At 36.0% G+C, this 57,671-nt stretch carries 54 protein-coding genes and 8 tRNA genes (2 of these 62 cut by a window edge); 24 read left to right on the top strand and 38 right to left on the bottom strand.

All coding sequences use genetic code 11. The features are described 5' to 3' along the window. The 12 genes from QOL71_RS08255 to QOL71_RS08200 form a co-directional block, all read right to left on the bottom strand. Positions 1–50, bottom strand: a tRNA-Trp gene (locus tag QOL71_RS08255) (it extends 21 nt beyond the left edge of the window). Positions 51–104: 54 nt separating this feature from the next. Continuing rightward, positions 105–1,292: an elongation factor Tu gene (gene tuf / locus QOL71_RS08250; RefSeq protein ID WP_283416448.1), complete on the bottom strand. Its 1,188-nt coding sequence runs from the start codon at positions 1,290–1,292 to the stop codon at positions 105–107. Positions 1,293–1,509: 217 nt separating this feature from the next. Then, a tRNA-Thr gene (locus QOL71_RS08245) sits at positions 1,510–1,581 on the bottom strand. A 39-nt stretch (positions 1,582–1,620) separates the two neighbouring features. After that, a tRNA-Gly gene (locus tag QOL71_RS08240) sits at positions 1,621–1,693 on the bottom strand. An 84-nt stretch (positions 1,694–1,777) separates the two neighbouring features. Beyond that, a tRNA-Tyr gene (locus QOL71_RS08235) sits at positions 1,778–1,858 on the bottom strand. Between the two features lie 16 nt (positions 1,859–1,874). After that, positions 1,875–1,948, bottom strand: a tRNA-Thr gene (locus QOL71_RS08230). A 119-nt stretch (positions 1,949–2,067) separates the two neighbouring features. Beyond that, positions 2,068–2,358, bottom strand: coding sequence for a ribosome hibernation-promoting factor, HPF/YfiA family (hpf, locus tag QOL71_RS08225; RefSeq protein ID WP_283416447.1), 291 nt, complete (start codon positions 2,356–2,358; stop codon positions 2,068–2,070). 65 nt (positions 2,359–2,423) lie between these two features. Further along, positions 2,424–3,305: a phage lytic cycle repressor MrpR family protein gene (locus QOL71_RS08220; RefSeq protein WP_283416446.1), complete on the bottom strand. Its 882-nt coding sequence runs from the start codon at positions 3,303–3,305 to the stop codon at positions 2,424–2,426. A 76-nt stretch (positions 3,306–3,381) separates the two neighbouring features. Continuing rightward, positions 3,382–3,579 (bottom strand): 30S ribosomal protein S21, encoded by a 198-nt coding sequence (gene rpsU, locus QOL71_RS08215; protein ID WP_120213418.1) that lies wholly within the window; start codon positions 3,577–3,579, stop codon positions 3,382–3,384. Between the two features lie 385 nt (positions 3,580–3,964). Further along, positions 3,965–4,948, bottom strand: coding sequence for a pyruvate dehydrogenase complex E1 component subunit beta (locus QOL71_RS08210; RefSeq protein WP_283416445.1), 984 nt, complete (start codon positions 4,946–4,948; stop codon positions 3,965–3,967). Between the two features lie 172 nt (positions 4,949–5,120). Further along, entirely contained in the window at positions 5,121–5,537 is a 417-nt protein-coding gene (locus QOL71_RS08205; protein WP_283416444.1) for a DUF2147 domain-containing protein, read from the bottom strand. 163 nt (positions 5,538–5,700) lie between these two features. Continuing rightward, the gene (locus QOL71_RS08200; protein WP_283416443.1) at positions 5,701–7,620 is read right to left on the bottom strand and encodes an LTA synthase family protein; all 1,920 of its coding nucleotides are present in this window, start codon (positions 7,618–7,620) and stop codon (positions 5,701–5,703) included. Between the two features lie 117 nt (positions 7,621–7,737). Here QOL71_RS08200 and QOL71_RS08195 point away from each other — a divergent pair, with 117 nt between their 5' ends. The 5 genes from QOL71_RS08195 to QOL71_RS08175 all read left to right on the top strand — a co-directional run bounded on the left by QOL71_RS08195 (position 7,738) and on the right by QOL71_RS08175 (position 10,824). Beyond that, a complete protein-coding gene (locus QOL71_RS08195; RefSeq protein ID WP_283416442.1) occupies positions 7,738–8,436 on the top strand; it encodes a CDP-alcohol phosphatidyltransferase family protein in 699 nt (232 codons plus the stop codon). A gap of 64 nt (positions 8,437–8,500) precedes the next feature. Continuing rightward, entirely contained in the window at positions 8,501–9,265 is a 765-nt protein-coding gene (locus tag QOL71_RS08190) for a 3'-5' exonuclease (protein ID WP_283416441.1), read from the top strand. A gap of 11 nt (positions 9,266–9,276) precedes the next feature. Next, a complete protein-coding gene (locus tag QOL71_RS08185) occupies positions 9,277–9,648 on the top strand; it encodes a DMT family protein (protein ID WP_283416440.1) in 372 nt (123 codons plus the stop codon). Positions 9,649–9,654: 6 nt separating this feature from the next. Then, positions 9,655–10,263, top strand: coding sequence for a fumarylacetoacetate hydrolase family protein (locus QOL71_RS08180; RefSeq protein WP_283416439.1), 609 nt, complete (start codon positions 9,655–9,657; stop codon positions 10,261–10,263). 117 nt (positions 10,264–10,380) lie between these two features. Next, positions 10,381–10,824 (top strand): universal stress protein, encoded by a 444-nt coding sequence (locus QOL71_RS08175; protein WP_283416438.1) that lies wholly within the window; start codon positions 10,381–10,383, stop codon positions 10,822–10,824. 78 nt (positions 10,825–10,902) lie between these two features. Here QOL71_RS08175 and QOL71_RS08170 read toward each other — a convergent pair whose 3' ends face one another. Continuing rightward, positions 10,903–11,136, bottom strand: coding sequence for a DUF6341 family protein (locus tag QOL71_RS08170; RefSeq protein WP_283416437.1), 234 nt, complete (start codon positions 11,134–11,136; stop codon positions 10,903–10,905). A gap of 43 nt (positions 11,137–11,179) precedes the next feature. Between QOL71_RS08170 and QOL71_RS08165 the strand changes: the two genes are divergently transcribed. Continuing rightward, entirely contained in the window at positions 11,180–12,085 is a 906-nt protein-coding gene (locus QOL71_RS08165; RefSeq protein WP_283416436.1) for a DUF6427 family protein, read from the top strand. 11 nt (positions 12,086–12,096) lie between these two features. Beyond that, positions 12,097–12,681, top strand: coding sequence for a DUF3109 family protein (locus tag QOL71_RS08160; protein ID WP_283416435.1), 585 nt, complete (start codon positions 12,097–12,099; stop codon positions 12,679–12,681). A gap of 75 nt (positions 12,682–12,756) precedes the next feature. On the opposite strand, the gene QOL71_RS08155 is transcribed toward QOL71_RS08160, so the two are convergent. Together QOL71_RS08155 and QOL71_RS08150 are read right to left on the bottom strand one after the other, a co-directional pair. Beyond that, the gene (locus tag QOL71_RS08155; protein WP_283416434.1) at positions 12,757–13,395 is read right to left on the bottom strand and encodes a hypothetical protein; all 639 of its coding nucleotides are present in this window, start codon (positions 13,393–13,395) and stop codon (positions 12,757–12,759) included. 143 nt (positions 13,396–13,538) lie between these two features. Continuing rightward, positions 13,539–13,853 (bottom strand): hypothetical protein, encoded by a 315-nt coding sequence (locus tag QOL71_RS08150; RefSeq protein ID WP_283416433.1) that lies wholly within the window; start codon positions 13,851–13,853, stop codon positions 13,539–13,541. A gap of 134 nt (positions 13,854–13,987) precedes the next feature. Here QOL71_RS08150 and QOL71_RS08145 point away from each other — a divergent pair, with 134 nt between their 5' ends. Further along, positions 13,988–14,848 (top strand): GH25 family lysozyme, encoded by an 861-nt coding sequence (locus QOL71_RS08145; RefSeq protein ID WP_283416432.1) that lies wholly within the window; start codon positions 13,988–13,990, stop codon positions 14,846–14,848. 137 nt (positions 14,849–14,985) lie between these two features. Here QOL71_RS08145 and QOL71_RS08140 read toward each other — a convergent pair whose 3' ends face one another. Beyond that, a complete protein-coding gene (locus QOL71_RS08140) occupies positions 14,986–16,623 on the bottom strand; it encodes an alpha/beta fold hydrolase (protein ID WP_283416431.1) in 1,638 nt (545 codons plus the stop codon). Positions 16,624–16,931: 308 nt separating this feature from the next. Between QOL71_RS08140 and QOL71_RS08135 the strand changes: the two genes are divergently transcribed. The 3 genes from QOL71_RS08135 to QOL71_RS08125 all read left to right on the top strand — a co-directional run bounded on the left by QOL71_RS08135 (position 16,932) and on the right by QOL71_RS08125 (position 21,853). Beyond that, a complete protein-coding gene (locus QOL71_RS08135; protein WP_283416430.1) occupies positions 16,932–18,824 on the top strand; it encodes an ABC-F family ATP-binding cassette domain-containing protein in 1,893 nt (630 codons plus the stop codon). Between the two features lie 143 nt (positions 18,825–18,967). Next, on the top strand, positions 18,968–21,256 hold the full coding sequence (locus tag QOL71_RS08130) for a TonB-dependent siderophore receptor (RefSeq protein ID WP_283416429.1): 2,289 nt from the start codon (positions 18,968–18,970) through the stop codon (positions 21,254–21,256). 81 nt (positions 21,257–21,337) lie between these two features. Next, positions 21,338–21,853, top strand: coding sequence for a hypothetical protein (locus QOL71_RS08125; protein ID WP_283416428.1), 516 nt, complete (start codon positions 21,338–21,340; stop codon positions 21,851–21,853). Positions 21,854–21,896: 43 nt separating this feature from the next. On the opposite strand, the gene QOL71_RS08120 is transcribed toward QOL71_RS08125, so the two are convergent. From QOL71_RS08120 to QOL71_RS08060, 13 genes are all read right to left on the bottom strand, one after another. Further along, positions 21,897–23,429, bottom strand: a complete 1,533-nt coding sequence (locus QOL71_RS08120; protein ID WP_283416427.1) for a glycosyltransferase family 39 protein — start codon at positions 23,427–23,429, stop codon at positions 21,897–21,899. Between the two features lie 56 nt (positions 23,430–23,485). Continuing rightward, complete coding sequence (locus QOL71_RS08115) at positions 23,486–24,778, bottom strand: TSUP family transporter (protein WP_283416426.1); 1,293 nt, start codon at positions 24,776–24,778, stop codon at positions 23,486–23,488. A gap of 18 nt (positions 24,779–24,796) precedes the next feature. Beyond that, positions 24,797–26,035, bottom strand: a complete 1,239-nt coding sequence (locus tag QOL71_RS08110) for a sulfate adenylyltransferase subunit 1 (RefSeq protein ID WP_283416425.1) — start codon at positions 26,033–26,035, stop codon at positions 24,797–24,799. 92 nt (positions 26,036–26,127) lie between these two features. Then, positions 26,128–27,036, bottom strand: a complete 909-nt coding sequence (gene cysD, locus QOL71_RS08105) for a sulfate adenylyltransferase subunit CysD (RefSeq protein ID WP_283416424.1) — start codon at positions 27,034–27,036, stop codon at positions 26,128–26,130. A gap of 157 nt (positions 27,037–27,193) precedes the next feature. After that, positions 27,194–27,907 carry a phosphoadenylyl-sulfate reductase gene (locus QOL71_RS08100; RefSeq protein ID WP_283416480.1) on the bottom strand — a complete coding sequence of 238 codons (714 nt, stop codon included), beginning with the start codon at positions 27,905–27,907 and terminating at the stop codon, positions 27,194–27,196. A 79-nt stretch (positions 27,908–27,986) separates the two neighbouring features. Continuing rightward, positions 27,987–29,018 (bottom strand): NAD(P)/FAD-dependent oxidoreductase, encoded by a 1,032-nt coding sequence (locus QOL71_RS08095; protein WP_283416423.1) that lies wholly within the window; start codon positions 29,016–29,018, stop codon positions 27,987–27,989. Between the two features lie 59 nt (positions 29,019–29,077). Then, entirely contained in the window at positions 29,078–30,316 is a 1,239-nt protein-coding gene (porN, locus tag QOL71_RS08090) for a type IX secretion system ring subunit PorN/GldN (protein WP_283416422.1), read from the bottom strand. Positions 30,317–30,383: 67 nt separating this feature from the next. Then, positions 30,384–31,961, bottom strand: a complete 1,578-nt coding sequence (gene porM, locus QOL71_RS08085) for a type IX secretion system motor protein PorM/GldM (protein WP_283416421.1) — start codon at positions 31,959–31,961, stop codon at positions 30,384–30,386. A gap of 47 nt (positions 31,962–32,008) precedes the next feature. Then, positions 32,009–32,686, bottom strand: coding sequence for a type IX secretion system motor protein PorL/GldL (gene porL, locus QOL71_RS08080; protein WP_283416420.1), 678 nt, complete (start codon positions 32,684–32,686; stop codon positions 32,009–32,011). Positions 32,687–32,720: 34 nt separating this feature from the next. Next, positions 32,721–34,142, bottom strand: coding sequence for a T9SS ring complex lipoprotein PorK/GldK (gene porK, locus QOL71_RS08075; RefSeq protein WP_283416419.1), 1,422 nt, complete (start codon positions 34,140–34,142; stop codon positions 32,721–32,723). A 106-nt stretch (positions 34,143–34,248) separates the two neighbouring features. Continuing rightward, a complete protein-coding gene (gene glmS / locus QOL71_RS08070; protein WP_283416418.1) occupies positions 34,249–36,102 on the bottom strand; it encodes a glutamine--fructose-6-phosphate transaminase (isomerizing) in 1,854 nt (617 codons plus the stop codon). A gap of 12 nt (positions 36,103–36,114) precedes the next feature. After that, a complete protein-coding gene (locus tag QOL71_RS08065; RefSeq protein WP_283416417.1) occupies positions 36,115–37,620 on the bottom strand; it encodes a DUF4270 family protein in 1,506 nt (501 codons plus the stop codon). Between the two features lie 123 nt (positions 37,621–37,743). Next, positions 37,744–38,514, bottom strand: a complete 771-nt coding sequence (locus QOL71_RS08060; protein WP_283416416.1) for a glycogen/starch synthase — start codon at positions 38,512–38,514, stop codon at positions 37,744–37,746. A 285-nt stretch (positions 38,515–38,799) separates the two neighbouring features. On the opposite strand from QOL71_RS08060, the gene panC reads away from it, so the two are divergent. Further along, positions 38,800–39,645 carry a pantoate--beta-alanine ligase gene (gene panC / locus QOL71_RS08055; RefSeq protein WP_283416415.1) on the top strand — a complete coding sequence of 282 codons (846 nt, stop codon included), beginning with the start codon at positions 38,800–38,802 and terminating at the stop codon, positions 39,643–39,645. Between the two features lie 79 nt (positions 39,646–39,724). Here panC and QOL71_RS08050 read toward each other — a convergent pair. The 3 genes from QOL71_RS08050 to QOL71_RS08040 all read right to left on the bottom strand — a co-directional run bounded on the left by QOL71_RS08050 (position 39,725) and on the right by QOL71_RS08040 (position 40,023). Beyond that, a tRNA-Lys gene (locus tag QOL71_RS08050) sits at positions 39,725–39,797 on the bottom strand. A 34-nt stretch (positions 39,798–39,831) separates the two neighbouring features. Continuing rightward, positions 39,832–39,914, bottom strand: a tRNA-Leu gene (locus QOL71_RS08045). Between the two features lie 36 nt (positions 39,915–39,950). Next, positions 39,951–40,023 (bottom strand) — tRNA-Lys (locus QOL71_RS08040). A 108-nt stretch (positions 40,024–40,131) separates the two neighbouring features. Between QOL71_RS08040 and QOL71_RS08035 the strand changes: the two genes are divergently transcribed. Continuing rightward, complete coding sequence (locus QOL71_RS08035; protein ID WP_283416414.1) at positions 40,132–40,647, top strand: shikimate kinase; 516 nt, start codon at positions 40,132–40,134, stop codon at positions 40,645–40,647. Here the strand turns inward: QOL71_RS08035 and QOL71_RS08030 are convergent. Then, entirely contained in the window at positions 40,644–41,075 is a 432-nt protein-coding gene (locus QOL71_RS08030) for an RNA-binding S4 domain-containing protein (protein WP_283416413.1), read from the bottom strand. The genes QOL71_RS08035 and QOL71_RS08030 overlap by 4 nt on opposite strands. A 56-nt stretch (positions 41,076–41,131) precedes the next feature. Between QOL71_RS08030 and QOL71_RS08025 the strand changes: the two genes are divergently transcribed. Next, the gene (locus QOL71_RS08025; protein WP_283416412.1) at positions 41,132–41,875 is read left to right on the top strand and encodes a hypothetical protein; all 744 of its coding nucleotides are present in this window, start codon (positions 41,132–41,134) and stop codon (positions 41,873–41,875) included. A gap of 73 nt (positions 41,876–41,948) precedes the next feature. Here QOL71_RS08025 and mtaB read toward each other — a convergent pair whose 3' ends face one another. From mtaB to QOL71_RS08005, 4 genes are all read right to left on the bottom strand, one after another. After that, positions 41,949–43,307 (bottom strand): tRNA (N(6)-L-threonylcarbamoyladenosine(37)-C(2))-methylthiotransferase MtaB, encoded by a 1,359-nt coding sequence (gene mtaB, locus QOL71_RS08020; RefSeq protein ID WP_283416411.1) that lies wholly within the window; start codon positions 43,305–43,307, stop codon positions 41,949–41,951. Positions 43,308–43,389: 82 nt separating this feature from the next. Further along, positions 43,390–43,578, bottom strand: a complete 189-nt coding sequence (locus QOL71_RS08015; RefSeq protein WP_283416410.1) for a DUF6496 domain-containing protein — start codon at positions 43,576–43,578, stop codon at positions 43,390–43,392. 4 nt (positions 43,579–43,582) lie between these two features. Further along, positions 43,583–44,062 (bottom strand): hypothetical protein, encoded by a 480-nt coding sequence (locus QOL71_RS08010; protein ID WP_283416409.1) that lies wholly within the window; start codon positions 44,060–44,062, stop codon positions 43,583–43,585. 38 nt (positions 44,063–44,100) lie between these two features. Next, entirely contained in the window at positions 44,101–44,421 is a 321-nt protein-coding gene (locus tag QOL71_RS08005; protein WP_283416408.1) for a hypothetical protein, read from the bottom strand. Positions 44,422–44,754: 333 nt separating this feature from the next. Between QOL71_RS08005 and QOL71_RS08000 the strand changes: the two genes are divergently transcribed. Then, a complete protein-coding gene (locus tag QOL71_RS08000) occupies positions 44,755–46,278 on the top strand; it encodes a trypsin-like peptidase domain-containing protein (protein ID WP_283416407.1) in 1,524 nt (507 codons plus the stop codon). Between the two features lie 89 nt (positions 46,279–46,367). Beyond that, entirely contained in the window at positions 46,368–47,072 is a 705-nt protein-coding gene (locus tag QOL71_RS07995; protein WP_283416406.1) for a LytR/AlgR family response regulator transcription factor, read from the top strand. Here QOL71_RS07995 and QOL71_RS07990 read toward each other — a convergent pair. After that, positions 47,052–49,112, bottom strand: coding sequence for a tetratricopeptide repeat-containing sensor histidine kinase (locus QOL71_RS07990; protein ID WP_283416405.1), 2,061 nt, complete (start codon positions 49,110–49,112; stop codon positions 47,052–47,054). The two genes, QOL71_RS07995 and QOL71_RS07990, sit on opposite strands and share 21 nt — an antisense overlap. A gap of 164 nt (positions 49,113–49,276) precedes the next feature. Between QOL71_RS07990 and QOL71_RS07985 the strand changes: the two genes are divergently transcribed. The 8 genes from QOL71_RS07985 to QOL71_RS07950 all read left to right on the top strand — a co-directional run. Continuing rightward, entirely contained in the window at positions 49,277–49,756 is a 480-nt protein-coding gene (locus tag QOL71_RS07985) for a T9SS type A sorting domain-containing protein (protein WP_283416404.1), read from the top strand. A gap of 5 nt (positions 49,757–49,761) precedes the next feature. Next, the gene (locus QOL71_RS07980) at positions 49,762–52,302 is read left to right on the top strand and encodes a beta strand repeat-containing protein (RefSeq protein WP_283416403.1); all 2,541 of its coding nucleotides are present in this window, start codon (positions 49,762–49,764) and stop codon (positions 52,300–52,302) included. Positions 52,303–52,314: 12 nt separating this feature from the next. Then, on the top strand, positions 52,315–52,704 hold the full coding sequence (locus QOL71_RS07975; RefSeq protein WP_283416402.1) for a hypothetical protein: 390 nt from the start codon (positions 52,315–52,317) through the stop codon (positions 52,702–52,704). A 170-nt stretch (positions 52,705–52,874) separates the two neighbouring features. Then, positions 52,875–54,032: an MFS transporter gene (locus tag QOL71_RS07970; protein ID WP_283416479.1), complete on the top strand. Its 1,158-nt coding sequence runs from the start codon at positions 52,875–52,877 to the stop codon at positions 54,030–54,032. 478 nt (positions 54,033–54,510) lie between these two features. After that, positions 54,511–56,082 carry a sodium:solute symporter gene (locus QOL71_RS07965; RefSeq protein ID WP_283416401.1) on the top strand — a complete coding sequence of 524 codons (1,572 nt, stop codon included), beginning with the start codon at positions 54,511–54,513 and terminating at the stop codon, positions 56,080–56,082. Positions 56,083–56,085: 3 nt separating this feature from the next. Continuing rightward, positions 56,086–56,922 (top strand): GIY-YIG nuclease family protein, encoded by an 837-nt coding sequence (locus QOL71_RS07960; RefSeq protein ID WP_283416400.1) that lies wholly within the window; start codon positions 56,086–56,088, stop codon positions 56,920–56,922. A gap of 27 nt (positions 56,923–56,949) precedes the next feature. Beyond that, positions 56,950–57,363, top strand: a complete 414-nt coding sequence (locus QOL71_RS07955; protein WP_283416399.1) for a DUF6157 family protein — start codon at positions 56,950–56,952, stop codon at positions 57,361–57,363. 156 nt (positions 57,364–57,519) lie between these two features. Then, positions 57,520–57,671, top strand: partial view of a hypothetical protein gene (locus QOL71_RS07950; protein ID WP_283416398.1) — the 5' portion only. It continues 379 nt past the right edge of the window; 152 of the gene's 531 nt are visible here — the first part of the coding sequence; the start codon lies at positions 57,520–57,522; its stop codon lies off the right edge, out of view.

Here is a 57,671-nt window from a genome sequence, read left to right as displayed (position 1 = left end):
CCTGATCAACGGTTTTGGAGACCGGTATCCTACCATTGGACGATGCCCGTAGATTTAAAAGTTCCGTAAGCTTCCTTACGGAACTTTTATATTTTGATTAAGAATTAATCTAGAATTTCAGTTACCTGACCAGCACCTACTGTTCTACCTCCTTCTCTGATCGCAAATCTAAGACCTACGTTAAGAGCAATTGGTTGTAACAATTCTACAGTGATTGTCAAGTTATCACCAGGCATTACCATTTCTACACCTTCTGGTAAGAAGATCTCACCTGTAACGTCAGTAGTTCTTACGTAGAACTGAGGACGGTATTTGTTGTGGAAAGGTGTGTGACGTCCACCTTCTTCTTTAGAAAGGATATAAACCTCAGCTTTGAATTTTTTGTGTGGCTTCACAGAATCTTTCTTAGCGATAACCATACCTCTCTTGATGTCAGTCTTTTCAATACCTCTCAACAATAGACCTACGTTATCACCAGCTTCACCTCTGTCTAGGATTTTTCTGAACATCTCAACCCCTGTAATTGTAGAAGTTAATTTTTCATCACCCATACCAACGATATCAACAGGATCACCTGTGTTGATAACACCAGCCTCGATTCTACCAGTTGCTACAGTACCTCTACCTGTAATAGAGAATACATCTTCGATTGGCATCAAGAATGGCTTATCCTGATCTCTAACTGGCAATTCGATCCAGTTATCAACAGCCGCCATAAGTTCGTCGATTTTCTCAACCCATTTAGCATCACCGTTAAGACCACCTAAAGCAGACCCTTGGATCACTGGAGAGTTATCTCCGTCATATTCGTAAGAAGAAAGAAGATCTCTAACTTCCAATTCTACTAATTCTAATAACTCAGCATCGTCAACCATGTCAACTTTGTTCATGAAAACAACGATTCTTGGTACGTTTACCTGACGGCAAAGTAGGATGTGCTCTCTAGTTTGAGGCATTGGACCATCTGTTGCAGCAACTACAAGGATAGCTCCGTCCATTTGAGCAGCACCAGTTACCATGTTCTTTACATAATCCGCGTGACCTGGACAGTCAACGTGAGCGTAATGTCTGTTTTCAGTTTCGTATTCTACGTGAGCTGTATTAATTGTAATACCTCTTTCTTTTTCTTCTGGAGCAGAGTCAATAGAAGAGAAGTCTTTCTTTTCAGCTAAACCTTTATCTGATAATACTTTTGTAATAGCAGCAGTCAAGGTAGTTTTACCATGGTCAACGTGACCAATAGTACCAATGTTCAAGTGCGGTTTGTTACGATTAAACGTTTCCTTTGCCATGATTTTAATATTTAATTTATTTAACTATTGTTTTTTTCGGTCTGCAAATATAATGAATTTTTAAATATTAAAAATTATTTTCTATAAAAATTAACGATATGATATTCAATAAAAATATCTGCTCATTATTTTTGCAAAACCGGAAGCAAATTTACATTAACCCAACATAAAAATGATTCCAAAAAAAATCCTGAATATTCTTTCAGGATCTTATATGAGCCAACTACGGGATTTGAACCCGTGACCTCTTCCTTACCAAGGAAGCACTCTACCCCTGAGCTAAGTCGGCCTAAAAAAAAATCACATTCCGTAAGGTTTGTGATTCTTGAGCGGAAGACGGGGGTCGAACCCGCGACATTCAGCTTGGAAGGCTGACGCTCTACCAACTGAGCTACTTCCGCAATTTTTGTTTCCAAAAAATGTTGGTAAACGTGGATGCAAATTTAAAATAAATTTTTGAACTTGCAAATTTTAAATATAAAAAGTGGGGAGAGCAGGATTCGAACCTACGTAGCCGAAGCAGCTGAGTTACAGTCAGCCCCATTTGACCGCTCTGGTATCTCCCCGATACTTTTATATTAGAGCCTCCAGAGGGATTCGAACCCACGACCCCGAGATTACAAATCACGTGCTCTGGCCAACTGAGCTATGGAGGCAAATAGATTTCAAAAGAACTGTCTTTCTGCGCTGCGGTTACTTCCGTTTTGCGAGTGCAAATATGAGACACTTTTTTGAAATCTACAAATATTTTTAGAAAAAAAATTTAATTATTTTTTTAAGCTAATTCTTTTTTCTTGATTAACAGTTTCTTAGCCGTTTCAACACATTCGTCTAAACTTTCTTCAAAACTGGCGCAAGTCTTCTTCACTACGATATCATTGCCGGGAATCTTCACAACCAGCTCTATTGTTTTATTTTGTTTCTCTGATGTGTTTTCAACTTTCAGATATACCGCAGACTCAACAATTTTGTCATAAAACGTCTCTAGTTTACTTAATTTTTTTTCAATTCTCTCTTTCAATGGTTCGTGCGGCGTAACACCTGCAGTCTGAATTGTAATCTTCATAATGTCTGATTTTAATGGTTAAACAATGAAAAAAATGTAAAAATCATTTCATATAATTTGTTTTATCAGTTTTCTTTTTCTCTTGGATGTGCATTTCTATAAGCTTCTTTCAACTTCTCTATATTTGCGCTCGTATAGACCTGTGTACTTGCCAAACTGGAATGCCCCATTATTTTCTGAACTTTAGAAATCTCTGCACCCTCGTTCAGAACGTGAGTTGCAAAAGTATGTCTTAAAATATGAGGACTTCTTTTTTGCTTCGAAGTCACTACACTAAAGTACTTATTAACGACCAGATAAACAAACTTTTCACCCAGTTTTTTTCCATTCTTATTAACGAAAAAATAATGTTCGTTTTCCGTATTAGCCGCTCTTATATTAAGATATGTTTGAAAATCTGAAACCAATTCATCCGAAATTGGAATTACTCTGGCTTTGTTCCCCTTACCTATAACTAAGATTTGTTTCTTGGAGAAGTCCACATGGTTTAATAAAAGGTTACATAACTCAGATTTTCTGATTCCGGTTTGATATAACGTCTCGATGATTAATTTATCAAGAAGCGTCATTTTACCTTTCTCCTCCACTTCTGTCTTCATCAGCTCCATCTCCTCCTTTGAAAAAGGGATTCGTTTTTCAGCATAGAATTTTAAAGAATCGATGGTTTCCATAGGAGAAACCTTAATCTCTTCCAGCCGAAGCATAAAAGCATAGAAACTGCGAAGTGATGACAACTTCCTGTTAATGCTTCTTTTACTCAAGCCAGAACTACTCAATTCCACTATAAAGTTTTTGATCACTTTTTTATGAACATGAACAATATCCTCCAAAGCTTCCGTCCTGAGAACAAAGGCCGAAAAATCTGACAAATCTTTTTTGTAGTTGGTCAATGTGTGTGGTGAATATCTTTTCTCCACCTCGATATACTCCAAGAATCTTTCTACCATAGATATATAAATGCAAAATCACTTCCAAATATAGAAATTCGGAAGTGATTTTTATTATGTTTTGCTAAAAAGAACCTTAAGCTTGTTCTTCTTTGCTCAGGTTTCTTTGTTTGTGAGCTGCTTTAAGTTTAGCTTGTCTCAAAGTTACTGAAGGCTTGATAAATTGTTGTCTAGATCTAAGTTCTTTTACAACTCTAGTTTTATCAAATTTTCTTTTGTACTTTTTTAAAGCTCTGTCGATAGACTCTCCGTCTTTTACTGGAATTATTAACATATTTTACATCTCATTTTGAGGTGCAAAAATAGGAATAATTTATTAACCTACAAATTTTTATGGCTTTATTTTGAAAATTTATCTTGGATATAATTTGAACACAAAGCTTACTAGATTTTGACATTATTAAAAATGTTTTAAGGTTCGCAAAGGCGCTTACGCTCAGCAAAGACATAATTAAAAAGTAAGTTTGTATCCCCTACCGAAATTTCTAAAGAATAACAAGATTCTATTTTTATATAGAATCTTGTTTGGATGACAAAATCCCTAGCCCCGATAGGAACGGCATCCTTTTTCTTTTTTAACAAAAAAAAGAAAAAGATACAGTGGATAGCGGGAATTGCTCCAAATAAAAAAACTCCCGAACAATTCGGGAGCTTAATTATTATGCTTTGACGTACATTGCCTTTTTGATCTCTTCTTTCACTTTTTCCAGCTTCGGGAACCATTCTGCGAACAATGCTGCAGAATAAGGTGCCGATGCATCCGGCGTTGTGATTCTCTTGATTGGTGCATCCAAATAATCGAATGCTTTTTGCTGAACCATATAAGTAATCTCCGAAGCGACTGAAGCGAACGGCCAAGCTTCTTCCAAAATTACCAGCCTGTTGGTTTTCTTTACTGAGTCCAATACTGTGTCGTAATCCAAAGGACGAACGGTTCTAAGGTCGATCACCTCAACAGAAATCCCTTCTTTTTCCAGATCAGCGGCAGCTTGCAAAGCCAGCTTCATAATCTTACCGAAAGAAACCAGAGTTACATCTTTACCTTCTTTCTTGATATCTGCTTTTCCGATTGGTATGTAATATTCTTCTTCAGGAATTTCCATTTTGTCACCATACATCTGCTCAGACTCCATGAAAATTACCGGATCGTTGTCCTGGATTGCTGTCTTCAGCAATCCTTTCGCATCGTAAGGATTTGAAGGCACAACAACCTTAAGTCCCGGACAATTGGCATACCAGCTTTCGAAAGCCTGAGAGTGTGTTGCTCCCAACTGACCTGCAGAAGCTGTCGGTCCACGGAATACGATTGGGCAGTTCCATTGTCCGCCACTCATCTGATAAATTTTTGCAGCGTTGTTGATGATCTGATCGATAGCAACCATTGAGAAGTTGAAAGTCATGAATTCTACAATCGGACGATTCCCATTCATTGCAGCTCCTACAGCAATACCTGTAAATCCAAGTTCGGCAATTGGCGCATCAATGATTCTTTTTGCACCAAATTCATCCAGCATTCCTTTTGAAGCTTTGTAAGCTCCGTTATATTCCGCAACTTCTTCTCCTACAAGAAATATGGATTCGTCTTTACGCATTTCTTCGCTCATCGCCTGAGCAATTACTTCACGAAATGTATATTCTTTCATTTGATAATGTTTACTAATTTAATTACCAAGTGGAACATCGGATGTTACATCTGATAATTGATTTTGAAAATGTATTATTTAAAATTTCGAAATACAAAAGTATTAATTTTTTTATTATCAGCATAACAAAAAAAGCTCCCAAACGGGAGCCTGTGATTTATCATAAATTCATCTAGTCAGCCTTGAGCCAGGTTTGGGTTCTTCCGATTAAAGAAATCCCCATATAGCCTCTCACATTCAGTTTATCACCATCTTTTGTGATTGTACATTTATAAGATTTTCCATTTTTAGGATCTGTAATTGTACCTCCTGTAAACTCGTTACCATCTTTTTTAAGGTCACGGATAATTTCCATTCCCAAAAGCGGTTTGTTTTTACGGTCGTCCTTACAAGCTACGCAGTTAGCATGTTCGGGTTTTATCAATAACTGAGATATCTTTCCATAATATTTACCATCAGATTTTTTAAAGATCTCAACGATAGATTTTGCTTTTCCGGTTTCGTCGTCAATCGTTTTCCATTTTCCTTCGATTTGAGCAAATGATAAAATACTGATGAATAAGGCAAATGCTAAAATTAATTTGTTCATTGTCTTCTATTTTTTTAAGTTGTTTTGTTTGGATAGGCTTTCTCTGTTAACGTTAAATTAACATTGTTAAAAATATCATTTTTTTTCAAACAAACAATACTTTTTGCTATCCAAAGCATAAATAACAGGTTATACCGCGTTTTTCTTATCTTAAACACCCTATTTATCTCAGTTTTCTATTGATCACACGATCCATATAGTCCTGATACCACGCTTTGACTTTTTCAACACCTGATTTTTGCTCAGAATTTAGGTTCTTTGACAAAATATTTTTTGACAACGCCAGATCTGATTTGTCATAAATACCCGTTACTTCTTTACCATTAAAGATATAAATATAATTACCGATAATCATCTGTTCATTGATAGCATCCGAATTGACAATCATATAATCCTCATTCTTATCCGAAACCAAGCTTCTTCCCCAACTTCTGATTTTTTTGTTGTAACCTATCAAGTCTGCTAAAGTTGGATATATATCAATCTGTTGTGCAAATCTGTTATCAACACCTTTCAGATTATATTTGGGATTGGGAGAGAAAAACAACAGTGGAATTGCAAATCGATTCATTGCTTTTTGATATTCCGGGTAATAAATTTGATTGGTATGATCTGCTGTTATGACAAAAATCGTGTTTTGATACCAAGGTTGTTTACTTGCTGTTTCAAAGAATTTTTTCAGAGAATAATCTGTATACTGGATCGGAATGTGAATCTGTAACGGACCCGATTTGAATTTGTTCTGATACTTTTCCGGAACTTTAAACGGATCATGAGAAGAAGCAGAAAACAAAGTTGACATAAAAGGCTGTTTTTTACCTATACTCTTTGCAAAATACTGAAAAAACGGTTCATCCCAAATAGCCCAAATACCATCAAAATCCTGATCATTATTATATTCGTTTTTTCCAAAATAATGCTTGAATCCCAAAATATTTCCAAATCCCTGGAAGCCCATAGATCCATTTGGAGCACCGTGATAAAAACTCGTATCATAGCCCATATCATTGCATACAGAAACGATTGACTGAATTTTTTGGTTAGAATATGGAGAACTTGTAAACGCATCAGTCAAGCTTGGAATCCCCGCCAGAACTGAGCTCATCCCATGTATTGATTGCCTTCCATTAGCAAAAGCATTAGTGAAAATTAAACTATTATTAGCTAAACTATCCAAAAATGGCGTGTAGGAAACAAAATTTTTGATAGTAGTATTCCTGTTGAAAGCCCCGGAATATTCCTTCGCAAAACTTTCTACAATGAAAATGACAATATTCGGTTTTGGTTCAACTTCCCGCTCATACAATTTATATGGCTTGATTTCTTGCTCAATAAATTTCTCATCAACAAAATGAACCAATTTAAAATTGTTGGTATTAAAGGTCCTGAAAAATGAAAAAACACTATTGAGAACCAGGTTTGCCTGCAACGGATTATTGACATGCTTATTGGCATCAACCAAGTTAATCGGTCTCGTGGAATGCTTAAAATCACCTCTGATTCCGCCAACGACTAACGTCGCAGTGATGCACAAAACAACAATTGAATAAGCAAAATAAGCGATTAAATTGTTCGGTTTTTCTTCTCTTACTTTAACTTTTCTGTAAAGAAAAATCCAAACCACTATAATAACCGTAAACCAAATAAAAACAAATGGATGTTGTAATACCGAGTTCCAGAAAACTCTTCCAAGATTATCCTCATTTTTTCCAACTTCAATCGCAGCAGAAGTTAATCTTGCCTGACTAAATCTATAATAAACAATATCGCCGAAATTGAATGCATAGGTTACCCCGTTTGTGATAAAATACCAGTAGAACAGGAATTTTTGATAACCTTTTTTTGTATTTATAACTATTGGAATGATACTTAATAAGATGAAGACCGAATTGACGTACAAGATAGCAGTTGTGTCAAAAGCGGTTCCATAATAGGATAGTCTAAAATACTCTGATATTCCGTCAACCTTTATAAGATCCTTATTGAAAATCCAGAACAATAATCTTGCGATCTGGTAAAAGAAAAAAACTAAAAAAAGTCTGTAAACAAGCGCAAGTAATTCTTGCCATCTCAAATTCTTCATTTTACAAAATTACTAAAAGTTGGAAGTCAGAAGTCAGAAGAATCAAATTTTTCTCAGAGGTTCCAAAACTTCGGATTCTAACTTCAGGCTTCCAACAAAAAAACTTATTTTTGCGGTATGAATTTCATAAAAAACAACCTAGCGAATGCATTTACTTTAGGGAATCTTTTTTCCGGATGTGTTGGGATCGTTCATTTATTTTCAGGCGATTATCATACAACCGCGATTTGTATTATCATTTCCTTGATTCTTGATTTCTTTGACGGTTTTATTGCAAGAGCAATGAATTCCAGCAGTAATCTTGGCGGACAATTGGATTCTTTGGCGGATATGGTGAGTTTCGGATTTTTGCCAGGCTTTACAATGTTTATAGCTTTGGTTGGAAATCAATACACAGATCTTCCCTGGTATTATTACCTCGGTTTTTTGGTTACACTTTTTTCTTGCCTGCGACTGGCCATTTTCAATCTGGATGAAGAGCAAAAATATTACTTCAAAGGTTTGAATACGCCAAGTAACACCATTTTGATTTTCGGATTATTTTATGCTTACAAAGAATCCGGCAATTTCAGTTTTCTTTTTGAGAACGAAATTTATTTATTGATTTTCACGGTAATTTCTTCCTGGCTTCTAGTCTCTCCGATCAAAATGATTGCGATGAAATTCAAATCGAAACAATTAAAAGATAATTATCCGAAACTAGCTTTGTTAATTGGCGGAATTTCGATTTTATTAATTTTCAAAACGGTTGGAATTCCGTTAATCATTATCTACTATATTTTGATTTCACTCATATTTCAAAAACAACTTAAATAATTATAAATGATGAATGATAAATTATGAGTAATCTAATTTGTCATTCAAAATCATCATCATAAAAATGAATTTAAAACTCTATAAACCGCTTTGTGTTTTCGATTTGGAAACTACGGGAACCAATATCGGAAAAGACAGAATTGTAGAAATCTGCATCTTAAAAGTCAATCCGGATGCTTCCCGAGAAAGCAAAACCTGGAAAGTTAATCCTGAAATGCCAATCCCAAAAGAATCTTCCGCAATTCACGGCATTTATGATGAAGATGTTGCAGAAGCACCAACGTTCAAAGATATTGCTCCGAAAATTATGGAAATGATTAAGGATTCGGATCTGGGAGGTTTCAATTCCAACAGGTTTGATATTCCTGTTTTGGCGGAAGAAATGCTGAGAGCTGATATCGATTTTGATCTTGGCAAACATCGTTTCGTAGATGCGCAAACAATCTTTTTCAAAAAAGAGCCGAGAAATCTTGGCGCAGCTTATCAGTTCTATTGTAATAAGACTTTGGAGAATGCCCACTCTGCAGAAGCGGATGTAATGGCAACTTTCGAAGTTCTGGATGCACAAGTCGGAAAATACGATGATGTACCGAACGAAATTGCTGAACTAAGCGATTTCTCCTCACAGAACAGATTTGCTGACTTGGCAGGCATGATTCATTTCAATGAAAAAGATCAGGAGATTTTTGCTTTTGGAAAGTATAAAGGCCAGGTTGTAAAAGAAGTTTTCCAAAAAGACCTGGGTTACTATGGTTGGCTTCAGAATGCCGATTTCCCGCTTTATACAAAGAAAATTTTCACGAAGATCCAGTTGAAGTCCAGATTTTAAAATTATAAAATATGAGCAAGATCGTATTAACAATAACACTACTTGTCATTTCCAACGTATTTATGACATTAGCATGGTACGGCCATTTGAAATTCAAACAAATGGATTGGTTTCATAATCTGGGATTAGTTGCCATCATTTTTATAAGCTGGGGAATTGCTTTTTTCGAGTATTGTTTCCAGGTTCCGGCCAACCGAATCGGCTTCAAAGAAAACGGAGGCCCATTCAATCTATGGCAGCTGAAAGTCATGCAGGAAGTGATTACACTAACCGTTTTTACGGTTTTTACCATTGTCTTTTTCAAGGAAGAAAGTTTCCGCATGAATCACCTCATCGGTTTTATTTTTTTGATTTTGGCCGTCTACTTTATTTTTAAAAAGTAATTAATTATGAAAATAATCTGCATAGGAAGAAATTACAGCGAACACGCCAAAGAATTGGGAAATGAAGTGCCGGAAGATCCCGTCATTTTTATGAAACCTGACACAGCTGTCCTCAAAAAAGGTTCTGATTTTTATATCCCAGAATTTTCTGATGACATCCATTATGAGCTGGAAGTGGTTTTGAAAATCTCGAAAGGCGGAAAATACATCCAAAAAGAAAACGCCGGAAAACACTTTGACGAGATTGGTCTTGGCATCGATTTTACTGCCAGAGATCTACAATCGAAACTAAAAGGTAAAGGTCTTCCATGGGAACTGGCAAAAGGTTTTGACGGCTCAGCCGTGTTGTCGGATTTTGTTTCTAAGGAAAATTACGATTTACAGAATCTGAATTTTTCTTTGACTAAAAATAACGAGCAAGTCCAAAACGGCAATACGAAAGACATGATTTTCAGCTTTGATGATATTATTGCATTCGCTTCACAGTATTTTACATTGCGAGTTGGTGATTTGATTTTCACAGGAACACCGAAAGGCGTTGGCAAAGTATCTGAAAACGACCTATTGGAAGCTTCTCTTGAAGGTCAAAAGCTATTCGCTCTTAAAATACAGTAGAAACATCATAAAATGTTCATTCATTAATAATAAACTGATAATTGATTGTTATCAGTTTTTTATTTTTACCTTTATAATGGCTAAATTTTTGCTTTCTTATAACTATAAATCTCGATTATGAAAAAAATTATCTTACCCGTAGATTTTTCTGACAGCTCTGATAAATTGGTAGATTATGCTGTTGGATTTGCAAAAGACATTAATGCTGAGATTGCCTTGATTCATGTTGCGGCATCTGATATAGGTTTTGTGATTGGTGATATGGGCTTCCAGTATTTCCCGGAAGTGGAAGAAAACGAAATCAAATATGAATTGCGAGAACTCAATAAACTTGAACAACGCGTTATCTCTCAAGGTGTCAATTGTACTCATATCTTGAAGCAAGGTGTTGCAGGTGATACGATTCTGGAATTCGCTGATGAAAAAAATGCGGATTATATTATCATTGGTTCGCATGGCAGAAGTGGTGTTTATGATGTTTTTATTGGAAGCCTTACTAAAGAAATTACCAGGAAGTCCAAAATCCCTGTTTTAGTTGTTCCCTGTCACGATGAGAATTAATCAAACATTCAAATAAAATAAAAGAACCCGTCTCGTTAAAATAACGAGACGGGTTTTTTATAAATATAATCAATTTATTTAACCTTCGTTTTTGTAGATTTTTGGGTCATAGTAAGGATGTTTCCCTTCTGTTGGGGAATGATAATCTTTATCCTTCTGAGCACCTAATGTTACTACCAAAATATAGCACCAATAACAGAAAAATCCTGTAGCGACTAAAAATAATATCCAATTGAGTACGTTTGCTGAAAAATCAAAAAACCCGAAAGACCATTTGAAAGCTGCGCTTAGGGCTAACCAGAAAGATGTCATCTTTTTTCTTTTTTTAAATTAACTTTGCACAAATTTATAAAAAATGTTTCGATTACTTTCTAAAGAAAGCAATATTTTTTCGGTTCCCGTGTACATCGGGTTTTTATTTCTGATATTTTTATTACTTAATCTTTTAGATTTCAAATATATAGATGTATTTCCCGCGATAATTACATTCATGGGAATCAGTTTGGGATATTTTTTATTCAATGCTATTGCGCTCAATCAGTTTTCGCATCTTCCACTATTCCTTTATACCATTTTTGTGGCTTCATTTTATGACGGAACGATTGAAGTTGGATTAGCATTTACTTTTTTGACCAGTGCCATTATTCTCTTGATTCTTACGAGCCAGAACGATTATCTCAGAAAAAGTTCCTTTATGCTTGTTGGTTCTATTCTGGCTTTTAATTATCTGGTTTTTCCACCAAGCTGGCCAATGGGTGTTTTTGTAATTTTTCATATTATCGGAACTTCCGGAAGAATAAGTCTTAACATTTTCAGATTATTTTTTGGTATAATCCTGATTGTCCTGAGTTATTTTGGGTTGATGTATCTCATCCATTACACAACTTGGGATAAAACATATTTACCTTTCTACGGGAAATTCGAATTATTGGATTCCTATTTTCCGTTGTATATCTTGACTCCGATCGCATTGATGCTTTTATACTCGCTTTCTGACCATTTCAAACATTACAATGAGAAAAGCCCTATCAGCAGATATAAATATACCTTTGTACTGGTTTTTTCCCTGGCCCAGCTTATCACCATCATTTTTTATATGGGGAACAACTACGAATATTTATTATTACTAGCTTTGCCGGTCAGTATTATCCTCAGCAGGATGTTACGCTTTTTACCAAAATACTGGATGCAGGAATTGGGACTTTGGATAATTGTCTTTACACTTGCATTCTTTAAAATTGCTATATTTTTTAAATTTTAAATTAATGATGTATGATTCAAATAGATGATAAATTAATTTCGGAAGATGTTTTTGCAGAAAGCTTTGTCTGTAATCTCACAAAATGTAAAGGTGCTTGTTGTGTAGACGGGGACACCGGTGCTCCTCTGGACAAAGATGAGCTTCCCATTTTAGATGAAATATTCCCTAAAATAAAATCTTACTTAAGACCTGAAGGTGTGAAAGCTATTGAAGAACAAGGAACCTGGGTCATTGATAATTATGATGGCGGTTATGTCACAACCCTGGTCAACGGAAGCGAGTGTGCCTATGTAATTTTCGATGAAAAAGGAACGACAAAATGTGGTATCGAAAAGGCTTATGAAGACGGCGTGATTGACTGGAAGAAACCGATCTCGTGTCACCTTTACCCAATCCGCGTGAATGAATATAAAACTTTCGTAGCCCTAAACTACCACGAATGGAATATATGTAATGACGCCTGCACTTTAGGAAAAAAGCTTCAGGTAAGAATTTATCAGTTTCTGAAAGAGCCACTTATCAGAAAATACGGAGAAGAGTTTTACAAAACACTTTGTGAAGCGGCGGAAGAATGGGAAAAAGAATATAATTCGTAGACAATTATATTCTAATCATGTCAAAAAAAAGGATTCAAAATTTTGAATCCTTTTTTACTTTATTTTCAAACACCGTTATTTAAATTCGTCATCAGAAACCGGCTGATTGATTTGGATATCGGAATTTTTAACATCTACATGTTGCCCGGCTGCATCTATAGACATCTCCTCCACAAACTTGATTCCATTAACATCCGCATATTTATTAATCGTCATCGTTCCTTTATCGCCTTCTGTTTTGTAAAGCAAATTGGTTTTTGCATCAAAATAATATTTGCTGTCATCAGAAGATAAAACGATGTAATCCTTACCATCAATTTGCTTCTTTTCAACGGTTTTCATTTTTTCAGGATTCATTCCAAGAGCGTCCATCAACTTTGATTCCTTCAGCTTTGCAACCTGATCAGCGGGGAAATCAATCTTTTGTCCCATTTGATTTGCAAAACCTTTTTCACCGTCAAAAACCTGAACCATCTCTTGTCCCATCATACTTTGGCTGGACTTGAATTTGTTATCTTTTTTAATCGTCTTCCCATCCATTTGCATTCCCATTACGCTAATGGTATTTTTCATGGAAAGAGTTTTTACAGACTCCAGTTTTTGCTTTCCACCAAGAGCAGTAATATAGTTATCAATCACTTGCTTAGCTGTTTGAGCAGATATATTTGCTACTGTCGCAACAGAAAAAGCAAATGTCAAAATCAATTTTTTCATTTTAATTTATAAATTTTATTATACGAAGATAGTTAATTCAATGAACTAATACTTTTCTTAGTTAATCTTTCGTAGGTTTTGTTACAAAAAAAAATAAAACAACTTCTCCAATGGAAGTTGTTTTAAATTATTGAAGTTAAAAACTAATCTTTCTTTTTGATATCGTCTTTTACATCTTTGTAGGTATCACTTACTGCATTAGCACCTTTTTTGGCTGTTTTTTCAGTCCATTTTGCAGCGTTCTTAACACCTTTTTTGGTTGCTTTTGCGCCTTTAGTAGCTGTTTTACCAGTCCATTTTGCAGCATCTTTTACACCTTCACCAGTTGCTTTTGCACCTTTCTCTACTGCATTACCAACTGCTTTTGCATCTTTTTTAACTTCCTGTTTTACAGTTTGAGCGTTCATTGTTACAGCTACCAATACAACTGCCGCTAATGATAATAATCTCTTTTTCATCGTTTTTTAATTTTAAAATTGATCATACAATATTAGCATAAAATGAGCCAAAAATATTCATTCATATTTTAATTTTTAAAAATAATTTTTCTTTTATCCATTCAAAAGGTAAAAACGATATTTTTGCAAAACTTATGACCAAAATAAACCCTGCCGCTAAAAGGAAAATCCACAGGAAAAGAAAAAAAACTTTTTTCAGGAAACGTTGGATTCTTCTGATAATACTTTGTATTTCTTTATTGGGGACAGGATTTTATCTGAGACAAAAAATCAATTACTATTTCGCTTATTATTTTGGGAAGCATTTTGAGCACAAAAACCTTACAAATTCGGAAAAAGAATCTCTTAGAATCGAAAAAATAATTGGTTTATATTCCAATCAGACTTTTGGCTTTGATATTTCCCACTATCAAAGAAAAGAAGATATCCAATGGGATAGCTTGAGCATCGGCAACAGAACAATCCCTTTAAAATTCGTTATTCTAAGAGCAAGTATGGGAAACCGAAAACTGGATAAAAACTTTGATCATTTTTGGGAAACGGCAAAACAACATCAATTGATTCGTGGCGCTTATCATTTTTATCGCCCGGATGAAGACCCCGTGATGCAGGCTAATTCTTACCTTTCTGTTGCAAAATTAGAATCCGGTGATCTTCCGCCAATTCTCGATATCGAGAAAGATCCAAGGAAAAAATCAAAAGAGCAATTGATTTCCGATCTCAAAGTCTGGATAAAAATAATGGAAGATACCTACGGCGAAAAACCGATTATCTACACTTATTACCATTACTATAAAGATTACCTGAAAGGCGAATTTGATGATTATCCGCTTTGGTTAGCGAATTATAATGATGTTCCTACACCTTCGCCAGATGATGAGTGGCAGTTCTGGCAATTTTCAGAAAATGGCATTGTTTACGGCATCAATTCAAAAGTCGATTTGGATATTTACAATGGGAATCTTTGGAGTTTGAAAATGCTGACGATTGATTAGATTAGTTTTATCAAAGACGCAATTGTAATCACTCTTTTAAAATTATAAAAAAGTCGCAAAGTTTTATTGCGAAGCTCTTTGCGACTTGAATTAAGAGTTGGATTCAAAAAAAATTGTGTCTTAGCGTTTACTATTTTTTACTTCTTAATAAAATCAATCACATCCTGGCACAATTCTTCCGCCCTTTCCACAGGAACACCGTGAGATGCGCCTTTGTAAATTTTCATTTTGGAATTGGGAATTTCCTTAGCGATATATTCAGTATGAGATCGGAGAATCAAATCATTTTCTCCTGCGACAATTAACGCTTTCGCACTTATTTTATTGAGTTGTTCTTTCGTGATTTTAGGTTCATCAATCATCAGTTGCTCCAGGCGAATATCTCTTTCCGGCTTGTGTTCTGCTTTCATTCTGGCAACATCAATCTTCATATCTTCCACCATTTTCTCTCCGACACCATTAGGGAAAACGTTGGCACCACTTGTTATGATTTTATTTGTCATTTTTGGATATTTTATGGCAAATTCAATAGCTGTGTTACCACCGTCGCTCCAACCCAGAATATTGATTTTTTTCAATTTTAATTCGTCAGCCAAAGCCTTCACATCTTCCGCAAATTTTTTATAAGTCAAAGGCTCTGTTGATGTATCTGTACTTTTTCCCTGCGCTCTTGTGTCCATTGCAATGACCTGAAAATGTTTTGACAACTCAGGAATCTCTTTTGTGAAGGCGTCAATGCTTCCGCCATTACCGTGAAGCAAAAACAACGGCTCTCCTTTTCCATAAATCTCATAATAGATATCAGCATCTTTCAAATGAAGAACTCTTCCTGTTAATGTATTTTTACCAAATCCTGATTTTCTGGCTTCTTCCAAAAATAGCGTATAATCTTGTAGTGAAGCAGAAACATTATCGAAAACATCTTTTTCTGCACTCTCGTTCACAGCACTTTTATCAACTTTCACATCAATATTAATGGCTGGTGCAGCGATAGACATTTTCTGCCAATCCTGATAAAACTCTCTTATATAACCCGTTTTAAACAAAGCTGCGCTGATTCTTATATTACCGTCAAAAGCTTTCAGAAACTGGATTCCGACGTAGAATTTTCCTTTCACCCAAATATTCTGGTTGTTGACATCCAAAGAAAAAACACCGTCTTTTATTTTATCCGAAGTTAGTTCTACTGTGATTTCTTCATCCAAAAGACTTTTACCTGGCAAACCATTCTCATCATTGTAAATTGTATAGCGCATCACTACCGGTTCTTTGGAATTGAATTGCGCTACATTCAGATTAATAGTTCTGATTTTTGCTCTTTTTTTGGTATTGAACTGTATCGCCGTTTCACCCAGAAAATTGGTTTTATCAAATTCCGGATTGACACTATAAGTAACACTTTTGCTTTTGGTGTTTACGCCCCAGTTTTTATCCACCAGTTTTTTCGGTGTCAGTTTAACTTCTTTGATGGTCTGAACTTTCTCCTGAAGAAAAATCTGTTGAGGATTTTGTTTGATAAAATTCCCAACATTCATAGAAAAAGTTTCGTAACCAGAAACTTCTATTCTGACATTTTTATTAGTATTGGTTTTTGACAAATCCAGAGAGAATTTTCCCGATTCATCAGAAACTGTTCCCAAATTATCTTTTTCAACCCCAATTTTGACATAAGGAATCGGCTTGTTTTCTTCCTTGGAAAATATAGTTCCGGAAATCACTTGTGCCTGAAATGCTGAAAATAAAAAGAGAACAAAAAGAAAGTTGAGTTTTTTCATTGAATTAATTTTGAGCAAACTTCTGAAATTTTTCATTCTGATTATCTCAACAAAAGGTTAAATGAAATGTTTGTTTAGTTAAAATTTTCAGAAAACTAAGATTGGTTTAATAATCATAACAATTATATAGAAACAGTGAATTACACATAGCCCAATTGGGTCGGACTTTTTTCTTTTTGAAAAAACGGAACCTTCGATAAACTCAGGATAAACTTTGTGCGGATAAAGCAGCCCAAATTATTCTCTATTGAATTTTCAATTTTGTACTTTCGCACATCATTTATCTTTATTAATTATCATTTGTCATAATGAATTACGTTTCCGCAGAAAATCTTACCAAATCGTACGGCGTCAAAGTCCTGTTTCAAAATATCAGCTTCAATGTGAATGAAGGCGACAAGATTGCCATCGTGGCCAAAAACGGCAGTGGAAAATCCACACTTCTGAAAATCCTGATGGGAAAAGAGATTGCCGATAGCGGAACTGTAGTGATTAATAAAGATATTCAGGTGGTTTTGTTCGACCAGGAAATTGATTTCGATTCCAATCTCTCGATTGAGGAATTTATGATGACGCTCAATTCGCCTCCGATTTTGGCTTTGAAACAATACCACCATTCTTTGATTTCCAATAATCCGGACGAAATGGAAAAGGCCATTGCTGAAATGGAAATCCAGAAAGCCTGGGATTTGGAAAACGAAATGAAGCAGATTCTGTCACAGCTGAAAATCACCGACCTGACGCTGAAAATGGGAACACTTTCCGGAGGTCAAATCAAAAGAGTTGCACTCGCCAAACTTTTAACCGAAACCCGGGCGGAACACAGACATACGCTTCTAATCATGGATGAACCGACCAACCACCTCGATGTGGAAATGGTGGAATGGCTGGAAAATTATCTGAGCAAAGCGAAAATCACACTTCTTCTGGTGACGCACGACCGATATTTTTTGGATTCGGTGTGTGATATCATTTGGGAAATGGAAGACAAAAATCTCTACGTTCACAACGGTTCTTATGCGACTTATCTCGAAAATAAAATGATTCGGGAAGATAATCTGAATGCAACGATTGACAAAGCCAACAATCTTTACAGAAAAGAATTGGAATGGATGCGACGCCAACCGAAAGCGAGAACAACGAAATCCAAATCCAGAATCGATGCATTTTACGAAACCGAAAAAGTTGCTAAAACCGATACAAGAAAAGAAGATTTGGAACTGGATTTCGAAATGAAACGTCTCGGCAATAAAATTCTGGAACTGAAAGACATCAATAAAAAATTCGGGAATAATGTTTTGCTGAAAGACTTTTCTTATTCTTTCCAACGAGGAGAAAAAGTCGGGATTGTGGGAAAAAACGGTGCCGGAAAATCGACATTGCTGAATATCATCCAAGGTTTTGAGCCTAAAGATTCTGGCGAAATTGAAACCGGAGAAACCATAAAATTTGGATACTTTTCTCAGAAAGGTTTAGCTTATAAGGACGATGAACGCGTGATTGATTTCATCAAAGAAATTTCTGAAAATTTTCCATTAGCCAACGGAAAAACCATTTCGGCTTCGCAGTTTTTGAGGTTATTTTTATTTGATGACCAAACGCAATATTCACCGATATCTAAACTTTCGGGAGGTGAAAAAAGACGTCTGCATCTAATGTATGTGCTGTATCAGAATCCGAACTTTTTGATTTTTGATGAGCCCACGAATGATTTGGACCTGCCAACGCTAACGGTTTTGGAAAATTTTCTTCAGAACTTCCAAGGCAGTCTGATTATCGTTTCGCACGACCGTTATTTTATGGATCGTATTGTGGATCACGTTTTAGCTTTTGAAGGTGACGGAAAAATTAAGGATTTTGTTGGGAATTTTTCGGAATATAGAGAAAGCAAAAAGTCTCAGGAATCAAAAGACAAGAATCAAGAATCTGCTGTTTCTATTGCAAAAGAAGAGAAACCAACTGCCATCAATCAACAATCGTCAACTAAGAAAAAACTTTCATTCAAGGAACAGCGTGAGCTGGAAACGATTGAAAAGGAAATGCCAGAACTGGAAACACAGCGAAACAAAATCCTGGAACAACTCAACAATGAAAGCGATTATGAGAAAATTTCCAAGTTATCCGCAGATCTAGAATCGCTTTCTGAAAAACTGGAAGAATACGAAATGCGCTGGCTTGAATTACAAGAACTATTGAACTGATAAAAATCAGAATAATTTATAATACTTATAATCAATGCTTTAAAACAATAACGTTAGGTTTATTTAGAATTATTTAAAATAATATTGGGAAGTATTAACACTTTCCATACTTTTGCACTGTTTTTAAATATTCTAAATAAACTATGAAAAGAAATGCTGTTGCTATAGGTCTTATCACACTATCTGTTTTTGGTTACGCTCAAGAGGCAAAAACTGATTCTTTGAATGTAAGAACCATAGAGGATGTCAAACTTCATAAAGCAGGGAATCCGAACCGTGCAAAGGTTTTCACTACAAAGTCCAACCTGGATGTGATGGAAAATCCACAGGCTACTGCAATTGTTACTCACGAAATTATTGAACAACAGCAGGCCCAGCAGCTTTCGGATGTGATCAGGAATGTCAATGGAATGTACATTACCTCTGCAAGAGGCGGTTCTCAGGACAGCTTTGGTGCAAGAGGTTATATATTCGGAGCTGAAAATATTTATAAAAATGGTTCCCGTGTCAATAGCGGGATCTTCCCAGAAGTTTCCGGGATGGAGCGTGTAGAAGTGCTGAAAGGTGGCGCAGCCATTCTTTACGGCAATGTAGCTCCCGGTGGCATCCTAAATATGGTGACTAAAAAACCGCTTTTTAACCAAGGTGGAAGTATTGCCTTGAGCGCAGGAAGTTGGGATAATTACAAAACCACTTTGGATTTTTATGACGCTTTGTCAAAAAGTTCTGCTTTCCGCGTGAATGGCGCTTTTGAAGATAAGGGCAGTTTCCGCGATAATGTGACTTCTCAAAAATACTATTTCAATCCAAGCTTTCTTTTCAATATATCCGATAAAACGCAATTAATTGTTGAGGGTGATTATCTCAAAAATTATTTCACGCCGGATTTTGGTGTAGGTACATTGGTCTTGGATAAAAATACATCAAGATCTGTTATTAATGATTTAATTGACATTCGTAAAAATCCAGGTTCTGATTTTCAATATCAGAATACACAGATGGCGACAAGCACAGTTACTCTAAATCATCAGATCAATACTAACTGGAACCTGAATGTTGTCGGTTCTTATCAGAATTACACCAAAGATTTTTTCGGAAATGAAAGAATGCAGTGGGAGTTTCAACCCAACAACGGTTCTTACCTTTGGAACAGAAATCTGACAAGAACTTATAATGAACAGAATTATGGCTCTATTCAGGCCAACTTGAATGGTGAATTCAGTACCGGAAAAGTAAAACATAAACTGCTTTTTGGTGCCGATGCGGATTATCTTCAATCAGATAATTATACTTACTATTTTCAAAAACAAGATGGTAGCTGGGAAAACAGTGGTTCTATAGGATATGGTACTAATGGTATTAACGGAACCAAGTTAAATCCACCAACAATCAATCTAGCTGATGAATCTACTTGGGCAAGCGGTTACGAACCTTCAACTGCAAAGAAAAATCTTACAAGAACACCTACAAGACGTGTTGGCGTTTACATTCAGGATTTAATTTCTGTTACAGAAAAATTAAAAGTTCTGGCTGGTATTAGATGGTCATATCTGGAGAACATCAATCCAATCATCACAAATTATGAGTTCTCAGGACCAGGTATAACATCCGTTGCTTATGGGAAAAGCGGAGAAAAAGGAAAGTCAAGCCAAAATGCGCTTTCACCAAGGTTAGGATTAGTTTACCAGTGGAATGATACTTTTATGACGTTTGCAAGTTATACAAACTCATTTACACCAAATACAGGAACTGACGTTAACCTAAAAGCTCTTGATGCATCTATTGTAGATCAATGGGAAATTGGATTCAAGAAGAACTTATTTGCCAATACTATTGCGTTCAACGCTACAGCTTATCAAATTGACAACAGTAACCTGGCACAGACTGCACCGTTTAATGACCAAGGTAATGTCAACACAAATACCAATATAAAAGAACTGACTGGAAAAACCAGAAGCCGTGGTGTGGAATTGGATATTACTGGGAATCCTTTAGCCAATTTATCAATCATTGCCGGTTATTCTTATAATCATATGACATATTTGGATACTCCAAATACCCTTAACAGTTTCATAGAAGGCGAAAGAATTGTAAGAACACCACTTAACACTGCCAATGCATCAGTATTTTATACATTTGACAAATATGTCAAGGGATTGAAAATTGGAGCTACTGCGTTCTATACAGGCAGCAGATATGGTGGATGGAATAACCAGAAAGATGCGAACGGTAATCAGAAGACGGACAGAATGATTCCGTTGACAGATTTTACTCAGGTTGATTTCAGTATCGCTTATCAGTATAAAAAATTCCTTCTTCAAGGAAAATTAGGTAATGCGTTCAATGTATTGAATTATACTGTACACGAGAACTATTCCGTCAACCCGATTATGCCGAGAAACGTTTATGTGACTTTGACCTATAAATTGTAAAAAACATCAAATCAAATTTCTAATAATAGAAGTGGAGTCATACATTTGTCTCCACTTTTCAGATTAATAAAACAAATAAAAATGGATAAAATCAGGAACACAAAAACTTTTATGAGAATCACACACCGTTACCTCGGTTATTTTCTTGCAGGAATAATGGCGGTCTATGCAATCAGCGGCGTGCTTTTAGTTTATCGTGATACGGGTTTTCTTAAAAAAGAGAAAAGCTACGAAAAGAAATTTGAACCCAATCTGGATGAGAAAAAACTGGGTAAGGAAATTAAAATCAAAGGCTTCGAAGTAGAAAAAACCGAAGGCGATGTGATGTATTTTAAACAGGGAACTTATAACATCAAAACTGGTGAAGCCAAATATAAGAAGAAAGAATTGCCTTTTGTTCTGGACAAAATGACGAAACTCCACAAGTCCCAATCCAAAGACACATTGTCTCCGCTTAATACTTTTTTTGGAATCTCGCTATTCTTTTTTGTGATTTCCAGCTTCTGGATGTTCAATCCGAAAACAAAAGCGTTCAAAAGAGGAATGGTTTTTACAGCAATCGGAATTGTTCTCGCTCTGATTCTAATTTTTGTTTAATACTTAATAGAAAATTAAATTGATGAATTATCAGCCGGCTAATTTACTTTTGCCGGCTTTTAACCTCGTTTATTTCGTTGCGGATTCTTTTGTTGATATTAATTTTTGCATTCTGAAATACAAAAATAGTTGTCCCATATTCCCGCGCATACTTGTTCTCAACTTCCCCGGATATTGAACTCTTTGCGAAAAACGGACTTGTTTCCGGCATCTCATTATCTCTTTCAAAATAATCCTTAACACGGATAACATTCACATATTTCTTCGACAGATCAAACCAATTGATATAATCTGCATTGAAGGAAACTGCCTTTATTCCAAGCTTGCCGTAATAATTAATCGCTCCGGCCTGTCCATAGTTATCACACAAAATTAAAGTATGTTCTTTATCCGGCAATCCTGAATACGCTTTGTCCACTTTCCCAGCCAGTTCTTTCCAACCAACCATATCTGCAAAGTCCTGGGGTAACTCGTGTTCTTTTCCGTCTTCCCAATACAGCATCCCGATTTCACTATACTTTTGATGATGCTTAACAACATAGTCCGGTGTTCTGTTTGGCAGAGCATAGTTATACATTGGTATGAAAAACAAAACAGGCAGCATAATTAAAATCGGTCTTAACCATATCTTCCAGCCGTGATTCAGAATCGATTCAAAAAAAACAGAACCAAAAGCAATATAAATCGGATATAAACCTATGACGTAATAATCCTTCGCCTTAAAAAATATAAATACCGCCAGCGTGAAAACAAAACTCCAGAAAAAGACCTTATATTTCTGAAAAGGCTTGTAAAACAGCAATGCATATAACCCTGAAATAATCACAACTACCGATCCTGCAAAAAATAGAATCTGCGATGTCAAAAAGCCTTTTAAACTAACATTAACCAGCTGATTTTTTGTCAATTCTTTCATATGGTAAATAACAGGAAAACTATTGGTGTATTGCCAGATAAGATTGGGTAAAATCAATATCAGCCCAACAAGAATCGCCAGATAAAAATTTTTTCTAACTAAGAGATTTCGATTTGGGGTTAAGAGAATTGCGGGAAATAAACCTAAAAGAAGGAATATTACATTGTACTTATTCAAAAATCCGATTGCAAAGACAACAGCCGCATAAAAAAGCCATCTTGAATTTTCGGAATTAAAATATCTTATCAGCATATAATAAAATGTTGTCCAGCAAAGTACATCGAGAGAATTGGGCTGATAAAGCGTATTAAGTCTCAAAAGAATGGATAGCAAAACACCCGTTGATCCTAAAATAAGTGCAAACAGATTTCCTTTCAACAGCTCAATGGATTTCCAAACCACAAATATTGTTAAGGCTCCGAACAGCGCAGGAAAAAATTTGACAAAGAAAATATCATTACCCAGAATTTTGATTAAAAAAGAAATCCAGGACGTAACCGGCGGAACCGATAAATACCCCAAAGCCAAATGATTTCCCTGGTCGAGGTGCAGATATTCGTCCCGGTGAAGGTCATAAAATGGGCTGATAAGGAAAAACTGGAGCAAAAATTTTGCTACAATAAAACCTGCTAAAATTATTGTTTTGACAACTTTTGACATCTTAAAATTATTAAATCATAAAAATAAGAAGTCTTGCCTAATAAATTTGGAAATAATTATAGAATCCCGAATGTTTTTAAAAGAACGTTCAGACTCCAGATAATGACCATTAATCCAACACCTATGAACATTATTTTCAGTGGTAGTCTACCTGCTAATTTTGCTGCAATTGGCGCTGCTAAAACACCACCCAGAATCAAAGCTACAATCAATTGCCAATGGCTGATGCCGATGACGGAAAAGAAAGTCAATGCACTTGCGAAGGTTACGAAAAATTCAGTCAAACTAACAGTTCCGATGATGTAGCGTGGAGTTTTACCTTTCGAGATTAAAGTGGAAGTGACTAATGGTCCCCAACCACCACCGCCGAAAGAATCCAGGAAACCGCCTGCGCCTGCCAGCCAACCTACTCTTCTCGTTTTTTTCCTTTTTTTATTTTTCCTGAACGCATTGAAAAGGATTCTCAACCCGAGAATAAATGTATAAGCTGCTAAAATAGGTTTGATAATTCCGGAATATTTTTCCCCGAAATAAGATAATAACAATGCGCCCAAAACCGCTCCGATGACGCCCGGAATCAAAATATTCCTGAATAATTTTTTATTAATATTCCCGAATTTGTAATGGCTGAATCCCGAAGCACCGCTTGAAAACATCTCTGCTGTATGAATACTGCTGCTGATTGCCGGCAAAGGGATACCAATATACAAAAGTGCCGCTGTACATGTCACACCATAACCCATTCCCAGGGCGCCATCAATTAATTGTGCTAAAAATCCAACTAAAAACAGCCAGAAAAATCTTTCATCCGTATTGTAATTAAGATAATGATAAGCAACTTCCAGATCTTTGAAACCAATGTAAAATGAGAGAATATTGACTATCAAAAGAAGAACAAACGCAAGGAAAAAGAAGGTAGCAATTCTTCGCCATTTTTGTTCATTATTGATTGGGAAGAGTAGTTTTTCTTCTTTCTGTTCAGAATCTGATTCGAAGAAAAAATCACTTTCTGATGGAAAATTTGGAGCGTAATAAAGATTTTTATGTTCCCTTAGTTTTGAAATGATTAATCGATCTTTAACCGAATCTTCTGTTGCAACAATGAATAAATCCGCCAATTCCAAATACTCGTCCTTGAAATCATCATTAATAATTCTGACAGACGTATTTTCCAATAACAGGATTTTAATATCATCTGACAGCCTTTTGGCAACCACACTGATATTCGCATCCGGAATATTCTGCATCAAATCATTAAGCTGTTCCGATGCCAATTTTCCACCGCCGACAATCAGGATTCTGTTAGACGATGCTTTGATGAAAACCGGAAGTGAAATTTTTGATGTCAAGTTCTTTTCTTTTTAAATTTACTGAATCAATCCGGCACCAACAGTTACAAAACTTGTCTCATCTATAAAGATAATGCCACCATTGGAAGCCAAATCTTTGTAAGAATCGTAAGCTAAAGGTCTTGCGGTTTTGAGCTTAAGTTTTACAATTTCGTTGAGCGAAACCTGCTCTACCTCTTGCTTTTCTAAAGTATTGACATTCAGTTTATAGTCAATTTCTTTGATAACAGCTTTGACTTGCGTTGTATTATTTTGAATCAGATATTTTGCTCCTGATTTCAAAGGTTTGTCGCCCATCCAGCAAACGAGAACTTCTAATTCTTGTTCAATTTTTGGAAGGTCGTCGGATTTTACAATCAAATCGCCACGGCTGATATCTACATCGTCTTCCAAATGTAAAATCACACTTTGAGGCGCAAAAGCTTCTTCTACTTTTTGCTGGTTGATTTCAATGGCTGAAATTTTACTCTCGGTTCCGGAAGGTAATACTGTTATCGAATCTCCAACTTTATAAATTCCGCTTGTGATTTTTCCTGCATATCCACGGTAATCGTGAAGCTCATCGGTCTGAGGACGAATCACATACTGAACAGGAAATCTCGCTTTATCCAGATTGATGGTGTTTTCCAATTCTACAGATTCAAGATAATCTAGTAAAGTTTTTCCGTCGTACCAATTCAGTTTTTCAGATTTATCAACGATATTGTCACCATCTAAAGCCGAAATTGGAATATAAACGACATTATTCAAAGACAGCTGTTCTGCCATTTTTGAATAGTCGTTTTTGATTTGATTGAAAATATCTTCGGAGTAATTGACCAAATCCAGTTTGTTAATCGCCACAACAACATTTGGGATGTTGAGCAATGAAGCAATAATCGAATGTCTTTTCGTTTGCTCGATGATTCCGTTTCTGGCGTCAATCAGGATGATAATCAGATCGGAATTGCTGGCTCCTGTAATCATATTTCGGGTGTACTGAACGTGGCCCGGCGCATCTGCGATAATGAATTTACGTTTCGGAGTAGAGAAATATTTGTACGCCACATCGATGGTGATTCCCTGTTCGCGTTCAGCTCTTAAACCGTCTGTCAGCAAAGCCAAATCCAGCTCGCCATCATTTTTGAATTTGCTTGCGCGTTCTACAGCTTCTAATTGGTCTATCAGAATATTTTTGCTGTCGTATAATAATCTGCCTATCAGTGTGCTTTTTCCGTCATCTACACTTCCTGCAGTGATGAATCTTAATATGTCCATTGTTTTGATAATCGATAATTGATACTTGATAAATGCTTTTGAGAAACTTTTCCCAATCTCATCATTTATCATTTATAATTCATCATTAATAATTAAAAATAACCTGCTTTTTTTCTGTCTTCCATTGCAGCTTCAGAAGTTCTGTCGTCTATTCTTGTTTCGCCTCGTTCGCTGGTTTTGGTCGTGATAATTTCGGCAATCACTTGCTCCAGATTGGTCGCTTCCGACAAAACTGCCGCGGTGCAGGTCATATCGCCAACCGTTCTGTAGCGGACTTTTTCTTTAGTTACAACATCGTTCTCATCCAGATTGACGAACTCGTTCATTGCGATGAATTGGTTATCAAGATTGAGAACTTCACGTTCGTGAGAGAAATAAATGGACGGCAATTGGATATTTTCTTTCAGGATGTAACTCCAGACATCTAATTCTGTCCAATTACTAATTGGAAAAGCTCTAACCTGTTCACCTTTGTGGATTTTACCATTGTATGTATTCCAAAGTTCTGGACGCTGAAGTTTTGGGTCCCATTGTCCGAAATCATCACGAACGGAGAAAATACGTTCTTTGGCTCTGGCTTTTTCCTCATCACGTCTTCCGCCACCGATGCAGCAATCGAATTCGAATTCTTCTACCGTATCCAACAATGTAAAAGTTTGCAATGCGTTTCTGCTCGGCAATTTTCCTTTTGGTTCTCTCAATCCTTTTTCTTTGATAGTATCTTCTACTTTTCTGACGATGAGTTTTTCTCCAATCTGCTCAGCTAATTGGTCACGAAATTCCAGAACTTCGGGAAAATTATGACCTGTATCAATGTGAACCAACGGAAATGGAAATTTACCCGGGCGAAAAGCTTTCAGCGCCAAATGAACGAGTGTAATACTATCTTTTCCGCCACTGAAAAGTAAAGCCGGACGCTCGAACTGGCCAGCAACTTCCCTGAAAATATGGATGGCTTCGGATTCTAACTGCTCCAGATAATCCAAATGATATTTTGACATTTTAATCTTAATTATTAATTATTTGTTGCTATTGTTTCAATTCAAAAATTTTAACACAAAGCTCACAAAGATTTTTTTAAACTAAATTCTGATTAAGGCTAACAAAGGCGATAACACTTATATAAGATAAAATTTCCTTTACGGATATTTTGAAATTTTATTTGTGAACGTGAAGTCCGCATTCCTTTTTACTGGCATCTTCCCACCACCAGCGACCTGCACGAAAATCTTCGCCCGGTTGAATAGCTCTTGTACATGGAGCACAACCAATACTGACAAAACCTTTGTCGTGCAAAATATTATACGGAATTTGGTTCTGTTTGATATAATCTCTTACCTGTTCCGTTGTCCAGAAAAGAATTGGATGGTACTTGATGATTTGGTTGGACTCGTCCCATTCCAATTGGGATAGATTTTCTCTTGCTGCAGAATGTTCTGCTCTAAGTCCTGTAATCCAAACGTTGTTACCTTTAAGAGCTCTTTTCAATGGATGAACTTTTCTGATATCGCAACAAGTTTTTCTATTCTCTACAGACCTGTAAAAAGAATCCGGTCCTTTTTCCTGAATGAAAGGTTCCAGTTCTTCAGGATTTGGATAAAAGGCTTTAATATTGACATTGTACTTTGACCTTGTGAGATTCCATGTGTTGTAAGTCTCTTCGAATAATCGACCCGTATCTAGTGTGAAAATCTTAATCCCAGAGTTTTTGACAAAATCTGTTATGACCTGATCTTCGAAGCTGAAACTTGTAGAAAAGCAAACTTCATTGGGAAAAGTTTGTACCAGAATCTCCAGAACTTCTTCTATTGATTTCTGTTCTATATTCTCGTCAAGCAGTTTTTGAAAGGTTTCTTTTAAATCGTTCTCCATCATTCAATGTAATCAGGTACAAATGTAACAATTCATTCAATTTTGACCAAATTAGTATAATTTAAAATGCGTTAAAAATTCAATAGAATCTTTTAACATCAATTTCAGACTCCAGATTCAAATTATTCCCGATAAAATCAAACAGTACTTTTGAAAAATAACTTCCATTATAAACACCTCGAGCTCCTAGTCCGTTAAAAATATAGAAGTTGTGATGTTCCTGATGCCTTCCTAAAATTGGTCTTCGGTCTGCAACGGTTGCACGAAATGCTACATTAATATCCTGAATCTCAAATTTATTTTTATAAATCTCCATAAGTCCTGATTTTAATTCTTCGACTGATTCATCATTGATATTATTAGTCTTATCAAAACGGTCATAAGTTCCACCGTAGTAATATAGATCGTTTCGAAGATTGAATAAGAAGTGTTTTTTCTTAATAATGTAAGAATCAGGAACTTCATTCAACGTAATTTTCAGGCAATGGCCTTTGTTAGGCTGAATTGGAATGTTACAGAAAAAAGGATTGTTATTAGTTGCAACACCTTCACAGAAAATTATATTTTTGAATGAAATATTATTGTAAGAATTATTTGTTATATCAATTAACCGATGATCAAATTTTTCTTTGATTAAATAATTATTTTCATCCAAATAATTAAACATATCACTAAAGAATGCTGTAACATCAACTCTGCAGGATTGATTGACTTTTCCAGCTTCGAAAGCATTATTAACGGATTTCAACTCTATAAAATCCGGGTCAAGGTAAGACTTCATATCTTCTTTTTGAGAATTTTTTGTCCATTGAACTTTCTCGGATTCATTATGAAAGATTCGAACAACATTTTCATTAATCAAATAATTTTTGAAAGTATAGGCTTCTATTTCTTTGAAGATGACATTCAGATAATCAATCTGTTCCTGAGACTTCCAAAATGTGTTGAACCGTTTCAGAATAACCGGATTGCAGACACCTGCTGAAACTTGGGAAGCAGAAATATTGTCATCATAAAAAATCTTAAATGTTTTTTTTTCCTTAATCAATTGATGAGCGAAAAAAACTCCTGCATATCCAGCTCCAACGATGATGTAATCTACATGTTCCATAAAAAATAAAAAACCTGAGTAAAGATACTCAGGTTTTTTTATTTGGACTATGAGAAATATTAGTAATTCCACATATCATTTTCCATTTGAAGAATCTGGGCTTTGATTCTGTCACTTTCCTCTAATTGTCCTTCTGCATCGTTCGGAATATATTCATCAATTACACCGCTTCCGCCTCTACCTAAACCATTATCAGCTTTATAAATGATCGCAGAAAATCTCCTTGCATTAAGAACGTCATCAAAAGTAATATCAGAAGTTGAATTCTTAGCATTAAAAATATAATTGCTGGATAGAACCTGTCTTGCATCGGGATAGTAAATCCAGAAAAGATCTATAAGATCATCAGCACCTCCACCAAGAGAGGCTGCATCAACCGGCTGGCCAGATTCTGCTAAAGCCTGAGCTTGAGATGCTCTCAGTTTTGCAGCATTCGGATCTTCACCCATTGCAGCAATACCAAGCAATCTGTATCTCAGCTGAGTATCTCTTTTATCGATGTACCACATCCCCATTAGTTTCAGAGCTTTTACTTTTTCAGTCCCTGTTACAATCTTATCAACATTGGCAGAGATATCATTTCTGTTAATTTTGTACCAGCTTCCGTCCAGTTTAACAAGGATTGTATTAGGTGCTATATTGATTTTAGCAGGGGCCTTTTTTGCAGGTGCTTTTTTCTTCTTACCTTTTTTAGTTGTAGTCGGCTCTGCAGCAGGTTCATCTGTTGTAACAGGAGAACTACCGTCATTATACAACAAAACATCTTCTAATCTTGTTCCATAATAAGCCTTGATAGAGCTAATATCGGTATCAGTAGAATTAATAATCGAAGTAAAATACTTCTTCAAATTGTTAGCAGTTGCATCTTCAATCTTATTCTCATTCAAAGTCTGGGAAAAATAGTCCGCAACCTGAATTGCAGAAGTTGCAGAAACGATTTGCTCAGGAGTAAGTCTCGTCATAAAATCATCACTCTGATAGACTTCTTTTATTTTTCCGTTATTAACTGCATCCAAAAGAACCTGGTAAAGCGATTTATTTTGTGATACAAGACCGTCAGAATTGTGATAAAAAGGCTGATTGATTTTATCATTCATATCAATTATTTCCCACACAACCATACTTCTCAAGATATCTTTATCTTCTATAAAGGCATACTTGATAGGAGTACCAAGACTATCTTTCTTGATCTCGCGATCTTCTCTGAACTTCTGAGGCGAACCAGCATTTAGAATGCTATTCTGAGCAAAAGCCATTGCTGAGGAAAGACAAAGTAAACTATATATAATCTTTTTCATAATAAAAATTGAAGTATAAAATCAATCAGTTTTAATATTTTTTATAAACGCAATTAAAAGTTGTTTATTATAATACGTTTATGATAACGTTACCAATATTTGGAAGTACAACTCCATTCAATCCGTTAGCTTTTGCCTGGATATCAAATATTGTAACAACATCTCCACTTCTAAGCCCTTTTGTCAAAGATTCTACCTGTCCTAATGAACTGCCATTAATCGGCATTACAGGCTTACCAGATACTTTAACTTTGAAACTTACTACGTCAAAAGATACAGGGAAATCAAAGTCTGGCAATGTCGCTGTTAATGTCTGCTTAGAAATTGACGGAGCTGGCATAGAAACATAACTAGCACCTCTGATCTGTCCTTTTGGTGGAGGAATATTTTTAATTCTAAAGTCAAATCCTTGTGAGATAACTTTTCCACTAGGTGCTTTTCCAGAAATTGTTAACTTAACAGTACTTCCAGCACCAGGTGTAACCATCCACTTCCCTTTGCCACCGCTTACAGAAGCTCCCGGTGCAGATAATGTTGTAGCAGAAAGATCTGCTCCCAAAATAGCTCCCGAAACAGGATTCTGTAATCCTCTGTAAAGTACCATCATTTTATCAGCTTGCAATATAGCTCCATTTTGCTCTTTCAAAGCTTCTTGTCCTGATACAACATTTAATGTATGAGAATAAGGTAATGTGATAACTTTTCCATTTTTATCAGTGAAAGAAATTTCACCACCAAATTTCTGTTCTCCGGTTGTACCAGTGTTAGGTGTGATAATACCTTGTCCATTCTCAACTCTTTGTACTCCAGTAATTTTCAATCCCGGAACATTACTTGCAAATGTTCCGATAGCAACTTTGATCTGTCCAGTTTCACCTTTCATGATTGAACTAGGACCAGATACCAAAGCTTCATAAGCATTGAATTTGATATCAGCATCAACTTTTTCCTGTAACATAGAAGAAATAGCATCAGCTTGAAGATTTCTTGCTTCCGACTCTATTAATTCAAGATTAGAAAGTGCAGCAATTAAAGGTTGATTATAAAATTTGTACTGAAACCAATTTTTACCACCTTTAGCTCTTTTATCATCTTTGGGAAATTCTGCCCAAAGATTTTTCTGAGCTCTTGCAGCTACGTCTTTTAATTGAGAATTATTAGCAAAATTAGAAACAATAAAATTTCTAAGATCATCGACTTTGCTTTTCAAATCGGTAGATTTTGAAGAAATATTTTTTTCATCACCATCTTTGAAAAATAAATTAGTCGCAGGTTCTGTATTATTAAGAGCGGTAAAACTTTCCTCAACCGCTAAGTTAGGATCGTATTCCGCCTGCTTACTCATCTCACCTTTATAACCTTCAATAAGGTTCACAAGGGCATCTGTTTTTCCAGATAAACCCTCATACTGTGATAATAATGGGCCGTATGTTTCAGGAGAAGTTTTAGCTTTTTCCTGTAAAGTAGCATAGAAAATCTTATTTTTACTCTCGACAATCGTTTGTCTTGTATTAGTCAAAGAATCGTTGGTATCTTTATATGATCTGATGATTTCCTGATCGATCTGCATTGCAAGCATCGCAATGAAAACCAGGTACATCAGGTTAATCATCTTCTGACGTGGTGTCTGTTTACCTCCTGCCATTTTAATAAAATAATTTAAATGTTAAACAATAATTAAAATGATAGTGATTAAGACTTCATTGCGCTAAGCATACCACCATAAACTCTGTTAAGGTTGTTAAGATTAGAAGTTAAACCTTGTAATTCCTCATTGAATTTTTCTGACTGAGCAGCAGATTTCTGAATATCTTCAACATATTTTTTGCTGAATTCCGATTGCTTTTGACCTTGCTCAAGTTGAAGCGCATAAAGTGCATTCATGCTTTCAAGGTGAGAAGCGGCAAGATTCAGTTGCTCATTATATTTGTGTGTAGAAGCAGAAACGTCAACTGTTTGGTTGATTTGATCTACAGACGAAGAGAATTTATCAATTCCGCCTCTCAATCTTTCAAATAAACTCACATCCAATTTTGCGTCAGCCAACATTTTGTCCAGCTTATCAGATAATGAAACTTCCAGTTCTTTATTTTCTACTTTATTCACAACTTTTCTTGGTTGTCTTTCAGCAGATTCATCCAACAATTCAGGATAAACATTTTCCCATGCATAATGTTCTTCTTTTGCTGGTGGATCAAATGCGAAAAATAAGAAGATTAATGCTTCTGTAATCAAACCGGCAGCAAGAGCAACGTTACCTGTAATAGGACCAACGTGCCAGTGTGTCATTTTAAATAAAGCTCCCAGGATTACGATAGCTGCACCAAATGAATAAACAAAATTTGTTATTGATTCTTTAGTTTTAAACATTTTTTTGAATTTTTAGTTAGTAATAGTTAGTTAATTATTTAGTTGTTCTTTTAAATTTACCTGCTCCAGCCGGAATGTCTTGTATTGTCCTGAATCCGATATAACTCCTAGCTGAGTCCTTTCTTTCCCAATCTCTATAGCCAGTCATTAATAAATAACCTGCATCTTTCCAAGATCCGCCTCTGATAGTTTTTTTAACTTCTCTGTAGGCCTGGTTTGATAAATATGGGTTTAAAGTTGATGAAAATTCGTATGTGGAATTACTGTACGGCGACTCTGTCCACTCAGAAACGTTACCTGCCATATCATATAGACCAAATCCATTTTTCGGGAACTTTTTAACAGGAGCAGTATAAGTATAATTACCTTTTTTCTCGTCCTCTATGTATGTACCTCTTTTAGGCTTGAAGTTTGCCAGATAACAACCTCTGTCATCCTGCAAATAGGGACCTCCCCAAGGATAAGTAGCATTTTGTATTCCTCCCTTAGCAGCATATTCCCATTCAGCTTCTGTTGGCAGTCTAAAACGCATTGACTTTTGTTTTTTCTTTTTAAGACTGTTATTATAGTCAGTCTTTAATTTAGTTTTGAAATCACAATACGCCCTTGCCTGATCCCAGGTAACACCAACAACAGGGTATTCTTTATAAGCATTATGCCAAAAATACTGGTCAAACAACGGTTCATTATAAGCATAACTAAAATCTTTGACCCAAACAGTAGTATCCGGATAAACAGCAATACTTTCTTTTTTAAGGTATTGAGTACCTCTATTCTTATCCTTTACGGCACTTGCAACATCTTCCCATTGATAATTATATTTTATCTTAGACCAGTCAATAATTCTTTCATTATTAATTCTCTTATCAGCCGGCAAATACATTGACTCTAATACTTCAGCGTATTTTTCATCCGGATAAGCAGATGTATTATATTGTAAAGGAACTTTCCAATCCAGTTTTTTAGATTCGTCATAGCCATCTCTTCCACCTTGAGATTCCATAAATTTCTGATATGGTGTAGCTTCTTCTCCTGTTTTCTTAGATGCATAAGCAAAGTCACCAATAGACCCGCCGTTTCCACCTTCTTCGCCTCCACCTTCACCAGCAGCTTCTGCTAATAATCCTCTGGCAATGGAATCTCTAACTGCATTTATAAAAACTCTATACTCTGCATTGGTAACTTCTGTTTCATCCATAAAAAAGGAAGAAACAGTCACTGTTTTAGGCATTGCTTTTTCCGGAGTACCTGCGAAATCCTGATCTGCCATACCCATTACAAAAGAACCGCCAGGAATTGGAACCATTCCGTAAGGTCTTTCTGCTATAAATGATTTTGACGATCCTCTAGGAACAAGTTCCCCTTTAAGACCTGGTTTACCAGCACTTCCTTTACTCCCTTTTGAACAAGAAATAACAACCGATGCCGATAAAAATATAAGTAATATCCTTTTCATCCTATTTTAAAGAAATTAAGCGGTAAATATATAATTTTTTTTATGAATAATTATCAATTTTTAATGAAAACGTAATTTGTTAAAGAATATTTCACAAACTACAAAATTATTCTACTGTTACTGATTTTGCAAGGTTTCTAGGTTGATCAACATTAGCACCTCTTGCAACTGCAATATAATATGATAAAAGCTGTAACGGTATAGAAGCTAAAATTGGCGAGAAACATTCTGACGTCTCAGGAATCTCTATAATATAGTCTGCCATTGCAGAAACCTGAGTATCTCCTTTATTCACAATTGCGATAACTTTTCCTTTTCTGGCTTTGATCTCCTGAACATTACTAACTATTTTATCGTAATGTCCAACCTTAGGCGCTATAATGACAATCGGCATATTTTCATCGATCAAGGCAATAGGTCCGTGTTTCATCTCTGCTGCAGGATAACCTTCGGCATGGATATACGAAATTTCCTTAAGCTTAAGTGCTCCTTCCAGAGCTGCAGGGAAATTATAACCTCGACCTAAATATAAAAAGTTAGTTGCGTCTACAAAATTAGAAGCAATAGTTTTCACTGTCTGATCAACAGAATTTAATACATCTTCAACTTTTTTAGGAATAGCATCAAGTTCGGTAATCAATCTCATAAAATCCGCTTTTCCAAGATTTCCATTATGATTACCTAATTTAATTGCAATTAATGACAATATAGTCAATTGGGCTGTAAAAGCTTTTGTGGAAGCAACACCGATTTCCGGCCCAGCATGGGTATAAGAACCCGCATCTGTATAACGTGCAATTGATGAATCCACCACATTACAAATTCCATACACGAAAGCTCCTTTTTCTTTAGCCAATTTGATTGCAGCCATCGTATCGGCAGTTTCACCTGATTGAGAAATCGCAATCACAACATCCTTAGAACTGATGATCGGATTTCTGTATCTGAATTCTGAAGCATACTCTACTTCTACAGGAACACGTGCAAACTCTTCAATAAGATATTCTCCGATAAGACCTGCATGCCAAGAAGTTCCACAAGCGATAATGATAATTCTTTCTGCATTAGTTAATCTTTCCAAATGATCCCAAATTCCGGCCATTTTAATGATTCCTTCATCTACTAGAAGACGACCTCTCATGGTATCAAGAATAGATTTTGGTTGTTCGAAGATTTCCTTCAGCATAAAGTGTTCATAACCTCCCTTTTCTATCTGTTCAAGATTTAATCTTAATTCCTGAATAGCCGGTTCGATTTTAGCATTTTCCTTTATCGTTCTGATATCAATTCCACTTTCTAAAGAAATTGTAGCCATATGACCTTCCTCAAGATAAACCGCTTCTTTTGTAAACTCAACAAAAGGTGAAGCATCAGAAGCTACAAAATATTCATGTTCTCCGATACCGACAGCCAAAGGAGAACCTAATCTCGCTACAACCAGTTGTCCGGGAAAATCATGATGCATAACTGAAATTGCATATGCTCCGTACACTTCGTTCAAAGCATATCTTACAGCTTCTGAAAAATCCAAAGTTGGTTCTTTATCCATGAAATATTGAATAAGATTAACCAGAACTTCAGTATCAGTTTCAGATTTGAACTCGTAGTCTTTATTGATAAGCATTGTTTTTATAGTATCATAATTTTCTATAATACCGTTATGAACAATCGCTATTTTACCATTGTTTGAAAGATGTGGATGAGAATTATTATCGCTTGGGACTCCATGAGTCGCCCATCTTGTGTGCCCCATTCCCAATTTTGCTGTTTCTTTTAAACCTTTTGAAATAGCAACAAGATCATCAACTTTTCCTTTGGTTTTTTTGAATTCCAAATCACCATTTTGGGACTCCAAAATAACCCCGGCACTATCATAACCACGATATTCCAGACGACGTAATCCATTAATTACAACATCATACGCATCTCTAAAACCTGTATATCCAACGATTCCACACATAGTTATATGTTTTTATTTTTTAGTATATATTATTCTAAGCTGAGCATTCTTAGATTTTTGTATTTCATGCCCAATATTATTTATATTATTTTCATCTATTCCTTTCAGTACGATTCTAAAAGGATTATAAGGCCTGTCATTATATGTTTGCCCCAAAAGAGCTCCGGTAGAAGAATTACTCAAATAACTTCCAACATTAATTATAAAATTATCATGCTTAGAATTCTTTTCGATAATATCTTTTAATGAAGCGGTTATTCCTATATCATAGTAAGCTTCTTTTGTAGAAAGATTAGTGGTTTTCACAAGAGTATACCCAGCAGAAGACAATGTTGTCATATCCGGAAGAAAACGCACTGTATCTTTTATAATTTCTTGAACTAGCAGACTGGATGGCTTTTTATAAGAATTATCCCAGGATTCATCATTATATAAACGAATTTTTGCAGAAACAATCCCAATTTTATCGTCTTTATACTTTTGCTTCAATGCATCGATTGTATATTGAGGAATTTTTATTCCTATACTGCTTCCACCCATACCTTGCATATATAATTTAGGTGCAAACTTATCAGATGTAATAGGATTTAAAATATTCTTAATATCAACCGCTTTCACCATTGCTCCACCATAGTTGCTTCCTGCTCTACTATAAATTACCTGACTCAGATGGACATTGGAAGAACCCAGATTCAACGTAGTTTCTTGCTTTGTTCTTGTAACATTTCCTGTACCATCGGTTGCAGTAACATCATTTTTATAATAGATCGTAATTCCTGCATCATTAGGTGCCATTGAGAACAAATAACCATCGTTCTGTTCTACAGAAATGCTAATTCCTCTAAAATATCTGATAAATGAAGCAGCATCTTTAAGAACCTGGTTACCTTGTTTTGCAATGATTTTATCTTGAAAAAAAGCATTATCCAATTTCATTCTGAACGAAACAGCACGATTTAATAGCTCTGAAGCATCAGAATCTTTAGTAATTACAACTGAATTAACTGTTCCATTAAAAGCCTGTGATCCTAAAACTTTATCTGTGTTAAGAGTAAACGTTTTATTAGTATTAATAGAATCGGCAGGACTACCTAAGAAATCCATTACCTCGTGAACTTTTATCGTTAACGGAGCAACATCTTTTCCTATTTTATATTTACCATATTTTCTAACCGGATAAGTTGTAACTACTTTTTTAGCTGCCACATTACCGTCCGGATAAACATAATCTTCAGTTGTAGTAGTTTTTACAGAATCCGTAGCGGTTTCATATCTTGGCTTAAGCGTTAAAACTACAGAATCAATTACTGGATTCTTACCGAAATCAGGGTTATAAGTATTTAATCTTAACTGCGTTATATAGGATACTTTCTGACCGCCAAAAACATCTTCGTTAAACGCACCTATCCTTACACTGTCATATTGAGAAGTAACAACTTTCTGCACATCATGGTTATCAACATTATATGCAATCAAGCTATATGCTTTGTCATAACCTTCAGATGCATTGCCATCCACTAATTGAGAACCAAAATTATCTAGCTCACCCTCACAAGAATTTAATACAATTACTCCCATTAATACTAGCGGAAATAATTTCATTAATGTTTTTATTTTTATCATTATAAACAATAGTAGTAATTAATAAACCTTTGCTATAGAATCTGCGTTCAAATAATCGGATTTATCAGCTTCCGCCTTTCCGTAGGCCTGATCCAATTTTTCTTCCAAAAATTCATTCCCCTTCACGATAACATCCACATAGTTCATACTATCGTTTACAAAACTTAGAAAGGTTGGATTATCTAACGATTCTAAATCAGAAATATTATCAAACTCCAAAATTTCTTTTGTATTTTCTTTCAAAGGAATATCTTCTTCATTATAAACAGAAAGGACAATTTTGGTATCCTTGAAGTAAGAATCATCCTTATAATAAGTTTTTAAATAAATAGGAATAAGAGAAGCCATCCAGCCATTCAGGTGAATGACATCAGGAACCCAATTCAGTTTCTTGATCGTTTCTATAACACCTCGGGCAAAGAAAACAGCCCTTTCATTGTTATCTTCAAAAGGCGCACCTTCGTCATCAAAGTAATATTGCTTTCTTTTAAAATACTCTTCGTTGTCTATAAAATAAACCTGAAGACGCTCACCAGGCAAAGAAGCTACTTTTATGATTAATGGCTGATCCAGATCATTAATAATGATGTTCATCCCAGAAAGCCTGATAACCTCATGCAACTGAAATTTTCTCTCGCTGATTTGACCGAATCTAGGCATAAAAACCCTCACATCGTTACCTTCACTATGCATTTTCAGCGCCATTTTGTGTACCAAACTCCCCATATTTGTATCTTCTTGGTAGGGATACATTTCCGTAGTAACGTATAAAATCTTTTGATTAGGCATAAAATTTACTTTAAACGAAGTACAAAAACTTCATTTTGCAAAATTACAAAAAATTAAATCAAAACATTTATTTTAATTAATATTAATATTGTTGTTTAAAACTTATTAAATATCAAATACTTAATAAATTATAAATGTTAAATCTCATCAAAAAATAATGATTTTTTTAACTTTTCAAATCCCCAAAGCATAATTCCAGACAAAAACCACATTTACAGTTAAAACAGAAGACAGGCTATAATTAAAGTAAAAACCGTTACCTTTGAGTTCAAAATTATCAGGCTAATGCAGGTTTTTTATGACAAACAGTCGTTTTCCAACTATATAATCCGACAAAAAAAGGAAAATAAAATAATAGGATTTGCTCCTACAATGGGGGCTTTACATGCGGGACATATTTCTCTTTACCAAGAAGCCAGGCAAGAAAATGACATCGTGGTTTCATCAATTTTTGTCAATCCAACACAATTTAACAACCTCGAAGATCTGGAAAAATACCCTCGAACGGTTGAAGATGATATCAAAAAACTGGAAACATCAAAACTGGTTGATGCCGTTTACATCCCAAAAGTTGAAGACATCTATCCTAACGGAATGAAAAAAAAGCATTACGATTTTGGCGGAATTGAGAACGAAATGGAAGGCGCTGCCAGACCGGGACATTTTGACGGTGTCGGAACTGTGGTTGAAGAATTATTTCTGCAAGTAGAACCAGACAATGCTTATTTTGGAGAAAAAGACTTCCAGCAATTGAAAATTATTGAAAAACTCGTTGATATATTGAATCTGAATATCAAAATCCACGGCGTAAAAATCCATAGAGAAGAAAGCGGATTAGCAATGAGTTCTCGTAACATGCGTCTTTCTGACACAGAAAAGAAAGCTTCTTCTGTTATATATAAGACATTGAAAAAAGTGAATGATTGGTTTCGGGTTGTGTCAATCCCTGAAATCAAAAAAAGGGTGGAAGAAATTTTCCAACAAAACGAGATGAAACTGGAATATTTTCTGATTGCCGATGAAGGCACATTGAAAGAAGTGGATTTTTTTTCGAAAGATAAAAGCTACCGTGCTTTCATTGTAGTGAATGTTGGAAAAGTAAGACTGATTGACAACATGCATCTGGAATAAAAAAGAAGCTTCTTTTTCAAGAAGCTTCTACACCAAATCACAAAATATTAATATGAAAAAAATTTACTTGCGTAAATTGTGACCTGGCTGGGATTCGAACCCAGGACCCATACATTAAAAGTGTATTGCTCTACCAGCTGAGCTACCAGGTCTTGAAAATATAAAATATCTTCAGAGTTTGTACTGTGCCTGCGACTGGACTCGAACCAGCACATCCTTAGGAAACCACCCCCTCAAGATGGCGTGTCTACCAATTTCACCACGCAGGCAAAAAAAAACCGTATAACTACGGATTTTTCTGCTTGTGACCTGGCTGGGATTCGAACCCAGGACCCATACATTAAAAGTGTATTGCTCTACCAGCTGAGCTACCAGGTCGGCCACATTCAAAACTTTATAGATTACTATTCCGTTTTAAAGTGGTGCAAAGATAAGGCTTTTTTTAAAATCTCAAAATTTTTTTAGAACTTTGTTTAAAATAAAATTATGATAATTTCTCTCCTCGGATATATGGGAAGCGGTAAATCTCACGTTTCCAAAAACTTGAGCAAAAAATTAAATTTTCCACTCATCGATCTTGATCAGAAAATTTCTGAAGAGCATCAGCTTAGCATACCCGAAATTTTCCAAAATAAAGGCGAAATCTTCTTTCGTAAGGAAGAAAAAAGAATTCTGAAATCGATCTTAAACGAGAGAAGCAATGTCATTCTGAGTCTTGGTGGAGGAACGCCTGTATATTATAATAATATGGATCTGATCAATCAATTCTCAAAAAGTATTTTTCTGAGAGCTTCTGTTAAAACCCTTACGGAACGCATCATGCTTCAGAAGAACTCTCGTCCTTTGATTGCAAGATTGGAAGACAATGACATCCCTGAGTTTATTGCCAAACATCTCTTTGAACGAAATCCTTTTTATGGAAAGTCACATTTTACAATCGATACGGATTCCAAAACCGCCAGTGAGATTTCTGATGAGATCATCAGGTTGTTGAAAATTTAATTTTCATCATCACTATCCGAGAAAAAAACATCCCAGTCATCGTTATCCATTTCTGAGGAAGCATCGCTCGTGGAAAAATCATCCATTTCCCTTCTGTCTTTTTTGGTAGGTCTTCCAAGTCCTTTTTGTCTGTAATAATCCTGAGCGGACTTTCTCATTTTCAGGATTTCGTACTGTTCTTTCTCTGTCATATCAATTACATATAAAGAAACCAATTTAGCTCCTACTCTGCTTTTGGGGATATCTGTAACTTTTATTTTATACTCGATTTGATTTTTTTTAATTTTAATAAGATCGCCGGTTTTCACTTCTTTAGAAGATTTCACGGCATTTTCTCCAATGCTGACTCTGTTTTTCTTGATCTCTTCTGCTGCGATGTTTCTTGTTTTATAAAATCTCACACTCCATAAAAATTTATCTATTCTCATAATTTTTTATACTTTTGTCACGTTAAAATTAATTGCAATTTAACATTAAATAAAAAATGAAAAAAATACTTTTGGGAATTGCTCTTTCTGTAGCTGTTTTACAGGGATGCAAGAAAGACAATAATGATGATGAAGAAGTTGTACAGCTTACTGTAGAAGAGCAAAAAGATTATGACGATGCTGCGGCTCTGGATTTTCTGAATACACATTACCTTAACAGCAAAGGAGTCATCACTGCTTTTGATGACACTACTGACACTGACAATAATGAAAAAAAACTGGCAGATTATAACTATGTCAAGTTACCATCTGGTGTAATTTATATTGTAAGACCTGGTGCACAACCTGACCCGGGGAAAGAAATGGCAACTGATGACATCATTAGTTTTTTCAATGTTACAAAAACTTACACCGCTTCCAAGGTTAATGATAAATTTGTTTTCAACAATGAAATTACTTTTGTTAATAATGTTACAAATACCGGTGTTCCAAGTGTAGATCCTGCTTATTACTATGTAAAATCATCTGTAATAAAAAACTATAACGATACCAACAAAACAAATATAGGCAGAGATTTCTTCGAAATCGAAGGACTGAAAGAAGCATTAAAGTTCTTCAAATCTTATGACAATCTGGACGTAGCTTCAGATTATAATATGCAGGGCGTGATTATTGTTCCGTCCAGAGCAGCTTATGCAAGAGATAACTCGATTTACGGAACGGTATATGCCAACAGAAGTTTTGTTTTCAATTTTCAGCTTTATAATACTAAGACAAGAGTTAAACCCGGGGAAGATTAATCCTCAATATCATACAAAACAAAAAAGCGTGGTTCAAATTTGAATCACGCTTTTTATTTGATATAGCTTCGTTTTAAACCTTGGCCAGAAAATCCTCAAATTGAGTTTCTTTAACAGAAACATTTCCGTCTTCCTGGATTTTATCCAGGATTATATGTTCTATCTGATTAATTGATTTTTCATCAAAAGGTTTTGAAACTCTGACATAGTTTTCCGTGAAGCCATACATCATTCCGTTTTTGTTTTCATGTTCCCAAAGAACCGGAAGCTTTTTGCCTAACTGGGTTCTGTAGAATTCCATTTTCTTTTTTTCGGAAAGGATTCTGAGCATTTTATTTCTTTTCTTTCTTTCAGAGATCGGGACTGCACCTTGCATATCAGCAGCCTCGGTATTTTCTCTTTCGGAATAAGTGAAAACGTGGAGATAGCTGATTGGCAAATCATTCAGGAAATTATATGTTTCCATAAACAACTCTTCAGTTTCCCCGGGAAATCCGACAATCACATCAACGCCAATCGCCGCATCTGGCATCACTTCACGGATTTTATTAACCCGATTATAATAAAGCTTCGTTAAATAACGGCGTTTCATTCTTTTCAGTAATTCATCACTTCCCGATTGAAGTGGAATATGAAAATGCGGGACAAAACTTCTGCTTTTGGAAACCAAATCGATGCTTTCGTCTTTCAAAAGATTAGGTTCAATGGAGGAAATTCTGATTCTTTCGATGCCTTCTACTTTGTCCAGTTCGGAAATCAGATCAAGAAAAGTGTGTTCGTGTTTTTTGTTCCCAAATTCTCCCTTTCCATAATCTCCGATATTAACACCTGTCAAAACGATTTCTTTGATATCTTTTGCCGCAATTTCTTTTGCATTATTAATCACATTCTCGATGGTGTCGGAACGGGAAATCCCTCTGGCCAAAGGAATGGTGCAATAGGTACATTTGTAATCACAACCGTCCTGAACCTTCAGGAAAGCTCTCGTTCTATCGCCAATAGAATAAGACCCAACAAAGAAATCTGTTTCGTCAATCTCACAGGAATGGATCTGAGCATAACTTTCCGACTTTTCTAAATCATCCAGATAACTCAGAATATTGAATTTTTCTTTAGCACCCAAAACCAGGTCAACACCTTCAATCCCGGAAATCTCTTCCGGTTTCAGCTGTGCATAGCAGCCGATAACTGCAACCAAACCTTCGGGATTAGCTTTCGCAGCACGCTTCACGTGGAGCTTACATTCTTTATCCGCATTTTCGGTTACAGAACAGGTGTTGATAATATAAACCTGTGCCGGCTCATCAAAATTAACTTTCTGATAACCCGCATCCGTCAATTGTCTTGCAATAGTAGAAGTTTCTGCAAAGTTCAGCTTGCAGCCAAGTGTGTGAAAAGCAACGGTTTTCGGTTGTGAAATAACATCTGACATAAGGCTGCAAAGTTATTAATAAAATTGCAACCCTTCCAAATAATGAACTTAGCACAAAAAAATCCGGACTTACCGGATTCTGTTATTTAGATTTCTTTTGTTTCGGAACTTTGAGTCCTTCTTCTTTTGCTTCGGAAATACCGATAGCAATGGCCTGTTTCCTGCTTGTGACTTTGTCACCTGAGCCGGATTTCAGTTTTCCTTCTTTGAATTCTTTCATGACTTTGCCCACTTTTTCCTGGGCTTTATCGGAATATTTTTTAGTCGCCATTTTTTTAATTTTTTGATTTCGGAACTTCTACAGCCAGTTCATAGACTTTGGCATGCATCAGATATTTTGACCTTTCTCGTGAAGTCACATTTTCAACTTCGCCTTTGTATAGAACAATAACCGCATCTTCTTTAATTAGAGGATCCGAATCCGAAAAATATTTCTCGTCCGGACTTTTCTCCGTCACTTCATTCTGTCTTTCTTTCAGTTTGTCAGCAATTTCCTGAAAACCCTCATCCGAAGAATGTAAAATCTTGTAATCCGGTCCTGCGAAAGCTTTATAATATTTATTCTCTGCAATAAGATTCTGAGAATTATCTTCAACCGGGTTATCGTTTCCGTCCAAAAAACCAACTTCGACTAATCTTCCATTCCTTTCATCTGCAAATTTCTTCGCTTCGCCAACAGAATTAAAACCTGTGTAAAGATTGGTATTTTCAAATTCGTATTTTGTAAGTCTTTCTACAATATTTTCTGATTCCATAATTTATTTTTTGTAATTAACATTTACTTGAAATCAACTTAATGGTGTCTTACACCTGTATGATGATAATTGGCATTTTTAAAGTGCTGGCTTCCTGGGGTAGCCTTAGTTTGATTCTGGTATGTATCAATATGATGATTTGCCTGCGAAAGAAGTTCCGGCGTTTCAAAATGAAGTTGCTTACCATTTTTGAAAATCTCACCTTGAGAATTCCTGTACATCTCGTTCTCTTTGTAAGAATTTCCATCCGGAGCTGTAAAAAGCTTTTCCTTGTTTCTTTTATTTCTGATGATTTGACCTGCTAAAATTAAAGTTCCGCCTGCAAGAAAACCTAAAACTACTTTTACACTATTTTTCATATCTTTCATTTTTAAGAATTGAAAAACAAAATTGTTGCCAAATAGAATTTTAAAATTTTAAGAAGTTTCAAATTACTTCGAAAACTTTAGTGACATAAGTGACATTTTGTCAATGCTGATTATACCAAATTGATAATCAATAACAAAATCAACAATAATTCTGTTAATTTTAGTACAATTCAAACATTTAATTTACTATTTGGACCAGATTTTTATTAATGTATTTTTAAAATTGGTTAAACTTCGTTAAAACTGTAACACTAATTTTTTAGTTCATACTAATTTAGCATTAAATTTGTCTAACAGAAATCAAAAAAAGAAAAGAATATTAAAATGAAGAATACATTAAAAAAACTAATGCCATTTGCATTGACCGGTGTTATTTCCGGTGCAACGGTTTTCGGAGCGAGTCAATATTTCAGTTCAGAAAACAATGGAGAAGATTTCTCTTATTTTACAAAAGCTTCTAAAAATTCTGCATTTGCCGGAATGAGTTCTGCAGTTGGGGACGACTTCGTTAAGGCTTCTAAAACCACGGTTCCTGCGGTTGTAACAATCAAAAATTATCAGGACAGAGCAACTCAAAGAATGCCTGACAATGATATGTTTGATTTTTTCTTCGGACCTGGCAACAGTCCTTTTGGTGGTGGTCAACAAAGGCAGCAACAGCAACCCCCTAAGAATATGCCCTCCGGATTAGGTTCAGGAGTCATTATCTCACCAGATGGTTACATTATTTCCAATAATCACGTCGTTGCTGGTGCTAATAAACTGGAAGTGGTTCTAAGTAATAAAAAATCTTATATCGCAACATTAATAGGAACAGATCCCAATACGGATATTTCCCTTTTAAAAATCGAAGAAAAAGGTCTGCCTTACCTCAACTTTGCCAACTCTGATATGGTAGAAGTAGGACAATGGGTTTTAGCGGTAGGTAATCCGCTTGGGCTTAATTCTACGGTTACAGCAGGAATTGTTTCTGCAAAAGGCAGAAGCATTGATATCCTGAGCCAGCAATCCAGAACACCAATCGAAAGCTTTATCCAGACGGATGCTGCAATCAACCCGGGAAACAGTGGTGGTGCCTTGGTCAATGTCAACGGAGATCTGATCGGGATCAATACAGCAATCCAATCCAAAACAGGCTACTACGAAGGTTATGGGTTTGCAGTTCCTTCCAACTTAGCAAGAAAAATTGTTGAGGATATCAAGAAATTCGGATTGGTACAAAGAGGTTTCCTCGGAATCGGAAGCTTAGATCTGTCTAATGATATGCAGGTTGCAGCTTATAACCAAAAAAACAAAGCTAACTTAAAAGTTGGTGACGGTGTTTATGTGACTGAAGTCACAGGAAAAAGTGGTGCCGAAGATGCAGGAATCAAAACAGGTGATATTGTAACTAAAATTGATAATACAGATATCAGCAGCTTTGCAGACCTATCTTTCGCAATCGGAAGTAGAAGACCTGGTGATAAAGTGTCCGTAACTTATACCAGAAACGGGAAACCAAACACAGTAACTGTTACTCTGAAAGACCAGAAAGGCGGAACTTCTTCAAGAAGTAAAGAAGACCTGACTGTTACTGAAAAGATCGGTTCGGAATTCGAGCCACTGAGCGACAGAGTGAAAACCGATTATGGTCTGGAAAGCGGTGTTATTGCTAAAAATGTGATAGAAGGCAGCGAAATGGATAAAATTGGTGTAGTGGATAATTACATCGTAATGGAAATCAATGGAAAACCTGTTAATTCTCAAAAAGATGTCGAAAAAATATTGAGCGGATACAAAGGTAATGTCCAGGTAAAATATGTAGACAGCTACGGCAGAATTACCACGAGAGGTTTTAAAATGCCTTAATTCTCCAAAACATAAAAACAAAAACCCAACCTGTTGAATGGTTGGGTTTTTTATATGGATTTTTTCTAACTTTGGTTGATATCAATGGTATGAAAAAAATAAGATGCATCGTAATAGAAGATCAGGAAATTGACAGATTGATGTTACAACATCTCATCAAGCAACATGGTATCCTGGAACTTGTTGCTGCAGTTGATTCTGCTGAAAACGCAAAACCCTTTCTTGATGATTCAATAGATCTGCTTTTTCTTGATATTGATTTACCGGAAATGTCAGGAATAGAAATCAGAAAAACTTATCAAAAAATCCCCGCCTGCATTTTCATAAGCTCGCACCCGGAATATGCCATTGAAACGTTTGAGCTCGACACACTAGACTTCATTTCAAAACCTTTAAAAAAAGAACGTTTTGATTATTCTATCAATAAGTTATTGGATTTTTTCAGTATGAAAGAAAAGTCTGAATATTTCGATATTCTTACCGGTTCTCAATTTTTAAAAATAAAAGAAGGCCATAATGTTGTACAGATAAAAATTTCTGATATCATCTATCTGGAGGCATTGAAAGATTATACAAGGCTGATCACTACACAAAAAAAACATTGCGTTTTATCATCAATCGGTCAGATTTTAAAAGACGACCATTTTTCAAATTTTGTCAGGATCCATAAAAGCTATGCCGTTCCAAAACATCTTATTACCAGAAAAAACAGTTACGAAGTTGTTATCAATAGTAATATCAATCTACCAATCGGCAGAGCTTACAAAGAAAATCTAAGCTTTTTTGAATCTTAAAATGACTTGTGTTTCGCCGATTAATTGATTGCTTTTAACTTCGATATTACATCGGATTGATTTACAAAGATCACGAATCACATGTAACCCCAAACCTTTTTTGATGCCTATACTTGTATGATCTTCGTATAAAGCTCTGAATTTTTCAAGATTTGTACCGCCTCCGTTATCGGAGATCTCAATAAAGCTTTCATTATTCTCTTCCCAGGCTTTACAAATAATATGAGCGTCAGGTTTTCCCTGTACTACTTTTACACTGTTATTGATCAAATTTCGAATGATGGTTTTCAAATATTCTTTGTCAGTAAAAACCCACATATTTTCTGAGAAGTTAAAGGAAATCTGAATGTCATTGACCCAAACAAATTCTTTTTTAACATCGGAAAATATCTCTTCTATCTTATAATTTCTGAACGACGGCTCAAAATTTTCCATCTGTCCTTTGCTCCAAAGCAAAAGGTCTTCCATCTGTTCCAGAAGCTGCTCGGTTGCTCTTGTAGTTTGTGTCTCGAGCCGGTCTTTGGTTTCTTCGTCCATCATTTCGGGTGCTTCTTTCCGAAGATGGAGAAAATTAATCAAGGAAATAACAGGACTCCGTAGGTCATGATTCAGAATTCCAAAAAACTGCATTTTGGTTTTATTAGCTTTATCCAATTCTGAATTAAGTAACATTAATTTCTGATTGATTCTCTTTCTGTTCCGACTCTGATAATAAAGTAACCCTCCAATAATAGCAATAGCAACTAAACCTGAAATCAGATAAATTCGTTGTTTTTTAGAATTTTTAATTGTTAATTCATGGATAGTATTTTCATTCAATAATGATTTGATTTCCTGCTGTTTACTTTTATTTTGAAATTTTGCTTCGGCATTCGCAAGACTTTGCTTCCCAGATTCTATAGAAAGAGAATCATTGGTTTGACTGTAAGTTTTGTAATATTGATAGGCCTTGTCCCATTGTTTTTGAGCGGCGTAACTTTCAGATAACTTTTTATTGATCTCTGCAAAAAAACGTTTGTCATAGATGTAAGCAAAGTTCAACGCTTTGTTAAGGATTTTAATCGCTTCGGCGTATTTTCCTTGTCCAACCAATACTTTTCCTTTGGCTGTATTGGCTTCCATCAGGATCTCTTCATCGTTAGATTTTTTGGCGAAAAGCAAGGCCTTATCAGCGTAGTCATCCGCGAGTTCCAATCTGTTTTTCTCAAGATAAAACTCAGACATATTCCGGTTTGCATAGCTTACATTAAGGAAAAGCATCTGGTTGTGCTGTCCGATTTCATATAATTCTAAATAGTATTTTTTCGCTAAATCGATATTCCCCAAATGGGTGTAAGCCTCGATATAAGTATTGTATAAAAAAGCAATTCCATCTGACCTATCTTTGAGATAAGGGCTAGCATAATTTGTATATTCTATCGCCTTTTCATATTGTTTCATATCATTATAAGCATCGGCAATTTGTAGATATGAGATGCCAATATTATTTCTGGTCTCTTTTTTCCTTTTATCCAGCAACAAATAATCAATAGCTTTCAGCTTATAATTAATGAAATTTTCAAACTCAGACCTATCCAGATAATATTCTCCGATACTCCCTAAAAGTGTGGCTTTTAAGTTCTTAGCTTTAACCGTGTCGACAATCTTTTTGACATAATTGATGAGTTCCTCTCCTTTCTTGTATTCTTTTATAGAGTAATACATATAATTGAGCCTCATCAATGCTAAAACTTCTTGCTCCAAATATTTATTTTGTGCAAGTTGCAGTGATTTTTCAAAGTAGACTGTTGCTTTTTCGTATTGGTTATTAGTATACTCGTAACCATAGCCTTTGTAGAAATAGAATTTTGACAAGTATTTTTTATTATTCACTGAAAGCGCAATTCCGATATCTGCTTCTTTGATTAATAAAGGATAATTTTCAGTTTCTGTTAATGAATTACAGTAAGCATCCCAGGCTTTGATCTTTTGATCATTGGTTTTATACTGCAAAAGATCCGGTTGTTTCTGTGAGAATAGAAACAATACCAAATTCAACATTATGAAAACCCATATTTTCCTCACCAATAAGACTTTATAATATCTTATTAAAGCTACAATTATTTTTTAATAAATGTCATTGGTCTATTAAAATTGTCGTTTATCTATTTCATCTTTTCATCAGTACATTCTCATTTTACCTTTGGAATAGAAAAATTCACTCTATGAAAAATAAAATATTAATTCGCTTTTTAATTCTGCTCATTGCACCGACTGGATTATTAAAAGCACAAAAAACAATTGCTTCGACAGGGATTACTGCTATTGGAAGCGGTGGCAGTTCATCCTATACCGTCGGACAGATAGATTACCGGCAAAAAGGATCTAATGCCGAGGTAATGGAGGGTGTTCAGCATGCTTATGAAATCATAACGTTAGCTGTAGAAGATTTGAACAACAAAGAGCGAAATATACTCTTATATCCCAATCCTGTGAAAGATCTTTTATGGATTGAATTCAGTGATAAAAATTATCAAAATTCAAATTATACCCTATTTGACTCACAAGGGAAACTGATCAAAAAAGGAAACCTGAATCAACAAAAATCTGAGCTGGATTTCTCATTGTTACCTTCTTCTGTTTATATCATCAGGGTTTTCCAGAACGATCAAACTATCAAAACATTTAAAGTCATCAAAAAATAATACTTATGAAAAAAATTGTATTAATTGCAGCCTTTGCCTTAGGAACTTACATGGTTTCTGCTCAGGCTCCGGAAAAAATGAGCTATCAGGCTATTATCAGAAATAATTCCGGACAACTTTTAACCAATCAAAATGTTGCCGTAAGAGTGAGTGTATTACAAGGTTCAGTAGGAGGAACAGCAGTTTACTCAGAAAGAATAACAGGAACGACTAACACTAATGGTCTTGTTAGTCTAGAAATAGGATCCGGAACAATTTTAAGCGGAACATTCAACACCATCAATTGGGGTGGAAATTCTTATTATCTCAAAACCGAAACCGATCCCGCCGGCGGAACCAATTATACTATTACAGGCACAAGTCAATTATTAAGCGTTCCTTATGCTTTATATGCAAAATCCTCCGGTGGCGGAGGCGGTCTGACATTGCCATATACGAACACTCTAACCAATGCTTCTGATCTTTTTACATTGGCTAACAATGGTGATGGTAGTTCTATTGTCGGGCAAAACTCTACCACAACATCCAGTATTTCCGCAATAAGAGGAGAAGTAACCAATACAGCTCCTGGTGGATTTTCTTCAGCAGTCAGAGGTATCAACAATGGAACCGGCGGATTAGGAATTGGAGTTTGGGGCTCACAGGCAGGTTCTGGTTGGGGCGTATATGGGGTTACACCAAGCGGGTTAGGAGTTTATGGTAATTCTTCAGCAGCAGGAACTGGAGTTTACGCCAATAGTAATTCCGGGACTGGTCTCACAGCAACCAGCGTGAACGGAAATCCTGCCAGCATTGCTGTTTTCAATAATGCTAACAACAACAATGCTTTGAATGCATCTACTGTTGGTAATGGAAATGTAATCAACGCCTCATCAACAGGCAACGGAACAGCAATACAATCCAGCAGTACTGGAGGTTCAGGAATTGATGCCGCTACTGCTGCACAAACTGCAGCGGGTGTCATTGGCCGCAATAATGGCGCGGGTGAAGCCGTTGTGGGTCTAACAAATAGTGATATTGCCGGCGCCGTTGTAGGACGGAATGACGGTGGAGGTTACGGTGTGCGAGGATTTGTTGCTACTAATACTTCTGGCAACGCAATTGGAGTTTACGGACAAGTTGGGATTAATGGTAGTACTGGTAGAGCGGGACGTTTTGAAAATACCAATACTTCTAATGATAAAAACACATTCGAAGTAGAGTCTAACAGTCTAGGAAACATTCCTGATAATACATTAGGAAATGTATCTTCTTTTCTTTCAAATAATACGAATAGTGTAAGTGCAGCTGTCAGAGGGGAAGTTAAAACCATTTTCGGAAACTTTGGTGCAGCCGGTATTTTTGGAGTATCTTCAGGAACTGGAGGATTTGGAGGATTGTTCTACGCGTCCAATACTAATGGAAATGGCAGAGCCCTCACTGCGATCACAGATGGAAACGGCGATGCTTTTCTAGCTAATGCAGGAAAAAATGGTGACGCTGTAGAAGCCAATGTTGATGGCACTGGGCGAGCTATTTATGGTTGGGTACCTTCTTTCAGTGGTGGAAAGGCGGCAGAATTTAAAAATTTCAATACATCCAATAATAATACAGTAGTTACATCAACTAATACAGGTAATGGTAATGCTGGAGACTTTATTGTAGATAATACGAATGGAACTTCTGCCGGAGTCATGGGTGTGGTTAATTCTAAATTTGCAAACTTTGGAACTGCTGGCGTATATGGTCGTGCAGACGGAACAGGAGCTACCGCAGGGTTATTTTATATTTCAAATACAACCAATCCAAGACCTGCATTAATTGCACTCACAGATGGAACCGGAGAAGGAATTATTGCCAATGCCAATGACGGAAATGCTGTTGAAGCTACCACTGATGGTTCAGGAACGGCAATTTATGGTTGGGTACCAAATTTTGGAACCGGAAAGGCAGGAAATTTTAGAAATTTTAATACATCTAACGGTAATCCTACTGTCACCATAATAAATGCAGGAACAGGAAGTGATCTCTTGGTCAATCATACCGGAGCTTCTGGGAATCTCGCCGTTTTCCAGACTTCGGGCTCAAATATGGCGCGTATCAATATGGCAGGAAGAGGTTTTTTCAACGGTGGAACACAAAATTCCGGGGCAGATGTTGCAGAAGCTTTTGATGTAGAGGGAAATATCTCTCAATATGAAGCTGGAGACATATTAGTAATTTCACAAGACTCCGACAGAACTGTCGAAAAGTCATCCCAACCATATTCTAATCTGGTGGCTGGTGTTTATGCTACAAAGCCGGGTGTCCTTTTAACTGAGGAAAGTGTCGACACCGATATTTCTGGAAAAGTTCCAATGGGTGTCATCGGAGTAATTCCTACAAAAGTTTGCTTAGAAGGAGGTACAATCAAAAGAGGAGATCTATTGGTAACCTCATCTATTGCAGGCGTTGCAATGAAAGCCGATCCGAAAAAATTACAAATCGGTCAGGTTTTGGGTAAAGCGCTTCAGGATTATGATTCGCAGTCTATCGGAAAAATCAAAGTATTAGTAAGTATTAAATAAAAATTAAGCAAAATGAAAACATTATACATCACAATTCTAATATTAGCAGGAAGCACATTAACTTTTGCACAGCAAAACAAGCAGGAGGAAAAGCAAGGCGATATACAGGAAACTTTAGGTAAATTTGCCCAGATGAATGAATCTCAAAAAGCAACGAAATCCGATTCTAATGGAAAATTAGCCTCTCAACAAGGGCTTGATCAAAAAAAACAAAATTCAAATTCTGTATCGAAAGCCACTCCCGGTAAACTGCTATCAAATACTGCCAGTACAGAAGAGATGCTTGCAAGTATACCAAACAGAAAAAAAATAATAACTAATATCTCAAAAGTAAGTAATAGCCAAGGTTTGCCAAACACAGCTACCCTGGAAGAATTCAAAAAAACAATTCCCAAAAACTAACTATATAATTGAAAGAGAAGACTTATCGAAATTTGGTAAGTCTTTTTTATTTATTTTAAAATTCATTCTGAATGTAGGAACAAAGTAATATTTTTGCAATCTAAATTGTTCCAGTGAAATTCCTCAACTATTACATCAACACTTTCAAAGGCCTTTCCAGAGAAGCATGGATGCTGTCCATTGTGATGCTCATCAACCGTTCCGGATCAATGGTATTGCCGTTTTTGGGTGTTTATATGACAGACCATTTGAAGTTTTCTTTGGAACATGCGGGAATCGTTTTAAGCTTTTATGGCATTGGTTCTGTTGCCGGATCGTGGTTGGGAGGATTTTTGACGGATAAATTCGGGGAATATTATATCCAGACCTGGAGCTTGTTTCTCAGTGCGCCTATATTCCTCATCATTCCTTTTTTTCCGAGTGTTGAGATGATGGCTGTCCTGATATTTCTTCAAAGTACAATCAGTGATACCTTCCGGCCGGCTAACTCTGTGGCGATTACCAAATACGCAAGACCTGAAAACCTTACGAAAGCTTTTTCATTGAACAGAATGGCGATCAATCTTGGATTCTCTATCGGCCCGGCTTTGGGCGGAATCCTTTCCGGGATATCCTATAATTTTCTTTTCGTTGTGAACTTCTGTGGAGCTATGATTGCAGGAATTATCTACGTTATCTTTTTCCGAAAGCGGAATAAAATCTTCCGGGAGAAAAAGAAATCTGAAACTGCTGAAGTCATTAAAGAAACAGGAAAATCCCCTTACAGGGATTATCCGTTTTTGGTTTACAGTTTTTTGTGTACTGTGTTTGCGATCTGTTTTTTCCAGTTTTTCAATACAATCCCGCTATTTTATAAAGATGTTGCCAAGCTGAGCCAGAGCACGATTGGGTTCATCCTGGGTTACAGCGGTTTCATCATCGTATTGCTGGAAATGCCTTTGGTAAGCATTGCTGAAAGGACAATGAAGATTCCGCAGATTCTGTTTGCCGGTGTTTTTCTGTCCGGATTATCTTACCTGATGATGGTATTCGGGAGTAATATCTCCTGGCTGATTGTGGCGATGACCGTTTTGTGTGTTGGAGAGATCTGGGCGCTTCCGTTTATGTCAACCGTTACGGCGCTGCGTTCGGAAGGTGGTAACAAGGGCGCCTATATGGGACTGAATGGGATTGCTTTTTCGTTTTCGTTTATCATTACACCGTTTTTGGGAACTTATGTGGTGAGCCGATTCGGATTTGACAGTTTGTGGTATGGTTCTTTTGCGGTTCTGGCTTTGTCAGCTATTCTTCTTTATATTGTTGTGAAGAAAATGCTTCCGAACAGATAATGATTGTTTAGTTTTTTTTCGTTTGGAATATCATTATTAGGTCACTCCTACAAAGCTGGGATTCTGTTGATTAGAGCGCTCCTACGGAGCTGATTCGAAGACTTTGTCAACTGTAGTTGTAAGAATATTGTTTGCAGTAACGAAAATATTGTCTACGGATGGAAGAATATTCAGTCGCAAGACAAGAATATACTTTTACATCATAATAATATTCAATCACATTGCAAAAATGTAACTTCACATCACGAGAATATCTCTTTACAATGCCAGAATATCCAGTTACAATGGAAGAATATATTATCACATCGTAAAAATATCCGGCAACATCGTGAGAATATTAAATTACGTCTTGACTTTTTAGATTTTATTTGATCGATGTGGCATTTGGTCGGATTGTGCACAGGCTGATGCGTTCTCCGTAATTAATTACTTCACAAATCAATAAAAAAACTATTTTTGTTCCACTCAAATCTGAACAATGAATCCGGGAACAGTTTTATTATTATTCGTTTTTGCCTATTTTATCGGGCTTTTGGTCATCTCTTATTTTACGAGTCGTAACTCCGACAACCAGTCTTTTTTTATCGGAAACAAGAAAAGCAAATGGTGGCTGGTGGCGTTTGGGATGATCGGGACGTCGCTTTCCGGCGTGACTTTTATTTCGGTTCCGGGAACGGTCGGGAAGTTTTTGGGAGGCGAAAATCCATACGGCGGCTTTGAATATTATATGATGGTGATCGGGTTTTTCATCGGCTACTTCATTGTTGCTGGCATTCTGCTCCCACTCTATTACCGGATGAATCTGACCTCGATCTATACCTATCTGGGGAAACGGTTCAATGTGGAGGCGCATAAAATCGGTTCTGTATTTTTCATTATTTCGAGAGCGATCGGAGCGACTGCGCGATTGTATCTGGTGGTGAATATTCTTCAGATTTTCTTACTTGAAAGTCTGGGCGTTCCGTTTTGGGTAACGGCTTTTGTACTGCTTCTGATGATTCTGCTTTACACGTTTGAAGGTGGTGTGAAGACGATTGTAATTACGGATACTTTGCAGACGTCATTTATGATTATCAGTCTTTTTGCGTGCATTGTTTATATCTTATCCAATCTTAACCTGTCTTTTGGAGAAGCTTTCACGATTCTGGAGCAGAAGCAGTACACGCATTTTATCAATACGGATATTAATTCCAAAACATTTTTCCTGAAAACGATTCTGGGCGGGATGTTCATCACGATTGCGATGACGGGTCTGGACCAGGAAATGATGCAGAAAAATATCTCTGTGGACAACCTGAAAAACTCGAAAAAGAATATGCTGACGTTTGCCGGAACGCTGCTTTTTGTGAATCTGGCGTTCCTGTTTTTAGGCGGTCTGCTTTATCTTTTTGCAATGCAGCACGGTGCAGATTACGGACAAATCTCGACGATGGTGGATGGAAAAGAAGTGGTTACGAATACTTTTGGATTCAAGGATTCTGCCGGTCAAATCAAAAATATAATGGGGGACGATCTATTTCCTGCGTTGTCTCTGAATCATTTTCCAATGGCACTTTCTGTGGTTTTCATTATTGGTTTGATTTCGGCGCTGTTTCCTTCTGCTGACGGGGCTTTGACAGCCGTTACGAGTTCTTATTGTGTGGACTTGCTAAACCTGAACGAAGACCAGCAAAAAACCGAGAAACAAAAGAAACGTTTGAGAATGAAAGTTCATTTGACTTTTACAGTGATTTTCTTTGTCTTGATAATGGTTTTCAAAGCGTTGAATGATAAGTCAATTGTTTACCTGATAATGGAAATAGCGGGTTATACTTATGGGCCGCTGTTGGGACTGTTTGCTTTCGGTATTTTGACGAAATATCAAATCACAAAGAAATATTCGATTTTGGCGGTGACGATTTTGGCGCCTGTAGTGACTTATCTGATCAATTATCTGGTAACGAATAACACGGATTACAGAATTGGTGTGGAGCTGATTATCCTGAATGGATTTTTGACGTTTGTTGGGTTATGGTTGGTGAGGTCTAATAGTAACATTGAGTTGATTTAAATTATGGCTTTTGGAAAAACAATAAAAATATTCTTAATTGATGGTGATCCCAATGGAACAATGTCCTGTGAATTATCAAATTGGACAGGTAAAGCGTACAAAATTCCCAGAATCAAAATAAAAGAATGTATTGATCGAAAGGATTTAATGTCTACAGGAATTTATCTGTTATTAGGCAAAAATGCAGATAATAAAGATCTGGTTTATATAGGTGAAGCAGAAAATGTTTTTACAAGATTAAATCAACATCTCTCAAGCAAGGATTTTTGGAATGAAGCAATCGTATTTACCAGTAAGGATGAAAACCTTAACAAGGCTCACATAAAATATTTGGAAAATAGATTACACGAAACTGCAACAAAAACTAAAAGATATATTTTAGAAAATGGCTGTATTCCTACTCAGTCTTCGATTTCTGAATCGGATCGAGCTGAAATGGAAGAATTTCTTAATTATATCTTTATTTTGGTTAACACATTGGGTCATAAAGTATTTGAAGACAAGCGTGAGCAATCTAGTTCGTCCACTGATAAGCAGTTATTATATATTTCAGCAACAAGAGGATGCGAAGCAATTGGAGAACAGACTTCGGAAGGATTTTTAGTTTTAAAAGGATCTAAAATGGCAGCTTCGCATACACCATCTTTATCTGGAACATTGAAAAATTTACGAGAGGAATTAGTAAGAAAAGGAATAATAATAGATAATGAATTTATGGAAGATTTCATATTTTCAAGTCCTTCTTACGCCGCCGCAGTGGTAATGGGCAGAAGTGCTAACGGATTAACAGAATGGAAAACTAGCGATGGAAGAATATTAAAAAGTATAGAAACTCTTTAATTATTAATTTTTAAAATACAAAGCCTAGTGAAAACCCACACAACCAATTACACCAACACCCTCATAGAAATCGCAGAAGATTCTCCGGTTTCTGCATCGGTGATTCCGGTTGTGAAAAATGATAAAAAGACGATTGCCAATTATCAATACGAAAAACTTTCCAAACATCCTTTGAAATATACTTCCGACGAATTGCTATTCGATATTTTTGTGGAAAGAAATGACATTTCGCCCTCAGAATTGGAGGAAGAAAAACAAAAGTTTTTCTCCAAAGGACAAGCTTGTTTGCGCACGTCGCCATTGGCCAAGAAAAATGGATTCGGTATTTTTCATAATGAGGATTCGAAAGTCAGGTTGATTCCTGCTGAGTCGGAGGAATATCAGCAACTGTTGAAAGATAATGCTGTGAAAAAGGTTAAGGCGATGAAGTCTAAAAGGTAATTTGTTTGGAGGGCTTCGAGAGCCTCGGCCTGACAATGCGTATTTTATTAGTTATTCATGACAAGCTCGGCCTGACATTGTATAAAGCCTTGATTCCGCTCAGCCTGGCATCGATTAAAGTTTAATATTAGAAGTGTCTTTTTTTAAAATTATCAAATGAATTACAATTTTGAAATCCATTCTAATGGCGAAATCTCGCAATTGTTCCTGAAAAATCAATGTTCAAATTTTCTTTCGGTTTCAGAGTTTATCAGAAATTTACCTTACCGAAGAAACCTCAACAAAGATAATCTTGCGACAGTTTTCAT

Source organism: Epilithonimonas pallida, from assembly GCF_900182975.1.
GTDB lineage: Bacteria > Bacteroidota > Bacteroidia > Flavobacteriales > Weeksellaceae > Epilithonimonas > Epilithonimonas pallida.
Note: the sequence above shows the minus strand (reverse complement) of the source record. Positions and strands in the feature narration are given on the sequence as shown.

What these genes read in the sequence shown, in the direction of transcription:
- tuf (WP_283416448.1), bottom strand. Translation starts at nt 1,292, where the DNA reads ATGGCAAAGGAAACGTTTAATCGTAACAAACCGCACTTGAACATTGGT.
- hpf (WP_283416447.1), bottom strand. Translation starts at nt 2,358, where the DNA reads ATGAAGATTACAATTCAGACTGCAGGTGTTACGCCGCACGAACCATTG.
- QOL71_RS08220 (WP_283416446.1), bottom strand. Translation starts at nt 3,305, where the DNA reads ATGGTAGAAAGATTCTTGGAGTATATCGAGGTGGAGAAAAGATATTCA.
- rpsU (WP_120213418.1), bottom strand. Translation starts at nt 3,579, where the DNA reads ATGTTAATAATTCCAGTAAAAGACGGAGAGTCTATCGACAGAGCTTTA.
- QOL71_RS08210 (WP_283416445.1), bottom strand. Translation starts at nt 4,948, where the DNA reads ATGAAAGAATATACATTTCGTGAAGTAATTGCTCAGGCGATGAGCGAA.
- QOL71_RS08205 (WP_283416444.1), bottom strand. Translation starts at nt 5,537, where the DNA reads ATGAACAAATTAATTTTAGCATTTGCCTTATTCATCAGTATTTTATCA.
- QOL71_RS08200 (WP_283416443.1), bottom strand. Translation starts at nt 7,620, where the DNA reads ATGAAGAATTTGAGATGGCAAGAATTACTTGCGCTTGTTTACAGACTT.
- QOL71_RS08195 (WP_283416442.1), top strand. Translation starts at nt 7,738, where the DNA reads ATGAATTTCATAAAAAACAACCTAGCGAATGCATTTACTTTAGGGAAT.
- QOL71_RS08190 (WP_283416441.1), top strand. Translation starts at nt 8,501, where the DNA reads ATGAATTTAAAACTCTATAAACCGCTTTGTGTTTTCGATTTGGAAACT.
- QOL71_RS08185 (WP_283416440.1), top strand. Translation starts at nt 9,277, where the DNA reads ATGAGCAAGATCGTATTAACAATAACACTACTTGTCATTTCCAACGTA.
- QOL71_RS08180 (WP_283416439.1), top strand. Translation starts at nt 9,655, where the DNA reads ATGAAAATAATCTGCATAGGAAGAAATTACAGCGAACACGCCAAAGAA.
- QOL71_RS08175 (WP_283416438.1), top strand. Translation starts at nt 10,381, where the DNA reads ATGAAAAAAATTATCTTACCCGTAGATTTTTCTGACAGCTCTGATAAA.
- QOL71_RS08170 (WP_283416437.1), bottom strand. Translation starts at nt 11,136, where the DNA reads ATGACATCTTTCTGGTTAGCCCTAAGCGCAGCTTTCAAATGGTCTTTC.
- QOL71_RS08165 (WP_283416436.1), top strand. Translation starts at nt 11,180, where the DNA reads ATGTTTCGATTACTTTCTAAAGAAAGCAATATTTTTTCGGTTCCCGTG.
- QOL71_RS08160 (WP_283416435.1), top strand. Translation starts at nt 12,097, where the DNA reads ATGATTCAAATAGATGATAAATTAATTTCGGAAGATGTTTTTGCAGAA.
- QOL71_RS08155 (WP_283416434.1), bottom strand. Translation starts at nt 13,395, where the DNA reads ATGAAAAAATTGATTTTGACATTTGCTTTTTCTGTTGCGACAGTAGCA.
- QOL71_RS08150 (WP_283416433.1), bottom strand. Translation starts at nt 13,853, where the DNA reads ATGAAAAAGAGATTATTATCATTAGCGGCAGTTGTATTGGTAGCTGTA.
- QOL71_RS08145 (WP_283416432.1), top strand. Translation starts at nt 13,988, where the DNA reads ATGACCAAAATAAACCCTGCCGCTAAAAGGAAAATCCACAGGAAAAGA.
- QOL71_RS08140 (WP_283416431.1), bottom strand. Translation starts at nt 16,623, where the DNA reads ATGAAAAAACTCAACTTTCTTTTTGTTCTCTTTTTATTTTCAGCATTT.
- QOL71_RS08135 (WP_283416430.1), top strand. Translation starts at nt 16,932, where the DNA reads ATGAATTACGTTTCCGCAGAAAATCTTACCAAATCGTACGGCGTCAAA.
- QOL71_RS08130 (WP_283416429.1), top strand. Translation starts at nt 18,968, where the DNA reads ATGAAAAGAAATGCTGTTGCTATAGGTCTTATCACACTATCTGTTTTT.
- QOL71_RS08125 (WP_283416428.1), top strand. Translation starts at nt 21,338, where the DNA reads ATGGATAAAATCAGGAACACAAAAACTTTTATGAGAATCACACACCGT.
- QOL71_RS08120 (WP_283416427.1), bottom strand. Translation starts at nt 23,429, where the DNA reads ATGTCAAAAGTTGTCAAAACAATAATTTTAGCAGGTTTTATTGTAGCA.
- QOL71_RS08110 (WP_283416425.1), bottom strand. Translation starts at nt 26,035, where the DNA reads ATGGACATATTAAGATTCATCACTGCAGGAAGTGTAGATGACGGAAAA.
- cysD (WP_283416424.1), bottom strand. Translation starts at nt 27,036, where the DNA reads ATGTCAAAATATCATTTGGATTATCTGGAGCAGTTAGAATCCGAAGCC.
- QOL71_RS08100 (WP_283416480.1), bottom strand. Translation starts at nt 27,907, where the DNA reads ATGGAGAACGATTTAAAAGAAACCTTTCAAAAACTGCTTGACGAGAAT.
- QOL71_RS08095 (WP_283416423.1), bottom strand. Translation starts at nt 29,018, where the DNA reads ATGGAACATGTAGATTACATCATCGTTGGAGCTGGATATGCAGGAGTT.
- porN (WP_283416422.1), bottom strand. Translation starts at nt 30,316, where the DNA reads ATGAAAAAGATTATATATAGTTTACTTTGTCTTTCCTCAGCAATGGCT.
- porM (WP_283416421.1), bottom strand. Translation starts at nt 31,961, where the DNA reads ATGGCAGGAGGTAAACAGACACCACGTCAGAAGATGATTAACCTGATG.
- porL (WP_283416420.1), bottom strand. Translation starts at nt 32,686, where the DNA reads ATGTTTAAAACTAAAGAATCAATAACAAATTTTGTTTATTCATTTGGT.
- porK (WP_283416419.1), bottom strand. Translation starts at nt 34,142, where the DNA reads ATGAAAAGGATATTACTTATATTTTTATCGGCATCGGTTGTTATTTCT.
- glmS (WP_283416418.1), bottom strand. Translation starts at nt 36,102, where the DNA reads ATGTGTGGAATCGTTGGATATACAGGTTTTAGAGATGCGTATGATGTT.
- QOL71_RS08060 (WP_283416416.1), bottom strand. Translation starts at nt 38,514, where the DNA reads ATGCCTAATCAAAAGATTTTATACGTTACTACGGAAATGTATCCCTAC.
- panC (WP_283416415.1), top strand. Translation starts at nt 38,800, where the DNA reads ATGCAGGTTTTTTATGACAAACAGTCGTTTTCCAACTATATAATCCGA.
- QOL71_RS08035 (WP_283416414.1), top strand. Translation starts at nt 40,132, where the DNA reads ATGATAATTTCTCTCCTCGGATATATGGGAAGCGGTAAATCTCACGTT.
- QOL71_RS08030 (WP_283416413.1), bottom strand. Translation starts at nt 41,075, where the DNA reads ATGAGAATAGATAAATTTTTATGGAGTGTGAGATTTTATAAAACAAGA.
- QOL71_RS08025 (WP_283416412.1), top strand. Translation starts at nt 41,132, where the DNA reads ATGAAAAAAATACTTTTGGGAATTGCTCTTTCTGTAGCTGTTTTACAG.
- mtaB (WP_283416411.1), bottom strand. Translation starts at nt 43,307, where the DNA reads ATGTCAGATGTTATTTCACAACCGAAAACCGTTGCTTTTCACACACTT.
- QOL71_RS08015 (WP_283416410.1), bottom strand. Translation starts at nt 43,578, where the DNA reads ATGGCGACTAAAAAATATTCCGATAAAGCCCAGGAAAAAGTGGGCAAA.
- QOL71_RS08010 (WP_283416409.1), bottom strand. Translation starts at nt 44,062, where the DNA reads ATGGAATCAGAAAATATTGTAGAAAGACTTACAAAATACGAATTTGAA.
- QOL71_RS08005 (WP_283416408.1), bottom strand. Translation starts at nt 44,421, where the DNA reads ATGAAAAATAGTGTAAAAGTAGTTTTAGGTTTTCTTGCAGGCGGAACT.
- QOL71_RS08000 (WP_283416407.1), top strand. Translation starts at nt 44,755, where the DNA reads ATGAAGAATACATTAAAAAAACTAATGCCATTTGCATTGACCGGTGTT.
- QOL71_RS07995 (WP_283416406.1), top strand. Translation starts at nt 46,368, where the DNA reads ATGAAAAAAATAAGATGCATCGTAATAGAAGATCAGGAAATTGACAGA.
- QOL71_RS07990 (WP_283416405.1), bottom strand. Translation starts at nt 49,112, where the DNA reads ATGTTGAATTTGGTATTGTTTCTATTCTCACAGAAACAACCGGATCTT.
- QOL71_RS07985 (WP_283416404.1), top strand. Translation starts at nt 49,277, where the DNA reads ATGAAAAATAAAATATTAATTCGCTTTTTAATTCTGCTCATTGCACCG.
- QOL71_RS07980 (WP_283416403.1), top strand. Translation starts at nt 49,762, where the DNA reads ATGAAAAAAATTGTATTAATTGCAGCCTTTGCCTTAGGAACTTACATG.
- QOL71_RS07975 (WP_283416402.1), top strand. Translation starts at nt 52,315, where the DNA reads ATGAAAACATTATACATCACAATTCTAATATTAGCAGGAAGCACATTA.
- QOL71_RS07970 (WP_283416479.1), top strand. Translation starts at nt 52,875, where the DNA reads ATGCTGTCCATTGTGATGCTCATCAACCGTTCCGGATCAATGGTATTG.
- QOL71_RS07965 (WP_283416401.1), top strand. Translation starts at nt 54,511, where the DNA reads ATGAATCCGGGAACAGTTTTATTATTATTCGTTTTTGCCTATTTTATC.
- QOL71_RS07960 (WP_283416400.1), top strand. Translation starts at nt 56,086, where the DNA reads ATGGCTTTTGGAAAAACAATAAAAATATTCTTAATTGATGGTGATCCC.